A 57,671-nucleotide genomic window follows, 5' to 3' on the forward strand; every position below is an offset into this window, starting at 1 on the left:
GGCGAGCCCGGCGACACGCGGACGATCACCTACGCCGACCTGCAGCGGGACGTCGTCCGGATGGCGAACGCCCTCCGGGAGGTCGGGGTTCGCAAGGGCACGCCCGTCGCGATCTACATGGGGATGATCCCGGAGCTGGCCGTAGCCATGCTCGCCTGTACCCGCCTCGGCGCTCCCCACACCGTCGTGTTCGGCGGGTTCTCGGCCGACTCGCTGTCGGGCCGCATGGTCGACATGGGCTGCGAGGTGCTCGTCACCCAGGACGAGGCCTGGCGTCGCGGCTCGACGGTGCCCTTGAAGCGCACCGCGGACGAGGCGATGGAGGCGGCGCCGAAGGCACACTCGTGCCTGGTCGTCCGGCGCACCGGCGGGGACGTGCCGATGACGCCCGGGCGGGACCGCTGGCTCCACGAGCTGGAGGTCTCCGACGACCCGGCGTCGTGCCCGTGCGAGCCGATGGGCAGCGAGGACCTGCTGTTCCTGATGTACACATCGGGCACCACGGCCAAGCCGAAGGGCATCGTCCACACGACGGCCGGGTACCTCGTCGGGGTCGCCGCCACGCACCACTACATCTTCGACCTGAAGCCCGAGACCGACGTCTATTGGTGCGCCGCCGACATCGGCTGGATCACCGGGCACAGCTACATCGTCTACGGGCCGCTCTGCAATGCGACGACCTCGGTGCTCTACGAGGGGACCCCCGACTTCCCGGACAGGGATCGCTGGTGGTCGATCGTCGAGCGCTACGGCGTGACGATCCTCTACACGGCGCCGACCGCGATCCGCGCGCACATGAAGTGGGGCCCCGAGCACGCGGCCGGGCACGAGCTCGGCTCGCTGCGCCTCCTCGGCTCGGTCGGCGAGCCGATCAACCCCGAGGCCTGGATCTGGTACCACGAGCACATCGGCGGTGGACGGTGCCCGGTCGTGGACACCTGGTGGCAGACCGAGACCGGGATGATCCTCATCACACCGCTCCCCGGGGTCACGACCACGAAGCCCGGCTCCGCCACCAAGCCGTTCCCCGGCGTGGCCGCCGCGGTGCTGAACGAGCAGGGCCAGCGCGTCGAGCAGGGCGGCGGCTATCTCGTGCTCGAGCGGCCCTGGCCGGCGATGACCCGCGGCATCTTCGGCGACGACGGCCGCTACCGGGCGACCTACTGGGAGCGTTTCCCGGGTTCGTACTTCGCGGGTGACGGGGCACGGATCGACGCAGACGGCGACTTCTGGCTGCTCGGCCGAGTCGACGACGTGATGAACGTCTCGGGGCATCGCATCTCGACGATCGAGGTCGAGTCGGCGCTCGTCGACCACCCCAGGGTCGCCGAGGCCGCCGTCTGCGGCCGCTCGGACGCGACGACGGGCCAGGCGATCGTCGCCTACGTCACGCTGAAGGGCAGCGAAGGGGGCTCGGTCGAGATGCTCGAGGAGCTCCGCGACCACGTCTCCCACAAGATCGGGCCGATCGCCAAGCCGGCCAACATCGTCTTCACACCCGAGCTTCCGAAGACGCGATCGGGGAAGATCATGCGCCGGCTGCTGCGCGACGTGGCCGAGAACCGCCCGCTCGGGGACACGACGACGCTCGCCGACCCGGCGGTCGTCTCGGAGATCGCCGAACGCGCATCGTCGGCTGCCGCCGACGACGCCTAGACGAGGCTCGCGGAGCGACCGGAGCTCAGCCGACCGCAGCAGCGAACGCCGCGACCGTCCGGTCGATGTCCGCCTCGGTCGTCCGCCAGTTGGAGACCGACAGGCGGATCGCCGCACGTCCCTCCCAGACCGTGCCGCTCATCCAGGCCTCTCCGCTCGCCTGCACCGTGGCGACCGCGTCTCGCGTGGACTCGTCGTCCGCGAACCGGAAGAGCACCTGGTTGAGCACGACCTCGTTCAGCACCTCGCCGCCCGGCAGCGCGGCGACCTGCTCTGCAAACCGCCGTGCGTGGCGGCAACTCCGCTCGACGACGTCCCGGACACCGCTGCGGCCGAGCTGGCGGATCGCCGCCCAGACGGGCGCCGAGCGCGCGCGCCGCGAGAACTCCGGGCTATAGCCCATCGGGTCGCGAACCGCGGCGTGGTCGGCGACGTGGAGGTACGGGGCCGCGTACTCCAGCGCGGCCTGGTGGTCGGCGGGATGCGCACAGATCGCGATGCCGCAGTCGTAGGGGACGTTCAGCCACTTGTGCGCGTCGGTGGCCCACGAGTCGGCCCGCTCGTGTCCCCGGAGGAGATGCGAGAGCGAGGGGCTCGTCGCCGCCCACAGCCCGAAGGCGCCGTCCACGTGGACCCAGGCCTTCGCCGTCGCCGCGAGCTCGACGATCGCGGAGAGGTCGTCGAACGCGCCGGTGTTCACTTCGCCGGCCTGGGCGCAGACGATCGTCGGGATCGACGGGTCGAGCGCGGGCGCAAGCTCGGAGACGACGATGCGACCCTCGCGGTCGGTCGGGACGACGACCTCCTGCGCCCTGCCGATCCCGAGGAGCCGGAGCGCGCGCGTGACCGTGACGTGGCGCTTGTCGCCGACGACGACCCTGAGCGGCGGAGCTCCCGACAGTCCCTGCTCGGGCAGGTTCCAGCCCGAGCGCGCATAGACCGAATGGCGCGCGGCGGCGAGGCACGTCACGTGCGCCATCTGGCACCCGGTCACGAACCCGAACGACGAGTGCGAAGGAAGCCCGAGCAGCTCGAGCACCCAGCGTCCCGCGACCGCCTCGAGCGCGGCCGCCGCCGGCGTCGGCTCGGCGAGACACGCGTTCTGGTCCCAGGCCGAGACGAGCCAGTCGGCCGCCAGCGACGCCGGGAGCGCTCCACCGATCACGAAGCCGAAGTAGCGCCCGGAGCCCATCGCCGTGATGCCCTCGTCGGCGACACGGGCGAGCTCTCCGACGACCCCGCCTGGATCGGAGGGGCCCTCCGGGAGCGGCTCGTCGAGCACGGCGAGCATCTCCCGGTAGGTCCGCGCAGGCCCGACCGGACGCGTACCGAGGCTCTCGACGTAGTCGGCGGCGATCGCAGCCGCACGGGCGAGGACCTCTCTCTCGGACATCGCGCGAGTCTACGTCGGCGTGTCTGCGCTCATCGCCTCGTGGCGCAGCGCGATCGCGACGCACGCCGCCACCACGAGGATCACCAGCCAAAGCGGGCTGAGGGTCGGGTGGAGCGCGGAGGGGATCTTCCACTCGGCCCAGCCTCGCTTGACGACCTGCTCGTGCCACAGGTCCTCCGCCAGGTTGACCGCGCCGTAGGCGAAGGCGACGGACACGTACGCGCGCGTCACGTGCTCGAGCCCGCCCGGCCGGAGCCGCGGGCGAGAGAGGAGGAGCGCGCTCAGGACGAGGACCGTCCCGTCGAGCCCATGGTGGTGACCCAGGTGGACCGCGGCGAGCTCGCGTCCGTCGGGCTCCGTCACCACGCGCTCCATCAGGAAGACGCCGTCCGGGAGGAAGACGCCGAGCTCGGCGGCGAGCCAAGGGATCGAGACGAGGAGCCCGGCCGCGGCGATCACGACCCGGACGACGTCGAGCGACAGCCGCCGCGCGAAGGCGGTGCCCGCCCTCCGGGCGGCGACGCCCGTCAGCGCGAGCGCGAGCAAGACACCGAGCGCCGGGACAGCATTCGCCCAGCGTGCGTCGAGGTCGTCCTCGTCGACGACCCCCGGCCAGGCGGTGACGGCGCAGAGCGCGATCGCAGGGCCCCCGGCCCACCAGGCCGACGTCGGGAGCGCCGACATCGCCATGAGAACGAGGGCGATCGCGACGAGCGAGACGGGGAAGTTCAGCTCGACGACGACCCGCGAGAGCCCGCCGACGATTCCGTCGCGCGACACGTGATAGGTCTCCGCCGGCGCAAGCCGCCAGTAGGTGGCCAGGATCGCGAGCAGAACGGCGGCCCACAGCACCCAGGTGACCACCGCCTCGCCCTGGGCGCCTCGCCTCTCGCGTCGCCCCGTGACTCAGCGCCCCCAGTGAGCCGAGTGGTCGTCGACGAAGTTCGTCGTCAGGCCGAGACGAACGCGATGCGGTTGCCGTCCGGGGGCCCAGGTCGGTGACTCCCCGAGCCCGATCGGACCGATCCGCCGGGCACCGGAACCATCCACGTTCATCGTCCAGATCTCCGGCCGCCGACGCGGTGGAGCCTGCCGCACGAAGGCGATGCGCTTCCCGTTGCGCGAGGCGCGCGGCCAGAGGTCGCCCACGCGGTTTCGGGTCAGCCGTCGTACGTCACCGCCGTCTGGGCGCATCGAGTAGATCTCCAGCCCCCGATACGCGCGGGCCTCGTTCTCGGTCGCGTCGCGCCAGCTCAGGAAGTAGATGCGGCCCGTGGGTCCCCCTGCCGCTGCCCCGTCGTCTACGGCAGTGAGCGCCGTGCCGAGCGCGAGCGCGACGATGACGGGCGCGACACACCCGGCGGTCATGGGTGGCGACTCTAGAGCGTCACACGCCGACTGTCTGCAACCCGAGGTGCTCGAGCGCCGTCCTAGCCTCGTCGCCCGCGTCTGCACGCTCTCGGATCGTCGAGTGGAGCTCCACGGCGTCGTGGTACTACGCGGGCTCCGTCCCGCGGCCGCCGGCCGCGGGGCTCGGTCTCGAACGCGAGCGACAGCGCGATCGAGTTCCCCGACCCGGCGCTGAACTACGCCTTCATCTGCTGGCGGAGCGCCGGCGACTTGCCCCGGCGCTCGGCGAGAACGGTCAGGCGTTCGCAATCAGTCGTCCGGCGGACGCAACCCGAGCTGGATCGCCTCGCCGGGGGAGAGTCGTGTGCCCTCCTCCCATGCGGCCGCGAAGCCCTCGAGAGCGCGCAGCGGCTCGAGCCGATCCTCGAGGTAGGGGGTGAGCTCCGGACCGACGGAGTACCCGATCTCTCCCCCGCGCTTCTGTCCCGCCGACCACAGCGCGATCGCGCGCTCCGGCTCCCCTTCCTGCACCGACACGAGTGCCAGAACCAGCGGAGCCTCGACCTCCAGGAGCTCGTCGAACTGCTCGGACTCGTAGTCGACCGCCTCTTGCAGGCACGATCGCGCCCCGGCGATGTCGCCGGCCGCCGCGAGCGCAATCGCCAGATTGGCGAGCGCCGTGACGATGAGGTACGGGTCGTCGAGTCCCTGCCCGAAAGCGAGGTCTTCGCGCATGAGGGTGCATGCCTCGACAGGTCGTCGCGCTGCGAGCAGCCCGACGGCCTCGTTCCCACGCGCGACGGAGATGTTGCGAAGGTCCCCGATCTCCTCCCAGACGACGATTGACTCACGGAGCCGATCGAGTCCACTGTCAACGTCACCCGTCGTGATCAAGGCGAGACCCAAGACGTTGAGGGCGTCGCCCAGCGCCCGCGGAGCGGCGACGAGGCGCGCGAGCTCGAGCGCCTTCGTCGCATGTGAGAGCGCGGTGCCGTCGTCGCCCCTCTGGAGAATCGCGAAGGCACGATGCGAGAGAATTTGGCTTTCCACCGCCGCGTCGTCGACGCGAGCCGCGCCGCGTGCGGCCGCGGACGCATCGACGAACCGGCCGAGCCGCAGCAGCAGGCGAAGCCGAAGTATGAGCGCCCTCGCCCGGAGCGACTGATCGTCGGTCGGACACTTGTCGATCAGGTCGAGGAAGACCCCGTACGGGCCCCGAGAGTCGACGAAGTCGCCCGCCGCGAGGAGGAGGCGGAGCGCGTCATCGACTCGTCCGCGGGCTCGGCAGGCGGCGAGCGCATGGAGCAGGTTCGGGCGCTCCCGTGCGAGCGTCCCGAACCACTGAAGCTGATCTCGATCGACCCAGTACTCGTCGATCTCGCCGACTACGTCGCCGAGCCACGCGTAGAACCGCTCGAATACGGCGTCCGCCTCGCTCGCGTACTCGAGGAGACGGGCATGCGCGTACTCACGGATCGTCTCGAGCATCCAGTAGCGATCTCCGCCCGCGTCGTCGGGACGGTGACGCACAAGGCTCTTGTCGAGGAGCGACTCGATCACGTCGAGGTCGGTGCCGGCGACGCATCGCGCCGCGCCGAGCGTGCAGCCGCCGGGAAACATGGCGAGGGCACGAAGAGCGCGTTGCTCTTCCGCAACGAGGAGGTCGTAGGACCAGGCGATGGTCGCTTCCAGCGTGCGCTGGCGCTCGTCGACGTCATGGTCTCGATTCGACAGAACGTCGAGACGCCCGTCGAGACGCTCCAGAATCGCCGTCGGGGAGAGCACGCCGGTCCGGGCCGCGGCGAGCTCGATCGCAAGCGGCAGCTCGTCGAGTCGGCGGCAGAGACGGCCGACGGTCTCGTCGGCCTCGATCTCGATACCTCGAACGCGCGCCCGCTCGACGAAGAGCCGCCCGCCGTCGTCCGCAGAGAGTGGCGGCACCGGCCAGGCCGACTCGCTGCCGATTCGCAGCCTCTCGCGACTCGTGACGAGTGCCCGCATGGTCGGGCAGGCGGTGAGTAGATCGGCGACATCGTGCGCCGCCTTCGGAAGAAGGTGCTCTGCGTTGTCGAGGACGAGCAGTGCCTTCCGCCCACTCAACGTGGTCGCGAGGGTCGAGGCGAGGTCCTCGCCGGGTTGTTCGCGGATCCCGAGCGCCTCTGCGATCGCGGGCACGACCAGCGCGACGTCGCGGAGGGGCGCGAGCGAAACCCAGGTGATGCCGTCGGGATAGTGGTCTGCCGCGTCGGCGGCGGCCTGCAACGCAAGTCGGGTCTTGCCGGTGCCGCCGGGCCCTGTGAGGGTGAGGAGGCGGGTGTCGGGGTGGGTCAGTCGTTCGACGACCGTACGCAGCTCGGTTTCTCGGCCGAGGAACGGGGTTGCGGGGACGGGCAGGTTGGAGCGGTAGAGGGTCTTGAGTGGCGGGAAGTCGGTGGGGTAGCCGTCGAGCTGGAGTTGGTGCAGCGCGATCGGAGTGGACAGGTCCTTGAGCCGGTGTTGGCCGAGCTCCTTCAGCGCGACCGAGCCGGGCTCGAGGAGCGTCACGGTGGTCGGGGAGAGGACGACTTGGCCGCCGTGGGCGGCGCTCATGATGCGGGCGGCGCGGTGAACGTCGATCCCGACGTACTTGGGTGGGTCGAGTGCTGGCTCGCCGGTGTGGATCCCGACGCGGATCCGGATCGGGCCGCCGTCGAGCTCGCTCATCGCTTCGCTGATGGCGGAGACTGCGCCCTGCGCAGAGCCGAAGGCGTAGAAGAAGGCGTCGCCCTCGTAGTCGACCTCGTACCCGTCGTGACGCGCGCACCCCTCTCGGACGATCCGCCGGTGCTCCGCGAGCGCGTCCCGGTACGCGTCGAGGCCGAGCTCATCGAGCAGCCGCGTGGAGCCCTCGATGTCCGTGAACACCAACGTCACCGTCCCCGACGGTTGGGCCACCGCAGTCACGGCCGGATTCTCGTGATGTCGGCGCGCGCCCGCAACGCACGGAAACCGATGCAGGCGGATCAGATTGCGCGGCCGGCCCGCGAATCCTCCCCGAGCGCGCGCCATGCGACCTCCAGTGCGCGCTCGGGATCCATGGGCGCATCCGCCCCACGCGGATGCTGGGCTTCGGCCACCGCGAGCGCTGCGGCGACGAGCTTGCGGTCCCATGACGGGAGCACGAAGCCCGTGTCCTCGAGCATCGTCTCGAGGGTGCTCGCGAGCGCCGACGCGTCCGCGTAGCGACCGTCCGCGACGAGGGCCTGGACGGCGACCGTCAGCGCGTAGAGCCGGAACTCGGCGTCAACCGTGATCGTCGGATCCAGCATGTGGCGGACAAGCAGCTCTCGCGCGACATCGACGTCGCCGTTCCGCGAGTACGCCTCCGCGAGACCGACGTAGAAGAGCGGGGCTTCGGGCGAATCGAGCTGCTCCAGAACGTCGAGCGACTCGCGGACGTAGGCGATTGCCTGATCGAATCGCCCCGCGGCCGTCTCGATAGCCGCGAGGGAGTTGAACGCATGCGCGATACCGCGCCCATCACCCTCCGCCTGTCGTATTTCCAGCGCCTCGGCCGCGTGCGCGCGGGCATCCGCGAATGCCCCCTCGTCTGCCTCGACCATCGCGATGTCGGCGAGGAGCGCTCCGGTGCGACCGCTCGCCTCGATGTCCCGAAATCGAAGGCGGACGCTCGGCGTCGCGCGAGCTCGGGCGAGGCAGTCCACGAGCAGAACCCGCGCCTCCGCGCTATCGCCCGAAGCCCAGAGGATCTCCGCGGCCACCGCATCCCCTTCGATGATGAGCTCCGCGGGAGCGTGGGATCGTTCGAGCGTGAGGTAGCGCCTCGCGCCGACGAGTGCCTCCCGGTTGAGGCCTCGCCGCGCCCACGCGAGACGAAGGCCCAGGAGCAGGCCGACCGCATTCGGGAGGTCGCCGTGCTCGATCGCGCTCGCGTAAGCGCTTCGAGCGTTGTCGAACTCGGCGTCGAGCACCGCGACCGCGTCGTCCTCGAGCGCACGTGCGGCTGTCCAGCCGCGGCCGTAGACCGTCGCGAAATGCGCGCGGTACGCAGCCATGACGGAGTCGTTCTCACCGCAGTGCTCGAGCCGGGAGGCGGCGAACTCCCGAATCGTCTCGAGCATCCAGTAGCGGTCGCGATTGTGCTCGAATCGATGGCGGACGAGACTCTTGTCGAGAAGCTGTTCGATCGTCTCGAGGTCGGCTCCCGCCACATGGGCTGCGTCCTCGAGTGTGCAGCCGCCGGCAAACACGGAAAGGCCACGGAGCGCTAGCTGCTCGTCCGCGGCGAGCAGGTCGTACGACCACGAGATGGTCGCCTCGAGCGTGCGCTGGCGTGCCTCCGCGTCACGGGACCCGTGTCGAAGGAGCTCGAGCCGTCGGCCGAGTCGCTCGAGCAGAGCAGCCGGTGAGAGCGCTCCGACGCGAGCGGCGGCGAGCTCGATCGCGAGCGGGAGATGGTCGAGCGCCATGCAGATGTCTGAAACGTCCGGCGTCGGCTCGAAGCCTGGCTGGACCCTGCGAGCGCGTTGCGTGAACAGGTCGAGGCTGTCCGCGTCGGACAGGGTGGGCACCGGCCACATCGTCTCCGCGGCGATTCGCAGTCGCTCTCGGCTCGTGACGAGGAGGCGCAGAGTAGGGCAGGCGGCGGTGAGCTCGGCGAGCTGCAGCGCGACCTCCGGAAGGAGATGCTCGGCGTTGTCTACCAGCACGAGCACCTTCTTCCCGAGCAGCGCGTCGGCGACCACTTCGATCGGCGATCGCTCGGACTGCTCGCGCAGATCGAGAGCTTGGGCGATCGCCGGTACGACGAGCGTGGGATCGCGGAGCGGCGCCAGCCCGACCCATGTGACGCCGTCGGGGAAGTCGTCCGATGCTCGAGCGGCGGACTGAAGCGCGAGACGGGTCTTGCCCGTCCCCCCGGGGCCCGTGAGGGTGAGCACGCCCACGCCGGGGTCGGCGAGGCGTTCGAGGACCGCGGCCAACTCGCGCTCGCGACCGAGGAACGGCGTCGCGGGAACGGGAAGCGTGATGCGATAGAGCGACTTGAGCGGTGGGTGCTGACCCGCACCGAGCTGATAGATCCGTTCCGGGGCTCCGATGTCCTTGAAGCGGTGCTCGCCCAGGTCCGTCAGCTCGACCTCGCCGTCGAGCCACTCGGCGGCCTCCCGCGAGAGCACGACCTGGCCACCGTGGGCGGCGCTCATGATGCGGGCGGCGCGGTGGACGTCGATCCCGACGTACTTGGGTGGGTCGAGTGCTGGCTCGCCGGTGTGGATCCCGACGCGGATCCGGATCGGGCCGCCGTCGAGCCCGGTCATCGCCTCACTGACGGCGCTGACGGCAGCTTGGGCTGTGGCGAAGGCATAGAAGAACGCGTCTCCTTCGAAGTCGACCTCGTAGCCGTCGAAGCGCACGCACGCGTCGCGCACGGTGCGGCGGTGGTCGGCAAGAGCATCTCGGTAGGCGTCGACCCCGAGGTCTTCGAGCAGCCGGGTTGAGCCCTCGATGTCGGTGAACACCAACGTCACCGTCCCGGACGGTTGCTCGATCACGATGCGCGATTGTCCCGCGGCTGCCCCGCGGCTGCAACGTCCGCCCGTTCAGACGGCGACGGTCTGCAGCCCGAGCTCCTCGAGCGTCTCGCGGGCCTTCTCGTCGCCCGCGTCCGCGAGCGCGCGAACCCGCGCGTGGAGCTCGACGAGCGCCGTCAGGTACTGCGCGTGCGTCATCCCCCGACCACCCGCGGCGGCCCGGTAGCGCATCCCGACCTCGCGGGGAACGCGCCGGAACATGATGTCCTCGTGCTCCTTCCCCTCCGTGCCGCCGGTGCGGATGAACATCACGTCGCCGGCGCCCGGAGGCGGCGGGAACCCGGGCGGCAGCGGAATGGTGAAGGGCTCGGGATCCTCGTCCTCGGACATGCATCGAATATGCCAGAGATAGCGTACGCAGTCAAGGACCGGCCAACCGCGACCGGCGCCGTCCCCCGAGCGGCGCCGGTCGCGGTATCCGGGTGCTGGTTACCGCTTCGGGCAGAGCAGCACGATGTTGAGGCCGCCCCAGGCGAAGGAGTACGTCGGGCAGCCGACCTTCGTGGAGATGAACTCGCGCACGTTCTGGTTGTAGGTGATCACGAGAGGAGACTGGTTCCGGGTGATGTCGATATCGAGGGTTCCGTACGCCCGGTAGCGCGCGTCGCCGGAGAGGCGCGCGGCCGCGTCCATCTTCCGTTGGTACGCGGCCTGGTTGAAGTACGACACGTTGACGTTGTTCTTCGGCGCGATGGTTCGGCCGTCGAGCAGGATGTTGATGAAGTCGTAGGGATCGGGGTAGTCGGCGAACCAGCCGATCGACATCAGGTCGAAGGGCTCCCCTCGCGTCCCCGTCTTGTCGATCAGCACCGCGAAGGTGTAGGGCTTGACCTCGACGTCGAGGCCGATCGCCTTCAGGTTCGCCTGCACGAGCTGGCCGGTGTTGACTCCGAGCTGGTCGTTCGTCGTGTACATGACGACCTTGCCGGTCTTGCCGCCGAGGAGCGCCTTCGCCCTTGCGATGTTCGGGCGGCCGACGGGATAGATCTTCGCGTCGCGGTAGCCGGGGATACCGGGCGGCAGGATCTGCTCGTTCGGCGTCCCGGCATTGAGCCCGGCGAGCCGCGTCAGGGCCGGCCGGTCCACGGCAAACGCGACCGCCTGGCGCGCCCTGACGTCCTTGAAGATCCCGCGCGACGTGTTGAGCGCGAAGTAGCCGATCGAGTTCGACGGATAGACGAAGTACCGGCCCTTGTTGATGCCGAACTCCTTTGTCAGCTGTGTGTGCGCCGCGGTGGGCAACGAGTAGAGGTCGAGGTCCGCCTCGCCCTTTCGCACCTGGAGGTAGCTCGCCTGCTCGCCCATCTCCACGACGACGCGGATGACGTCCCAGGTCTGCTTCCGGTTGCCGCCGTAGTAGGGGTTCTTGCGCAGGACGATCTGCGACCCCTTCTGCTTGCTCGAGATGTAGTAGGGCCCCGCGCCCGGAGGCTCGTTCACACCCTGCGGGTCGATCGGCAGGTTCGGCGGGATCGCGCAGAAGAACGGCATCGCGATCCGCGAGAGGAAGTCCGGGGCCACCTTCGTGAGGCGCACGGTGAGCGTGTTGCCGTTCGCGATCACGCCGGAGGGACGTGCGGCTTTGCCGGCCAGCACCTTGTCTGCTCCGACGATGTCGCTCACGAATGTCGCCGCGGGAGACTGCATCTTCGGGCTCAGGGCCCGCTCGATCGCGCGGGCGTAGCTCGCCGCCGTGACCGGGGAGCCGTCGGAGAACCGGAAGCCGCTCCGCAGCTGGAACGTGTATGTCTTGCCGTTCCCCGAGATCTTCGGGAAGGAGCGTGCGACCTCGGGATAGAGCCTCGCGCCCGCCCGCCCGGCCTTGTCCGGATAGCCGAGGAGCATCGCGCACGTCGCCGCCTCCAGCCGCCAGCCGTAGAAGTCGTAGTTGAGTGCAGGGTCGAGGTAGGTGATGTCCGTGGAGTTGACGTTGAGCCGGAGCACGCGCTCCTCGGTCGCCGGTCTCGCCGCAGGGGCAGCGAGGAACGCCGCCGCGAGCAACCCGAGTCCGGCTAGGAGCGAGAGAGCCGAGACCATCCGCCGCATGGGGTCCCTCCTGGTGTCGAATTGTCGCCCTCGGTTCGCACACCGACGGCGTGCCGCCTGCCCTGAGGATGTCCCCGAAGCCCCCCGGCTCCCGGGTCGTCACATCCCTCGGGCCACGCGACTATGCAACATCGCGCACGAGAACGCAACGGCCCGCCACAGCTCGCCTCGTGACTCACTTGGCCTGCCCCAGGGCCAGGTCCCAGGTCACCGACGTATCGCTGGCGTTGTAGAACCCCGTCGGCGTTCCCCTGCCCTTCAGCGCCGTGCTCGCCGGTGTCCCCTCGGCGCGGATCGTGAGGTTCTGCAGGCCTGGGGTCCCGGTGTAGGTGATCCACGTCTTGCCGCAGTTCTTGCTGGTCTTGGTCACCAGGGGCAGCCTCATCCCTCCGCCGCCGCCGCCGAAGAAGCTGAGCGAGATCACCCACTGCGATCGCGTCGCGCTCCAGTGGACGCCGACGCGCGGGTAGTCCCTCGCGTTCGACCCGGGGCGCTCGCCGGTGCGGCCGCGAACGACGGTTCGCTCGCCGACATCGCTGGGAACCGGGCTGCCCGTCGCGTCGGTGCACGGGGGGTCGGCGTACCTCGACGACGAGTAGGTCGCGATCCAGGTGACGGGTTGCGTCCAGCCGAGCGCATCGGTCTTGGTGGCGCCCGGTAGGACCGTCAAGCGGATGTCGAGCGACCTGTGTCCCGGCGGCTTGCCCGGTGTGCCGTCCGATTCTTCGACGTGCACCGTGCCGCGCCACTCGGTGGTCGCCGAGGGCCTGGGCTTCGTGGCGACGCCCCGGTCCACCGTTGCGCCGACCGCTTTCTCGAGCGCGTTCCCGGACCCGATGCGCACCGAGAACTCCTTCGAGATCCGCTTGCCTCCGGCGACGACGGCGATCTCGCCGCGGAGCATCTTGCCTCGATAGCGGGCGTTGTTGAAGCTGTAGTAGCACCGAGCAGCGCCAAGGGCGACGTAGCCCGAATAGCGCCGAACGCCGTATCGCTCGTCGTCGGCGAACGACGCCACGCAGGTCGCGCCGCTCGGACGGACCGGCACGCCGCCCTGGGTCACCTGCGCGTCTGCGCGGACGGTCGACGGTCGAAGTGGCGTTCGCGTCAGTTCGGGGATACCGAGCAGGATCGACTCCGTCCTATTGGCGACCAGCACCGCGAACGTGGCGTCTTCGTCTCCCTCCGCCGGGGCGGATGCCGGCGACGAGAGACCGACCACAGCGGCGGCCAGCGCGCACATCAGCCCGAGGGCGCCGCCGCTGGCGCGGCTCGACACTGGACGCCCCCGCCGGTGCGGGTCGTCGACCGGAACCCGATGGCGATGCGAGTGGATCAACGCACCCGCTCGGACATCGGGGCCGGTTGAGTGAAGTGCGACACCACGTTGGCCTGATGGTCGCCGACGGGGCTCAACAATGGTTCAACGGCGATTCGCGCCGCTCGTCCCCGACACCCGGCCCTGCCCGCGGGATGCATGACCGCGATCGACGCGTCGTTGTCCGCGCCCACGCCTGGAGTGTCGGCTCGCCGACACGTCGCGCGACGGTCGTCGGATCGGCCCTGTCGATCATGCGTACGCGCCGCTGCCGGTGGACGCGTCGGAGGTCATGTCGAGCGTGAGCGCGAGCTCCAGGGCATCGGCGACGGTCAGGGCCTTTCCGGCGTGCTCGGCAGTGGCGAATGCCTCGGCGCCGAGCGCCGCGCGCGCGTCGGCGCGGATCGCATCGATGCGCGTTGCCGTGTATGCGTGCAGCGCCACTGCGTTTCGCGTCAGGTCCTCGAGGCCCGCGGAGAGGAGCCGGATCGCCGTCCCGTGCTGGCCCATGCGCGAGGCCGCATCTGCCGCATCGACGAGCACATAGGGAAGCCGGAAGGCGTGGGCGAGGTGGAGCTCGACGACTCGCCTGACGTGTGTGAGCGCTCGGTTCAGCTCGCCTAGTTCCAGGAGCGGGCACACGATGTTGCCGTGCGCCATCACGAGTGCGTAGGGGTTCCCCGAGTCCTCGGCTCGTCGTATGGCCGACCGAGTCAACTCCACGCAGCGGAGAATCGCTGCTTCGTCCAATACCGGCCCTGCTGTGCCGAGTCCCAGCAGGGCGAAAGCAAGATGACTCCGTGCCAGCCCCTCGAGCCCGTCCGAGCCTGCATCTCGCGCGTAGGCGCACGCGCGCTCGCCCGCCACATACGCTTCCGAGTAGTTGCCCACCGTTGCCTCGTGGAAGCAACGCAGGTTCTCGACCATCGACAGACCGTGCGCATCGCCGGTGCCCGCGAACAGCTCTTCCGCTTCTGCGAGCGCCGCTCGGGTCTCGTCCGCGAGTCCCATGTCCATCGAGATGGCCGCGTCGTAGTACAGGACGTGCCCGCGGTCGACCGCATCGGCCCCGGGGAGCGACAGCGTCGAGCGGGCGATCTTGCGCCCGTCCGGCGCCGAGACCTTCGCGTAGAGATACGGCGCCAACGACCGGACGAGCACTGCGGCCATCCGGCCGTCGTCGTTTTCGACAGCGTGGTGGAGGGCGAGCCGAAAGTTTGGAAGCTCGGCGTCGAAAATCGCGTGGCCGGACACCGACGCGCCGTCCCAGGTCTTGGGCTCGAGGGCACGCCCGAGATCCGCGTACCACGCGGCGTGACGATCCCCCACGAGGACCGACTCACCGCACTCTTCGAGTCGCTCGGTCGCATATGCGCGAACCGTGTCGAGGAGGCGGTAGCGGCCTGGTGCGTCGTGCCTCGTGACGAGGCTCTTCTTCTCCAGCCGGTCGATCCGGGCGTGCGTCGCTCCTGTCACCGCCTCTGCCCCCTCTGGCGTGAAGCCCCCTGCGAAGACCGAGAGGTGTCGCAGCACGCGTCGCTCGTCCTCGTCGAGAAGCGTGAACGACCAGTCGAGCGTCGTCCGGAGCGTGCGATGGCGTAGAGGGGGGTCCCGGCGACCGTCGACGTCCAGCGACCGCTCCAGCGTGGCGAACAGCTCGTCGCGGGTCCGCGTCTCGAGCTGTGACGCGACGAGCTCGATCGCGAGCGGCAGCCGATCGAGCCGTTCGCAGACCTCCTCGAGGACCTCGTCGTCCGGCGGTGTTGCTCTCGACACCGCCCGCCTGCGGGCGCGGAACAGCGCAGCCGCATCGTCTTGCGTCAACGGTGGAAGCCAGAACAGCTGTTCACCGCTCAATCCGAGCCGCTCGCGACTCGTCACCACCATCCGCAGGGCCGGAATGCGCGCGAGCAGCCGGTGGACGTCCGTAGCTGCGTCGATGACATGCTCGAAGCAGTCGAGAAGGAGCAGCGTGCGTTTCCCCCGAAGCGCGCCGCTCAATGCGTCAAGAGGGTCGCCGGCGGGGCCGCCCAGCACGGACACAGCGATTTCCTCTGGCACGCGCGTCGCGTCGTCAACTGCGTCGAGAGCGACCCAAGCGACGCCGTCGGGGAAGCGGTGGGCCAGCCTTCGAGCGAGCTCGATCGAGAAGCGCGTCTTCCCGATTCCACCCGGCCCGACGATCGTCACTAGCCGTACGTCGGGCTCGGAGAGCAACGCGGCCGCGTCGTTCAGATCGTTCTCGCGCCCGATGAACGACGACGGCGGCGCCGGGAGAGAGATCGACTCGGCGCGATCGATGGGAAGCTCGAGCGAGGAATCCTGGTCGAGAATCTGCCGCTGGAGCTCGCGCAGTGCCGGGCCGGGCTCGATGCCAAAGCTGGTGTCGAGTTGCCTGCGCGCCTCGAGGAAGACCTCGAGAGCCTCACCCTGACGGCCCGAGCGGTAGAGCGCGAGCATGAGCGCGGACCACGCTCGCTCGCGCTCGGGGTGCTCGCGAGTCAGCGATCGGAGGTCGGAGACGAGGTCGTGATGGAGACCGAGCTCGAGCCCCGCGTGGAACCGGTCCTCGACAACGGACAGACGTTCCTCGTCGAGCTCGAACCGGGCGTCGATGAGCGGGCTCGTCGTCAAACACGCGAGCGGCGTGGCGCGCCACATCCCGAGCGCGTCGTCGAGAGTGGTCCACGCGGTCGCCCAGTCGCGCCTGCCGAGTGCTTCGCGGCCCCGCGTCGCGGCCGCGCGAAAGAGCTCGAGGTCGAGCTCTTCCGGCTCGATCTCGAGCGCGTACCCCGCCCCCCGGGTCACGATCCGCTCACGGTCCGCGCCGGCGGTCGCAAGCGCCTGACGGAGCCGCGACACGTACACGGCGACAGCGTGGCCCGCGGTGGCCGGAGGGCGCTGCCACACGGCGTGCACGAGAGACTCGCTCGAGACGCCACGGCCGCGCTGCAACATCAGCGCGGCGAGAATCGCCCGGGCGTTCTCTCCGCCGAGCCGTACGGGCCCAGCGTCACCGACGACCTCGATCGGCCCCAGCATCCGGAACTCCACCGCAACCCCTTTGCCGCGTTCCCCCAGGCGGAGTATGCATCGATCGGCGCAAAGTCGCCACCACCGCTGTTGAGCGGTTGTTGAACGACTCCCGCCAGACTCGGTCGACATGCGTCCTAGCCCGATCCAGCCGACTCGAGCCGAGATGCGGTTGGCAGTGACGAGCGGCTGGCGACGCGCGCGTGTTCGCTCGGTCGCAACGGCCGTCACCGTTTCGTCCATCGCCGCGAGCGCGATGGTCGTCGGGTCCGCATGGAGCGCCACCCCGGCGTCGGCGCGGTACCAGGTGACGTTCGTGTTCGAGTCCGATCTCGGCTCGGTACCGCTGAACTGGACAAGAGCCTGCGTACGCGTCGCCGGGTCCTCGAGGAAGTTCTGCAAGATCGCGGCCGAGCTTCCACGGGTCGCGAACCCGACGAACTCCTGCAACGCCACCGGCGGAAGCATCACGTTCTGCAACGTCCTCATCCCACGGCGGAACCCGGTGGGAAAGGTCGTGCTCGTCAGCGTGAGGCTAACGAGTCGCTACTGCAAGAACGTCGTCCCGATGGGGTTGCCGGTCGAGAACACCGGCGTCGGCGACGACGTGATCCCCGTCAACCGCCGGATCCGCGGCGTCGGCGTCACCCGCGTAACGGTCAGGTGCACATGAGACCGACAGTCGTCGTCGCTGCCGCCTGTGCATCGATCTGCCTCGCGACGGCTTGGGGAACGGCAGCCCCGGCCGGCGCGGCCGAGCATCCGTACACCGTCGTCGTCACGGCGGACTGGACGATGACGGTGACGGACCCCACGGGCTCGCTCGATGCTCGGAGCACAGGTCGGCTCCGGTACTCGACCCGGGTGTCGGTCGGGTGGAATGCGCGGCGGGACACGGTCGACGTGACCCCTTGGCCGGGGTCGTCAGCGCCGGGCACGTACGCGGTTCGACTCGCAGGAACCGACGCTCGAGGATGCTCCTTCGACTACGGCAAGGAGCTCCGTGGCCCGATGGATTTCCGGGCGACCGCGCGCGTTGCGATCGGGTCCTTTCGTATGCCGACGAAGCCGGTTCGCGCGCCGTACTTTCTCGACGCGCGCATCTATCCGCTCGGAGTCCCGCCGACGCTGCCGCCGACATGTGGCAGCCTGGGAGCGCCGGTCGCAGACGGGGCGCTGTTCGGGCTCCGAGGCGTGTTCCAGCGTGTCGTGTGGTTCAACGAGGCACAGACGACTCTCGTCGGTACGTGGCCGGAGCTCTGGAACTACGCGTCGTTCCCGGTCGGCGCGGTGGGCTATATCCGGCTATGGTCGGCCCCGCCGCGAAAGCAGGGCGGGATCTTCCAGCATCCCGCGCCGGTCTCGACTCTCACGGCCGGCAAGCCGGTGACCCTCGGCGCAAGCCTTGCGGGCACGCGTCAGGTGGCCGGGGCGTCGTCTGTGACGGTGACGACCACCGGTCGGATCAGCTTCACGTTCAAAGCGCACGGCTGAGACGAGATGGACGGCCCTCGGGGGCGGGTGAGCGGTCGTTGAACGCGCGTTGAACGAGCTCCGCGACGATGCCTGCGGTCGTCACGGCGAACCAAAGGGAGTGGCGTGCAATCCGAACGGAGGGTGAACAGCATGCGGCGTCGGCTGAGCTGCTGGGGAACAGCATCTATGCATTGCGCGGAACGACGTTCGGGTCAGGAACCGACCATCCGGCCTTGTTCAATCCCACATCGGGGTCGGCCATTCTCGATAGTCGTCACCCTCGTCGTCCTGGTGGTCGTCGGTATCGCAGCTGCTCCCGCCCGTGCCGAGCCACCGCAGGGGTGGACCGGAACGATCACCCTTGCCGGAACCGGGCCTGCGGCGAGCGCGAGCGTCAAGTGGTACTTCGACGGTCGGGTGGACGAAATCGTGTCGCAGGCGCCGGCCGGAACGGAGTGGATCCAGACCGCGCGCCACCTTGGAGCGACGGCCACCAGCGGCCCGTACAGCAACGGAACCTGCACGCTTCACCAGGCGTCGGGATCCGCTCCCCCCGGGGAGCTCCGGGTCCGGTTCACCACGATCGCGTTGCCGACGGTCGGCGGGCCGAACTTCGGGATCATCGTCCGGGGCACTTCGCCCTACCCCGAGTTCACGTTGCACGGCACCTATACGTGCCCAGGCTCGTCCGGCAGCTGGAGCGAGGGGCAAACCGTTGCACCGCCGTTCCTCGACGTTGGCGTCTCTCCTCTGGCCGATCGAACGTATCCAAACGGAACCGAGACGATCACGGGAGTGGGCGGCCGGCCGCTGTTCAACTCGGTGATCACGGAAGGCACGTCAGCCTGGAGGCTCACGCGCGCACCCGATCGCGATTTCGACGGCGTGCCCGATACGAGCGACAACTGCGTCGACGTTTTCAACCCGTCGCAGGAGAACGGCGACGAGGACGAGTTCGGAGACGCGTGCGAGCAGACGCGCATCGTGATTGTGAAGCAGACGATTCCAGACGGCTCGACAGCGACGTTCCAGTTCATCGGCGACGTCAGTGGGACAATCGGAGATGACGGCGTCCTCTCGAGCGGCGCTGACCTACCGCAGGGCGTCTACTCGGTGACCGAGCAGGCGACCCCGGGATGGACCCTCGACTCGATCGCGTGCGAGGACGAGAACGGCGATTCCGTGGGCTCCGGCGCCACGGCGACCATCAGGCTCGCCAAGTGGCAAACGGTGACGTGCACCTTCACGAACAAGCGCACTTGCGATGGTCTCGAGTACGCCGAGATCGTCGGCTCGCCCCCGATGGTTCGAGCGCTCTCCGTCTTCCCGAACGCCGATGCCGCCTGCGAAGGCGTCTGGGTGCCGACGGTGAACCCCCTCGTCGGCTCGTTCGTTCCGCAAGGCCTAGCCATCGAGGGACGCACCGCGTTGGTGTCCGGCTACTTCAAGGACGGTCCCGACGAGGTTCGAATACTTCAGGTGAATCTGGACACAGGGGCGCTTCTGGCAACCCGTAAGCTGTCCGGGCTCGGGCACGGCGGTGGACTGGCGCTCGACGGCCAGGGCGGCCTGTGGCTCGCGGATACGAACGACCTCTGGCGACTGGAGCGCAGCTCCCTGTTCGCTGACAACGCGCCCGCTCCGCAGCGGATCAAGCTCAAGCAACCGCTCCAAGCGTCTTTCCTTGCCAACGGCAGCTCCGGGTTCATGTGGATCGGCACGTACGAGAAGAATGGGCCGTCGGCGATGTACGAGTTCTCTGTCGCGTACCTGAACCAGTGGCTCGGCAAGCCGCAACCACTTCAGGCAGGCTTCGCAGCCACGAAGCTCACCGTGGCGAACAAGGCGCAGGGTGCCGCTTTCCACGGGGGCGCGTTGTGGGTCTCGTCCTCCACATCGACGTCGGGCACGCTGACTCGTACGGCGTCGCCGGTCGTCACCACGTTCGGCTTCGGCCCCGGAGTCGAGGAGCTCGAGTTCGACGGGAACGGCGATCTCTGGGCGGTATTCGAGGCCGGCACCGCGCCCGACTACCTCGGCGCCTTCTATCCGGTCATTGCGCGGTTCGACCCCGCACTAATCGACGCGGCTCCGTAGTGAAGGACAAGCGAAGAAGTGCGAGCCTGTGAGGAGACGTCGCCGACCGTACTCACGATCGCTCTGCGCCCTCCGTGCAGTGCCGGCGCTCACGGCTGCGCTCTTGGCCGCCCCGGCGTCTCCCGCGTGGGGCGCGCCGTCGAGTCCGGCGTCTCCCAAGTTCTACAACGTCACCGTCACGGCTCGGGTGAAGACGACATGGATCGACGGCGGCTGCGCCCCGTACTGCAATCCCTACGACGGAACGGTCGAGTGGACCGAGCAGTATCAGGGTGTTCGCATCGCATCCTCGAAGGCAACTGGCTACGTGCGGCTCGGGGGACGCCGGACCGGGACGACCACGGCCCGCTGGGATCACGCGAACGGGCAGTTCTGCGCAGAGAAGCTCACGGAAACGCTCAGGGCCGAACTCGAGATCGATGCGCTCTACTACCTCCCAGGGCGCGACGTCGTCCGGGGAAAGCGGCTCGAGCCGTCACTGCGTCTTGCCGCCTACCAGCGTGGGCCCGCAGAAGGCAGCACGCACAGCTGTGGGACGCAGATACACCCGGTTCCGGTCGCCGGCCGTCTCGGCACGAGTCTCGTCCGGGGGTCGGTCAGCGATGCAGGAGTTCTGCTTGGCGAGTTCAGATTCGGTCGAGGCGTGAGGGGCGCGCCGAGCCCGCCGCTTGCCCAGCTGAGCCGCGGTGCCGGCTTCACGATCTCCCTTGCGGGCACCACGAAAGACCTCGCGTCAACGAGACAGGACCTCGCCAACGGGAAGCAGGCCACCTACACCGAGGGAGCCGTCCGCATCGTGTTCACCCCGGTCGCCCGCAAGTTGCAGCGCACGCCGAGCGCACGTCTCGCGCGAGGCCATACGGTCGGTGGCGCGAGCCCGACGTGTGCGACGACCTTCCCGGTGTGGTGGTCGACGAAGAAGCGCGCCTGCTTTCTCGTCACTGCGACGGCTCGCTGGCAGCTGAAGAGGACGTGGACGCAGGACGAGTACGGGGCGGCCTGCAACGGCGCGGAGACGACGACCATGTCGTGGAAGAGCACTCCGAGCTCTTTCTGGGTCGGTGACACGTTCCCGACGGGCTACACGGGCACCTCGCGCATCCGGACCAGCCGTTTTGTCCAGGGACCGCTGGCGGGAAGCGTCTCCGTCCGGGCTTCGGGCGGCTCGTTCGAGTTCCGCTGTGCTCCATTGCTCGACGAGGACTGCGGCGCGCGCAAGGTCACGTTCTCGGACCCTGTCCCCGTCTACGTCGTGCCGGCGCGGAAGCCGGTGACGCTGCTCCTGACCGTCCACACGAACTCACCGCCCGCCTCGCCATTTCGCTCGTGCGGTCTCGTCGACACAGTAGAGCTCTCGCCCTTCCCCGCGTTCGGTGGCTGGGTGCTCGCCGAGCAGGCATGGAAGCCCGGCATCCTCGGTCAGCTCGACGACCTCGCCGAGAAGCGACTGCTCTCGACACCCGTCGGCGGAAGCGTCTCCTTCGCGGCAATCGGCCATCCCGTCGACGACGAGGCACACCAGACGATCACCGGCTACCTGACCGGAGCGGTGACCTTCAGGCGTGTGCAGTAGCCGCGGTCGCACAACTCCCGAGGAGGGCCCAATGACTCGCCATCGCATCACGCCGCACTCGAGAAACGCCGGCTTCGCGCTCGCGCTGCTCACGAGCGCCGTCCTCACGGCGATCGGAGCCGGGAGCGCCGATGGGCGGCTGGTGCGAAGGGCCTCCAGCGGTACGCGTACCGGGTTGCCGTGACGTACACGCTGACGCGCGACGCGGTCGATCCGGCGTCGGGACAGCACACGACAGTCGAGCGGCGCCTCGAAGCTGCGTTCCGGGTCTGGGCGAAGCTGAACGAGGACCAGGTCTACACCGGAACGAGTGGGGACCACGCGGAGGTGGACGGCAAGGCCGTTGCGATCGTGCGGGACGACCGGACGACGCCGGCGTGCACGCAGACGACCGAGACGAAGGGACGGATCGGGCTGAAGTTCGTGACGAGCCGCGCACCGCTGACCGCCGTGTACATCTCGTGGAACCCGGGCACCGTCGGACGGCTGCCGGCGCTGCCCTGTGGGGCGGCGGAGATCGAGCCCCCGGAGACGGGGACGCGTGGCAAAGGCGACTGGGCTCGCGTCACGGGCGGCGGGCTTTCATACGAGTCGCGAACGACGTTCTCCGGCGACGTCTACACCAACCTCGCGGCGGGGAGAAACGCCACGTTCGAACTCGCGCTCCCGGTGTCGGGGCAGCCGGCCGGGGCTGCGCGCGCGGTCGTCCGCCTCGCGTTCGTCCGGGCAGCCGACCTCGAGCCGAAGCCGTCCGCGACGCCCGTCGTCATCAGCCAGCCCGTGATCAACGGGATCAGCAGGTACGGCGCCTCGGTGTGGCTCGCCCTGACGCAGGACGGTCAGCGCGTCCGGATCGCAGACGCGACGTGCACCGGGAGCATCGCCGGCGGACCTCCGGTGACCGGGAACGACTCGGGGTACCACTTCCCGCGGGCCGCTCCGCGGCTCGTCAAGCGGTGGCCCGAGCTGGCGCGCGCGAAGGGATGGGTGACGCTCGCGGTGTGCACCTACGAGCACGAGGAGTACACCAAGGCGTGCGGGAAGACATTTCGGGGGAGCCTGCGGCTGGTCGTCGGCGGCAAGACGACCGTCAGGCGATTCTCCTTCGACTGGAAGGAGAAGGGTCGGGCATGCTCCTAGGCGCCCGCTTGCGGAGCGTGACCGTCGCCGTATCCTGCCTTGCCGCGGCGTCGGCCGCGGCATCCGCGGACGCGGGCCCGCGGGCGGCACCCCTGCGACCGATCGTCTACGTCAACGGCTACGCGACGTACTCGATCCGTCCCGACGGAACCCGCTGGAAGCAATTGAACGAGTGCTACCTCGGCCCGCTCGCCACCAATGGCCGGCAGATCGTCGGCGCGTTCTCCGGCGCGAGGCTCTCTCCCGCCCTCGCGCTGGTTCCTGCCCAGGCGGAGCTGGTCAACGACTGCGACAACGGCCCGCGAGACCCGTCCGTACTCCGGTACCGGCTCCGGCCCCGCGGTACGCAGCCGAGCTACTGGAACACACTCGCCTGGGCGCGCGACGGACGCCGGATCCTCGGTGTCGGCCCGTTCGGGACGGGAGGAGACCAACGCGGTCGGATCGTTGTGTTCGACGCGAACGGGATGGGCTACCGGATCCTCGACACGTCGGGCCTCGACGGCGTCCGGAGCAGTGTCACCGGCGCAGCCTGGTCGGCAGGCGGCGACCGCATCGTCGTCGGGCGGGTGTTCAAGAGCAGCGACTGTCCCGAGTTCGTCGAGACGAAGACAGTCGGGGCCGGCTGTGACCGCTCGGAGCTCGCCGTGATGCACGCAGACGGATCGGGCGCGCGATCGCTCTACAGGCCGCCGCAGATCGAGGGCTCGCAGGTGGACGACCTTCCGGAGGGGTCAGGCCTACACAAGCTGCCGAGCCCGATCTTCACGCCGTTCGCGTGGCACGGCAACCGGATCTACGTCACCGACGGCGACCAGCGGAACGGGACGCGGATCGCGGTCGTCGGGAACGACGGAACAGGGTTCCGGTACCTCACGGGAAGGGGCTCCCTGTCGGGCAGCCCCGCCTTGTCCCCCGACGGCAGGCACGTCGCTCTGGTCTGGCTTCCCGGCTGCGTCACGGGGAGCGAGACGACTTGCGGCAAGTCGCCCAGCCTCTACGTGATGAGCAGTGCAGGGGGTCCGCTCCGGACTGTCCGTGTGCGGCAGCCACTCACATCGGCGACGTGCTCGCGCGGCTCGCTACCGGGGCGCAGGACGTGTATCCGGACCAACATCGGCTTCGACCGGGTGGCGTGGTGAGCGGTACGACGGGGCTAGTGCGTCGGTGGAGCGGCCGCACTTCTGGCGCGTTCGACGAGGGCAGCCCCAAGAGGGGTACGGGCCGCCGTGGCGGCACCTCGTTCCTCGACCAAGGAGGTCACCGTGACCGATAGCGGTTCACGTTGTCAGCGTCCGCCGGGTAGCCGTCGGCATTGGGTCTGCGCACTCGCGATCCTAGCGCTGGGTGCCTCTCTCGCCGCAGTCTCGGCGCCGACCGGTTTCGGGGCGCCCGCTGCGGAGGGTGCCGAAGGCACGGGGCATCGAGTCGGGATCACTGCGTTCATGATCGGCTCCACCCCCGCCAGCGCCCGGAAGGCGATTCGCTCGGGCGAGGTCGAGGCGCTTCGGTTCGCGTTCGGCGTCGACCTGATCTCCGAGCACGGCAACGGCCCCGACACGACGGAGACGCTGCGGCTGACGCTCCCCACAGGACTGACATGGGGCGATGCGCCCGCGGACGCGAAGACGCTGTTTCCCGCGGGGGTCCCGAGCCGCTGGACATTCAGCCCGGAATTGGAGTCGTGCACGGTAAGCGTGCGCTCAGCCGTGTGCACGGCGACGGGTGTTCCGAGCGGAACGATGCTGTTCGGCTGGTTGCTCGACGTCGTCGCCAGTTCTGCGGGAACGTACGAGATCCTGGCGGAGCTCACTCCCAGCGATGGTTTCACCCGGCCGTCCGGCCGCGTGAACGGACGAGCAGTCCTCACCGTGCTCGTGGGGGCGCCAAAGCTCGTGATCGGGACTCCACGGATCTCGAGGTCGAAGCTCCAACCGTCGATACTTCGTGTCGTCGTTCCGATGACGAGCAACGGCGCTCCGGTCTCGCCGACCGCCGGACGATTCAGATTCGATCGGTGCGTGGCCCGAATGCTGCAGGATCCGGGATACGAGAAGAAGCGAGCCCGCGGACATCCGGGCGGGGCCGCAGTCGGGTCCGTGAACTGCAGCATCTACTTCAACAACGCGCAGTACCGAGGCATGACGTTGGCCGGGGAGGTCCATCTCCGTGTGGCGGGCAAATCGGTCGTACGGAAGTTTTCCGTGAGGCTCGGCAGTGGCTCGGGCCTCGGTACTCCCGTTGGCGCGGTCATCGAGAAGAGCACGTCGAGCACGAAGCAGCCATCGTTCAAGTAACCGGAACGGGGCGTCAGGCGGCGAGCAGCGGCTCGAACCTGGCCGGGTCGTCGAACGGCCCGATCAGCGCGAGGCGCAGGTCCTGTCCGAGGATGTCCTCGGCGACCCGGGTGACGTCCTCGCCGGTGACGGCGTCGAGGCCCGCGAGGACCTCCTCCGGCTCCACCGCCTGGCCCTCGAGGAGCTCGCGCCGGAGCCCGAACATGATCGTCGCGTGCGGGCTCTCGAGCCCCAGCACAAAGCGGCCCTTGGCGAACGCGCGGGCCTTCTCGAGCTCCTCGGCGGGTACCGGCTCCGCCACCGCGCGCCGGAGCTCCGTGACGATCGTCTCGACCGCCTCGTCGATCCTGGTCAGGTCGACGCCCGCCTGGGCGGCGAGCGTGCCCGCGTCGGCGTAGGAGTTGTTCGCGCAGTAGACGTAGTAGGCGAGCCCACGCTGCTCGCGAACCTCGGTGAACAGGCGCGAGGACATCCCACCGCCGAGCACGGTCGAGAGCAGCTGCACCGCGTAACGGTCGGGGTGGCCGTGCGGGTAGCTGGGCGCCCCGATCACGACGTGCGCCTGGTCCGACTGCTTGGTGTGCACGCGGACGGGGCTGCCGTTCCGTGACAGCACGACGGGCTCCGGTACCCCCGTCTCGGCCGGGTCGAGCGAACCGAGCAGCTCCTCGAGCCGCTCGAGGTGGTCGTCCCCCAGCTTGCCGCCGAGGCCGACGACCATGCGCTCGGGCTTGTACCACCGCTCCAGGTAGCCGAGGAACGTGTCGCGGTTGGCCGCCCGGATCGTCTCCTCGGTGCCGATGATGTCCCAGCCGAGCGGCTGGTCGCCGTACACGTGCTGCTCCCAGACGTTGCCGACGTAGGAGCGCGGCGTGTCCGCGTACATGTTCATCTCCTCGACGATCACGCCCTTCTCGCGCTCGATCTCGTCGGCGTCGAAACGCGAGTTGCGGAGCATGTCGACGAGCACGTCGAGCGCGACGTCGCGCGTCTCCGCGGCGCACTTGACGTAGTAGCCGGTCAGCTCCTTGCCGGTGAACGCGTTGAACTCGCCGCCGATCGCATCGATCTCGGTCGCGATGTCGCGCGCGGTCGGCCGACGCTCGGTGCCCTTGAAGAACATGTGCTCGGCGAAGTGCGCGATCCCGCTCTCCTCGCGCCGCTCGTAGCGCGAGCCGGCCGCCAGCATCACGAAGCACGAGACGGACTGCGCATGCGGCAGCGACGCGGTCAGCACACGGGTGCCGTTCGAGAGCTCGGTGCGGGCGAAGGTCGGCACGGCGCTGATGCTAGCCGTGGGCCCCCACACCCGGGCTGCGCGCCCACCACGCGTGGAGCAGCGCTCGCTCGCGCTCCGGGGTGAGCCCGACGCCTCCGACGGGCTCGGCCCCTGCGAGCGCCCCGGCGACGGTGTCGTCCAGCGGCCGGAAGGTCAGCCCGGCGGCGGTGGCACGGGTCGTGTCCACCCCGAGGAAGTGCCGCCAGTCGGGATTGCGCGTGTCGACCCAGAGCGGCAGCTCCATCCACTCGCCGACCTCCTGGTCGGCGAGGAAGGCGTCGTCCACCTCCACCGCGCGCGCGGACGCGCCCGTCACCCTTCGCGCGGCGTCGACGACCGCGCCCATCGTCGCCGGGCCGGTCGCGTTGTACGGCCCGGGCAGGCGCTTCTCGGCCGCCGCCACGATCCAGGCGGCGAGATCGCGGACGTCCACGAGCTGGATCGGCCGCCAGGCAGGGCCGGGGACGAGCACGTCGCCGCCGCGCGCCACCCGGTGCGGCCAGTACGTGAACCTCCCCGTCGGGTCGTACGGCCCGACGATGAGGCCGGCGCGGACCGCCGTCCACCGGCCGGGGAGCGCGCGCTCGACCTCCTGCTCGCAGAGGGCCTTCAGCGCGCCGTAGTCGCGTCCGACGTCCTCCGAGCCCTCCTCCGAGAGCACCGCGAGGGGGGAGTCCTCGTCCACGACCTCGGCGAACGACGCGTACACCGAGATGCTCGAGACGAAGACGTAGTGCGCGACCGCGTCGGCGAGGAGGCCGGCGCTCGCGGCCACGCGTCGCGGCAGGTAGCCCGACGTGTCGACGGCCGCATCCCAGGCGCGGCCGCCGAGACCGTCGAGGCCTCCGTCGCGGTCGCCGACGATGCGATCGACCTCGGGGTAGAGGCCGGGCTCCGTGACGCCACGGTTGAAGAGCGTCAACTCGTGCCCCCGCTCGAGAGCCGCATCGATGATCGCACGCCCGAGGAACTTCGGGCCTCCGAGCAGGAGAAGCCTCACGCGAGCTCGGCGACCGCGGACAGGAGCCGGTCGACCTCCTCGACGGTGTTGTAGTGGACGATTCCCGCCCGGACGGCGCCGTCGAGCTCGTCGAGGCCGAGCCGCCGCATCGTCTCGAGCGCGTAGTAGTTGCCCCACCAGACAGCGACGTCCCGCTCCGCGAGGTGCTCCGCGACCGACTGCGCCGTCCGTCCCGGCACCGAGAAGCAGAACGTCGGCACGCGGCCCTCCATCGTCGGGAGCCCGTGGAGCACCGCTCCGTCGGGGAAGCCGTCGAGGAACCGCCTCCCCATGGCGCTCTCGTGGGCCTGGATGGCGTCCCAGCCGATCGACCCGATGTAGTCGACGGCCGTGACGAAGCCTGCGAGCAGCTCGTGCTGGGAGGTGCCGAGCTCGAACCGGCGGCCGACCGGCTCGTCTGCGGCGGGACGCACCTTGTACGGGCGCCAGCTCCGCAGCAGGCCCTCGCGTCCGAAGGCCATCCCCATGTGCGGGCCGAAGAACTTGTACGGCGAGCAGATCAGCACGTCGCAGCCCCAGGCGGCGACGTCGATCGGCCCGTGCGGTCCGTAGTGGACCGCGTCGACCCAGGCGAGCGCGCCTGCCGAGTGGGCCAGGTCGACGATACGTCGGATGTCCGGGGCCGTGCCGACCGAGTTCGCCGCCGCCGGGAACGCCACCACCCTCGTCCTCTCGGACAGTTGGCGCTCGAGGTCCTCGTAGTCGAGCGCGAGGTCGTCCGTCACGTCGGCGAAGCGGACGTCGATGCCGATGTCCTGCTGGATCTCGAGCCAGGGAGCGACGTTCGCGTCGTGATCGAGGCGCGTGACCAGGACCTCGTCCCCCGGCTGCAGCGTTCGCGCGAACGCCCGTGTCAGCAGGAAGTTCAGCGCCGTCATGCTCTGGCCGAACGCGACCTCGCCGGGATCGCAGCCGAGGAACGACGCGGCCCGTTCGTGCGCGGCGTGTACCAGGGCATCCGTGCGACGGGACGTCTCGTAGGGCGCTCCGATGTTGGCATTGTCCTCGCGCAGGTAGCGCGAGATCGCGTCGATCACCTCGTCGGGGCACTGCGTGCCGCCGGGCCCGTCGAAGAAGGCGAGCCGCCGGTCGAGGGCCGTGTAGCGCGCGCGCACCGCCTCGACGTCGAGGCGCGCCTCGGCGATGTCCGTCACGCGACACGCCACGCGTACGTGGGCTTCGGCGTGAGGGAGGTTCCCACGAAGCAGTCGCGCTCGGCTTTCCCGAGCAGCTCGGCAACCGTCGCCTCGTCCGGTTTCGGCTCGAAGCCGACGTCGGCCTCGACGGAGAGCTCGACGAACCCGAAGAGCCCGTCCTCGCGCCTCGTGACGGTGCCGTGCGCGGCCGCGGTCGAGGTCAGGACGATCCCCTCGCGGACGCAGTGATGGCGAAGGCTCGTCAGCGAGCACCGCGCGAGGCCGGTCAGGACGAGGTGCTCCGGGGTCCACGAGGCCTCGTCGGCGCCGGCGAGCACCCCGCCGCCGCGGTCGGATCGAGCATCCCACGTCTCGTCGAGCGTGACCCTGTACTCGAACGATTTCGCCTCGGACGACATGGGAGCAGCGTAGATCACGGCCGTCGTCCGGTCCGTCTCGTACGGTTGCGGCCCATGCAGCGGTTGCGGCCGTTGAACGAGCAGGAGTGCTACCTCCGGTGCTACGGCTGGGTGGGCGGCGACGACGCCGTCAAGGTCGTGCGACCCGGTGACGATGCGCCCGAGGCGACCGCGGTGCTGACGGAGCGGATCCGCCGCGCGTTCGAGGCGCGGCTCGACGAGCGAGAGCCCGAAGCCGCCTAGACGCGAGCGCACCGGCCGGGGGCAGAATGGCGCCGATACGCGAGGCGCACCCGCTCGAGACGACCACTCCCAGCGCCGTCCCGGACATCCTCGCGCCCGGGCTCGCCGTCGTCCTGAGGAGTATCCATGTGTTTCCGACGACGCGGAGCACCGAGCCGGCGCACAAAGAACGCGGCAAAGCAAAGCTCCCCACGGTCCGGAGAGCCGCGGTACTCCGGCTCCAGCGCGAGCTGGTCGTCCCCCCTTAGCATCAGCCGATACAAGGTCTGAGAGGAGGCGAACCGTGTCTGGGCCGTTCGTTGTCAAGACGGTGTCGAAGATCCATCCCGGCAAGGCGGAGTCGTATCGACCGATGGTCGCGGAGTTCTGCAGGCTTGCTGAAGAGAGGGAACCGCGACTCCTGGTCTTCCACATCTATGTCAGCGAGGATCAGAGTTCCGAGGTTGTCCTTCAGATACATCCAGACGCAGAGTCGATGCAACATCACCTGGAAGTGATGGGCGAGAAGGTGCGAGAGACGTTCGCGTACACGGACTTCGAGAGCCTGGAGATCTATGGGCAGCCCAACGACGAGCTCAGGGCGTGGCTCGAGCGAGTCAGCGAGGGCGTTCCGTTCACTCTTCACGAGACGCACTGGGGCGGGTTCACGCGGCTCGGTGAAACCACTGCCGAGTAGTTCCCGCCAGGGCAGGGCGAATCAGTGCGTTGAGGAGCATTCCCGAATTGATCCATTGAGCTGTGGCGATCGGTCGGAGGCCGCGGCGCTAGGGTGCGCCACCGTGGCAGCCGTCTCGAGGAGCGCTGTCCCGGACGTGCTCGCGCCCGGGCTCGCCGTCGTCTTCTGCGGCATCAACCCGGGAATCCACTCCGACGCGAAGGCCGCCCACTTCGCCAATCCCCGCAACGACTTCTGGCGCCTGCTCCACGCAGCCGGGTTCACGCCCCGGCTCCTCGATCCTTCCGAGCAGCTCGACGTGCTCGGATTCGGCATCGGGCTCACGAACGCCGCCTACCGCACCACACGGGGCTCGTCCGACCTGCGCAAAGGCGACTTCCACGGCAGCGCCACTCGGCTCGAGCGGCTCGCGCTCGAGCTGCAGCCGCGCGCGATCGGGTTCGTCGGCAAGGAGGCCTTTCGTGGCCCGTTCGGCGGTCGGCCGGCCCACGGCCTGCAGGAGCGCCGGCTCGATCGGACGCTGCTCTTCGTCTTGCCCTCGACCTCGCCCGCGAACGCGGCCGTCCACTGGGACGAGCGGCTGCGCTGGTTCCGGGCGCTGCGGGAGCTCGTCTCGTGATTCTCAGGCACGGCGTGCGTGGCCTCGTCGTCGATTCCTCGGAGCGGCTCGTGCTCGTGCGCTTCGACTTTCCCGGCCGAACCGTGTGGGCCACACCCGGAGGGGGTGTCGAGCGTGACGAGACCGACGAGGACGCACTTCGCCGTGAGCTGCGCGAGGAGCTGGGCCTCGAGCTCGCCGTTCCGCTCGGGGAGCCAGTCTGGGAGCGAACGCACGCCTTCCCGATGACCGGCTGGGACGGGCAGGCCGAGCGCTTCTACCTGCTCCGTGTCGAGCCGTTCGAGATCACGCCAGCACTCGGTTGGGAGGCCCTGCGCTCCGAGGGCGTCGGCGAGATCCGCTGGTGGACGCTCGACGAGATCGGGGCGGCTTCCGGTGCCGTCTTCGCGCCGCGGCTGCTCCACGAGCACCTCGCGCGCCTGTTGCGGACCGGCGCCGGGCCCGCTGCGATCGACGTCGGCATCTGACGTCGCACGGCCGAGCGAGGCACACTGCTGCGGTGCGGGTCGTCGCGCTCCTCCGCGGGATCAACGTGGGGCCGAACAAGCGCATCGCGATGCCCGCGCTGCGGGAGATCGTCGAGTCGCTCGGCCACGCCGACGTCGAGACCTACCTCCAGAGCGGGAACGTCGTCTTCACGCCTCGCGGGCGTGGCGACCACGCAGCCGAGCTCTCCGCTGCGATCGCCGAGGCGACGGGCCTCGACGTGGCGGTCGTCGTCCGGACGGGCAAGCAGCTCGTCGCGGTCGTCGAGCGAAATCCGTATCCGGTCGACGACCCTACCCGGGTCGTCGTCGCGTTCCTCGCCGAGAAGGTGGGCCTGGCGGCGCTCGGCGTCTCGGATCCGTCGGCATTCGCCCCGGACGAGGTGACGCTCGTCGGACGCGAGCTCTACGTGAGCGTCCCGAACGGGCAGGCGCGCTCGAAGCTGATGGAGACGCTGGCGAAGCGCCGCCAGCCGACCACGCTCACGGTGCGGAACTGGCGCACCGTGCAGGCACTGGCGGAGATGGCCTCGGAGCGCCACCACAAGGGGCGAGGCTGAAGCCACCCCCAAGGTGCAACGAGCCGCTCGAGGGCCCTTCAGCCCCGCCAGCGGTTCGTGATCGGCGCTCGCCAGTCGCGGCCGAACGCGCGTGGCCGGAGCTTCACCCCGGGGGCCGCCTGCCGGCGCTTGTACTCTGCCCGGTCGACGAGCGCGAGGGTCCTGGCGACGATGGCCGGGTCGAACAGCTCCTCGAGCTCCTCGCGCGAGCGGTCGAGCTCGACATAGGCCTCGAGCACGGGGTCGAGTACCTCGTAGGGCGGCAGCGACTGGTCGTCGCGCTGGTCGGCCCGCAGCTCCGCCGTCGGCGGCCGCTCGATGGTCGACACCGGGATCAGCTCGCGACCCGCCCGCTCGTTCAGGTGCCGCGAGAGCCGGAAGACGTCGGTCTTGAACACGTCCTTCAGCAGCGCGTAGCCGCCGACCATGTCGCCGTAGATCGTCGCGTAGCCGACCGCCATCTCCGACTTGTTGCCGGTCGCGAGCACGAGCCAGCCGTGCGTGTTCGACAGCGCCATCAGGATCGTGCCCCGGATCCGCGCCTGAAGGTTCTCGGCGGCGAGCCCGTCGAGGCCGTCGAGCGCTTCATGGAAGGCTCGGACCACCTCCTCGATCGGGATCTCGCGAAAGTCGACGCCGAGGTTCTCGCTCACCTCGCGCGCGTCGTCGCGCGTTCCTTCGGACGAGAAGCGCGACGGCATCGAGACGGTGTGGACGCGCTCCGCGCCGAGCGCATCGGCGGCGATCGCGGCCGTCAGCGCCGAATCGATGCCGCCCGAGATCCCGATGACCACATCGGCGAAGCCGTTCTTCCTCACGTAGTCGCGAAGGCCGAGGCTGAGGCCGAGGCGCATCTGCTCGAGGTCGGTGGCGAACGGAACTGCGGCGGGCGCGAGGTGCTCGCCGACCGGGTGCGGCGCGCTCAACCGGATGGTCGTGGCGACGGGTGGCTCTGAGCGCGCGCGCCCGAGCTCGCGCCGGCGCACGTCGCGCAGGCGGCGGCCGATCGCCTCGGTCGGGTCGACGTCGACGACCAGAAGCGCCTCCTCGAACCCCGGCGCACGGGCGATCACCTCGCCTTCGTCGTCGAGCACCACCGAGTGCCCGTCGAATACCAACTCGTCCTGGCCGCCCACGAGGTTGCAGAACGCCACGTAGAGCGCGTTGTCGCGGGCCCGGGTGACGAGCATCTCCTCGCGGTCTTCCGCCTTGCCGACGTGGAACGGGGAGGCCGAGAGGTTGACGAGCAGCGTCGCGCCCGCGAGCGCGAGGTCGGTCGCGGGTGGGCCGGGCTGCCAGACGTCCTCGCAGATTGTCGGCCCGACGAGCACCTCGCCGAACTCGAGGAGGACGAGCTCGCGCCCGGAGGCGAAGTAGCGGTGCTCGTCGAACACGCCGTAGTTCGGGAGAAAATGCTTTCGGTACACGCCCTGCACCGTGCCCTCGGCGCAGACGAATGCCGCGTTCGTGAGGTCTCGGTCGAACGCGGGTGCTCCGACGAGCGCGACCGTCCCGGTGCAGGCCCGCGCGACCTCGTCGACGGCCTCGCGCGCTGCCCGGACGAACCCGGGGCGGAGGAGGAGATCCTCCGGGGGGTAGCCGGTGACGGCGAGCTCGGGGAAGACGACGAGGTCGGCCGTGGCGCCGGTCGCCTCGGCGACCGCCTTCGTGATCCGCTCCACGTTTCCGTCGAGGTCGCCGACGACGACGTTCAGCTGTGCCAGGGCAATCCTCACCGACGCATCCTCGCCGCTCCGCGTGCGGTTCGAGCACCAGGTTTTTGCCTCGCGGTCACAAACGTCACTCTATCCGCCGTGGGCACCGAGAGCGTCGCATCGAGCACCGATGCCGGGAGCGTCACGATCGCGCGCCGCTTCCGCGGGCCGCTCACGTCCGCGAACGGCGGGTACGCAGCGGGCGTCGTCGGGTCACGGGTCGGCTCCGCGGCCGAGGTCACGCTGCGGCTCCCGCCACCGCTCGAGCGCCCCCTCGCGCTCCACCGGGAGGGCGAGCGGCTGCTGCTGGAGGACGAGGGGCGGCTCGTGGCCGAGGGTCGGCCCGCCGACCCGGGCCTGGAGGCTCCAACGCCTCCGAGCCCGGGCGAGGCTGCCGCCGCGGAGGAGGGAGTCGGCACCTACGGGCCGCCCGAGTTCGCCGAGTGCTTCGTCTGCGGCGTCCGTGACGACGGGAGCGGCCTCGGGATCCATCCCGGCCCGGTGGCCGGCCGGGAGGACGGGCTGGTCGCAGCGACGTGGGTCGCGCACCGTGTGACCCCGGAGGTGGTGTGGGCCGCGATCGACTGCCCGGGCGCCTACGCAGCCGGCGATCCCGGCCGCGGCGAGGTCGTCCTCGGCCGCATGACCGCGCGCCTCGAGCGGTTGCCCGAGGAGGGCGAGCACTGCGTGGTCGTGGGCTGGCCGCTCGGTGAGGATGGCCGCAAGCTCTTCGCCGGCACGGCGCTCTACGGCCGCGGAGGCGAGGTGCTCGCCGTCGCCCGGCAGGTCTGGATCCTTCCCCGCTAGCGCACGCTCGCCCCCGCTAGTCCGTGAGCGGGGCGGAGCCGGTGGAGTTCCAGCGCACGATCACGGGTGTCTCGCGCTCGTATCCGAGAACCGAGAGCGAGCCCGTGTCGAGGCGGTAGTGCCGCCCGTCCGTGACCGGGCGCCCGAGCCACCGGGCAGCGAGCGCGCGCAGGCTGTGGGCGTGCCCGAAGACGAGGACGTCGCCCTCCGTCGCCCGGGCTCTCGCGATCACGCGATCCACGCGTTGCCGGACCTGGCCCGCGGTCTCGCCCCCCGGCGCGGGGTGGGACCAGATCGACCAGCCCGGTTCGGTCTCGCGGATCCTGGCCGTGCTGATCCCCTCGTAGCGTCCGTAATCCCACTCCACGAGGTCGTCGTCGACCTCGGCCTCGGGGTACCCCGCGAGCTCGGCGCTGTGGCGAGCCCGCAGCCGCGGGCTCGTGAGGACGAGCGAGAAGCCGTGACCGGAGAGCCGACCGCCCAGCAACCTGGCGGCCTCCATCCCAGCCTCGGTCAACGGCACGTCGGTGACCGACGTGTGGAGACGGTCGCGGCTCCAGGCGGTCTCACCGTGCCGGACGAGCCACAGCGAGCCGGCACGCACGGCGCGAGCTAGCGGGAGGTGAGGGCGACGAGCAGCCCGCCGTCGTCGTCGTACGCCGGGAACAGGTCGACGACGACCGGCTTGGTGAGGCCGGCGCGCGTCCGCAGCTCGAGCTGCTCGCCGAGACGACGGACACCCCATTCCCTGACGAGCTCGAGGGGTGCGGTGTCCGAGAGCGCGAACGCGGACGCCACGTCCCGCCCGATCAGGTCGGCCTCGCGGTACCCCGTCAGCTCGAACACGCCCCGCCCCACCGCGAGCACGCGAGCGTCCCGGTCGCAGACGACGAAGCCTGTGGAGGGTGCGGGATAGTAGTCCTCGAGCAGCTGGAACAGGAACCCGAAGCCGCAGCTCCGGCATTGTGGAACCTGACGCGAGAACCCCTCGGTGCCGTCGAGGTCGACCGAGCGCGTGCGGCAGTTCGGGCAGATGAAGACGGGCACGCGGCGATGGTACGTGGCGGGGCGGTTGCGGCCCCGTTAACGCCTGCCTGGGTTAGTGGTTGCTAACCTAGCGCGCGCTAGCTTGGAGGAGCACGACATGAGAGCTCGGCTCGTCACGGAGGAGAACAAGAAGTGGTGGACGCTCGCGGCCGTGTCGTTCGGGCTCTTCATGATCATGCTCGACAACACCGTCGTGAACGTCGCGCTTCCCGCGATCCAGCGCGACCTCGGCGTCGGGCTCTCCGAGCTGGAGTGGATCGTCTCCGGCTACGCGCTCACGTTCGCCGCGTTGATGCTGGTCGGCGGCAAGCTTGCGGACGCGTACGGGCGCCGGTTGCTGTTCGTGATCGGGATCGCGGTGTTCACGCTCGCGTCACTCGCCTGCGGGCTCGCCACGAGCGGCGACATGCTGATCGCCGCGCGGATCGCGCAGGGCGCCGGCGCAGCGATGATGAACCCCGCGACGCTGTCGATCATCGCCGCCACGTTCCCGGCGCGACAGCGCGGTACCGCGATCGGTATCTGGGCCGGCGTCTCCGCGCTCGCGCTTGCGATCGGGCCGCTCGTCGGGGGGCTCCTCACGGACCACGCGAGCTGGCACTGGATCTTCTTCGTCAACGTGCCGGTGGGCATCCTGGGGATCGCCGCGAGCTTCCTCCTCATCGACGAGTCCCATGACCCGACGCACGAGCGACTCGACCTGCCCGGCCTGGCGACGTCGGCGATCGGGCTGTTCGCCCTGACCTACGGGCTGATCGAGGCGAACACCTACGGATGGGGCTCGCCACGGATCGTCGGCGCCTTCGCGATCGCGGCGGCGGGGCTGCTCGCGTTCCTCTTCCTGGAGCGGCACCAGCGCGCCCCCATGCTCGACCTGACGCTGTTCCGCAACCGGACGTATGTCGGCGCGAACCTCGTCGTCCTGCTCGTCGCGCTCGCCATGTTCGGGGTCTTCTTCTTCGTCTCGCTGTACATGCAGAACGTCCTCGGGTTCACCGCGGTCCAGGCCGGGGCGGCGTTCCTCCCCATGACCATCCTGGTCATCGTCGTCGCGCCGATCGCGGGCCGGGTCTCCGACCGCTTCGGCTCACGCGGCCTCATGACGGCGGGGATGGCGCTCCTCTCCGTGCAGCTCGTCTACTTCAGCCAGCTCGGCACCGACGAGACGTTCTGGACGTTGCTCCCGGGCCTGGTACTCGGCGGCGTCGGCCTGTCGCTGACGATGACGCCGAGCGCCGCTGCCGCGACCCGCGCGGTGCCGGTGGAGAAAGCGGGCGTCGGGGCCGCGGTTCTGAACGCGTTCCGTCAGGTGGGCGGCTCGGTGGGGATCGCGTTGATGGGGGCGATCATGGCCGCGCAGCTCAGCGAGCCACCCAGCATCGCGTCGTTCATGCGCGGCTTCGAGCACGCGCTCCTCGTGGCCGCGGGGATCGCGATCGCGGGCGCGATCGTCGCCGGCGCGCTGATCCGGCCGCACGACACGACGCGCGAGACGGGCGAGCAGGTGCAGCCTGCCGAGGCGGCGTGACTCGCCGGAAGCGACTTCCAGCCGAGGAGCGGCGGCGCGCGATCCTGAAGGCGGCGCTGCGGGTCTTCTCCAGCAGTAGCTACGCGGGGGCGACGACCGCGGAGATCGCGCGGGAGGCCGGCGTGAGCGAGCCGGTCCTCTACCGGCACTTCGCGTCGAAGCGGGATCTCTGGACGGCATGCCTCGACGCCGCCTGGGAGGAGCTTCGCGGTGCGCTCGACGCCGCGGTCGAGGAGATGCTCGAAGTGCCGCGCGAGGAGTTGCTCGCGCGCCTCCCTGAGGAGCGAGCCGCTTCCGTGCCGCCGTCCGCCGCCCGCTGGAAGAAAGCGCTGCTCCCGAACCTCTGGATGCAGGGTGTCACCGAGGCCAACGAGGACCGCGTGATCCGCAAGCACGTCGCGCGACACATGCGGGTCGTCCACGACCATGTCGCGGCGAGGCTGCGTGACGGCCAGGCTGCCGGCGTGGTGCCCGCCGACCGGGATCCGGACGCAGAGGCCTGGGTGATGATCGCGGGAGGGCTCCTGCGGGCGGTCGCCTCCCGGCTCGGCGAGCTGCTCGACGAGGACGACCTTGCCGCGATCCAGCGCGAGCGGGTGCGCTGGCTCGTCGGCGAGCCGTCTACGTGACCCAGCGGAGCGCCCAGAAGGCGAGCATCCCGGCCCCGATAGCGAGCCCGAGGTTGCGCGTCCTCCAGGCCACGATCGTCGCGATGCCGGCGCCGGCGGCGCGGATCTCGCCCTCCCCGAAGTCACCTTCGAGCGAGGGAGTGACGAGCGCGGCGAACACCGCGATCGGGACGAAGTGGAGGAACCGCACCCAGAAGTCGGGCAGCTCCGTCTGCAGGGCGAGCCCGGCGTAGCGCGAGCCGAAGGTCACGGCGAGCATCCCGGCGACGGTGAGCCAGAACGTCACGCGACCTCCCGCGCCGCATCCTCGAGGTGGAGGTCGTCGGGGCGTCCGCGGGTCAGGAGCGCGCCGAGCAGGCTCCCGGCGACACCGGTCACGAGGACCGGCAGCCCGCCGGGGAGGCCCTCCGAGAGGGCGTAGGCGAGCACGCCCGACGCGACGGCCACGACGAGCTCGACGCGCGTGCGCACCAGCGGCACCAGCAGCGCCAGGAAGGCGAGGGGGAAGATCAGATCGAGGCCGATCTCGGCGGGATCGGTGATCGCCGAGCCGACGAGCGCGCCTCCCAGCGTCGCCAAGTTCCAGGTGACGAAGAGGCTGAGCTCGGCGCCGAGCAGGAAGGAGAAGGTCCGCTCCTCGCGCGCCGCGACGACGCCGAACGCCTCGTCGGTGAGGAAGTACGCCGCGGTCGTGCGGCGCCAGCCTCGGAGCGGGATCTGCCGTCCGAGCGACAGCCCGTAGAGCACGTGGCGGACGTTCAGGAGGAACGTCGTCGAGACGATCTCGGCGGCCGCCGCGCCGGTCCCGAAGAGGCCGACTGCGGTGAACTGCGCGCTGCCGGCGAACACGAGCACCGAGAGCGCCTGGGTCTCGACGAGCGAGAGCCCGACGTCCCGGGCGAGCACCGCATACGCGAGCGCGAACGGGACGACGCCGAGCCAGAGCGGCACCATCGCGCGGAATCCCTGCGTGAAGCCATGCGCCGCGTCCGCTCGGAGCTCCACGCCGACGATGCTACGCAGGGGGCGTATCGTGGCCGGCGTGCGTACCGTCGTCCTCGGCGTGCTGGTCGCGCTGCTGCTGACCCCGTTCGCCGCCGCCGTGCGGGCGGACTCGCCCGCCGCGACGAAGCGTGTCGTCCGCTCGTGGAGCGCACGGCTCAATGCGTACGACAACGCGGGTGCGGCGCGGCTGTTCGCGCGGCCGGCCGTGTTCGAGCAGGGCGGGACGGCACTCAGGCTCCGCGACTACCTCGACATCGCCCTCTGGCACAGCCTCCTCCCGTGCGCGGGGCGGATCGCGTCGATCACGGTAAGGGGTGACCGGGCCACGGCCGTCTTCGTCCTCGCGAACGGCAGGGGCCGCCGCTGCGGCGCGGCGGGTCAGAAGGCAGCGGCGGTGTTCCGCATCCGGAACGGCAAGATCCTGAGCTGGACGCAGATCCCGGTGCCGGCCCCGAAGGGTCCGACCGCGTAGTTCAGCCTGACGACTCGCGCGAGCGGCCCGGTGCTTCTCGACTCTCGGTCACCGCGTGGAGGCCGGAGGCCGGCTTTGCCGGCCGGGAGGCCAAAGGGGGCTTGGCGTCGCCGTACGCCGGACGGAGGGCGCCCGGGGGAGACATGGGTTCCCCCACGATGTGAAACGCCCCCGGCTGCGGCTTCCGGGGGCGTTTCGAAGGAGGCGGCCCTCATGAGGGGCGCTGGAGGGAGCTCGTGACTCTGCGGCCCAGCCACGTTGTTCTCCGTACCCGCGCCGTCCCTGTCGGTGACGCCCCGTGCACCTTCCTGGCGTCTGGAAGGTGCTTGGTGTTTTGACTGTAGGTGCCCTGTCCAGAAAAGTCAAGTAGCTCGGTCAAGTGATCCACTGTATGCTCCACTTCACCGTGGCCTCGGAGATCGATACCACCGGTTCACCCCAACGGGGGACGGCGCCCGACCGCGTTGGCGGCTTCAGTGACAGCGGTATGCGCGATGCGGCCGCCACACCCCGGTCTCCAACCCGTGCGACCGGTCAGAGGGTCGGCGACCGCGTCCGCGCCCTGCGCGTTGCGGCGGGACTGACCCAGAGCGCGCTTGCCGGAGAGCGCTTCTCGAAGGAGTACGTCAGCCAGATCGAGCGCGGGAAGACCCGACCGACCGCCGAGACCGTCGCCTGGCTCGCCGAGCGGCTCGGGGTGGACGCCCAGTACCTCGCCCACGGCGTCTCCGCCGACGTTCGCAGCCGCGTGGAGGCGAAGCTCGCCCGGGCCGAGGCTCTGCAGGAGTCCCACCGTGACCAGGAGGCCGTCGACGTCTTCCGCGAGGCGCGCGAGGAGATCGCTGCGCTCGCATCGGCCGAGCTCGAGCTGCGCGCGCTCGTGGGGCAGGGCTGGGCGCTCCAGGAGCTCGGCGAGTCGCGCGAGGCGATCGAGGTGCTGCAGGAGGCGCGGGAGCTCGCCGAGCATCCCCAGTTCTCCGACCTCGACCGGGCCGACGTGCTCTTCCGCCTGGGCTGTTGCCGCTATCGGATCTCGAGCATCCCGACCGCGATCGGTCTCTTCGACGAGGCCCTCGCGCTCGCGGAGCGATCCGGGCTGCCGTGTGACCTTCTGCGCGCGCGGATCCTTGCGTGGCGCTCTCGCTGCCGACGCCGCCAGGCCGACTACGAGGCCGCGCGGGAAGACGCCGAGCGAGCCGTCGAGCTCGCCCAGGCGATGGACGACCCACGGGTCGTCGCGGGAACGTACTTCCAGGCCTCGCTCGTGGCCGAGAAGATGGGGCACTGGGTGCTCGCCCGCCAGTACGCACAGCAGGCGAAGGCGATCTACCAGGAGCTGAACGACGAGCGGAACACTGGTCGCCTGATGTTGAACCTCGGCGGCCTGCAGCTCCTGCTCGGGCATCCCGAGCAGGCGATCGAGCATCTGACGGCGTCGTTCGCGCTCGCCGTCGAGGCCGGCTCGCAGCCGGACGCCGCGCAGGCCCTGGGCAGCCTCGCGGCGGTGCACGAGCACCTCGGCGACCACGACGCGGCCGACGAGCATGCACGCAAGGCGCTTGCGCTCCTGGAAGGGCGCGACGACTTCCTCGACGAGATCGGCCAGTCGAACCTCGTGCTGGGCCGCTCGTTGCTGGAGCGGGGCCGTCTCGAAGAGGCGGAGGAGTGCTTCCGGACCGCGGACGCTGCGTTCGAGCAGATGGCGTCCATCGCGCACCGGACGGGGGCGTGGGTCGCGCTGGGTGATCTCGCGGAGCGTCGAGGGGACGCGACCGAGGCAGCGCGGTTGTACCGGAACGCTGCCGAGGCGCTTCGGGTCGTCCGCTTCTGAGAAAGGAGGATCGAGTGAGCAGAGCGCGCCTGACTTTCGCTCTCGTGAACCTTGCGCTGATCGCAGCCTGGCTGGGTCAGTTCAGGGGTCCGAACCGCACGTTCTCCGACGGCGACTAGCGCTCCCGCGCCGCGGCTACGCTGGCGTCGTGGAGCGTCGGCTTGCGGCTGGGATCGTGATCGCCATCGGCGCGGCGCTTCTGGCGGCCGCGTGCGGCGGCTCGGGCGAGAGCCCGGGCCAGACGACCGCCAAACCCTCGGCGGGAACGCTCGAGGCGCTTTGGCGTGGTCCGGGTGAGGACGTGGCTGTCGTCGCCGGCACGAGCGACCATGCCGTCGGCTCGAACCGCATCTCGTTCCTGGTCGTCGACAAGCAGTCCCGGCTGGTCGAGAGGCCGACCGCCCGCATCTGGCTCGCGCGCGGGCTGAAGCAGCGTCCGTTCGCGGAGACCACCGCGCGCCTCGAGCCGATCGGCGTGCCGGGCGGGGACACGGCCGACGTCGGGGGCATCTACGTCGCCACGCTCGAGCTGCCGAGTGCCGGCAAGTACTGGTACCTCGCCGAGCCCGTGGGCGGGCGCAAGGTGCAGGCGCTCGGCAACATCGTCGCCCGCAGGCAGAGCGCTGCTCCCGCCGAGGGCGATCGCGCGATCCCCTCGAGGACGCCGACGCTCACGAGTGCCTCGGGCGACTTCGCGGAACTGACGACCTCGAGGAGACCCGATCGCGCTCTCTACACGACCTCGGTGGCGCAGGCGCTGGCCGCAGAGGAGCCGTTCGTGGTCGCGTTCGCGACGCCGCAGTTCTGCCAGACGCGCACGTGCGGGCCCGTGGTGGACGTGGTCTCGGCCGTCCGCAAGGAGCAGGCGAGCGCGGGGGTGCGCTTCATCCACGTCGAGATCTACAAGGACAACGATCCGGCGAAGGGCGTCAACCGGTGGGTCAGCCAGTGGCGGCTCCCCACGGAGCCGTTCACGTTCGCCGTCGATCGCACCGGGGTCATCCGCACGAAGCTCGAAGGCGCGTTCTCGGTGGGCGAGCTCGAGCGCGCGGTCGCGAAGGTGCGCTGACCCGGTCGAGGCGCCGGGGAGCCGGACATGTCCCGTCCGGACGTCTTGACACGAGACGGTGTCAGACACCGTTTTGTGTCAAGTGAACGGCGCGCCGGTTTCGTGCCGATCGATCCACAGGGTGCTCGGGGATACGCTGGTGCCCCATGTCGTCGCGCGTGCTCACCTCGCTCCCCGTCGGAGAACGGGTCGGGATCGCGTTCTCCGGCGGCCTTGACACGACCGTCGCGGTCGCGTGGATCCGCGAGAAGGGCGCCGTCCCGTACGCCCTGACGGCCGACCTCGGCCAGTACGACGAGGAGGACGTCGCAGGGATCCCCGACCGGGCACGGGAGGTGGGGGCGGAGGAGGCGATCCTCGTCGACTGCAGGCCGCACCTCGTGCACGAGGGGCTCGTCGCACTCCGCTGCGGCGCCTTCCACGTCTCCTCGGCGGGAAAGACGTACTTCAACACGACCCCGCTCGGCCGCGCCGTCACGGGGACGATGCTCGTGCAGGCGATGCACGAGCACGGCGTCGACGTCTGGGGCGACGGCTCGACGTACAAGGGCAACGACATCGAGCGGTTCTACCGCTACGGGCTCCTCGCCAACCCGGCGCTCCGCATCTACAAGCCGTGGCTCGACCCGCTCTTCGTCGCCGAGCTGGGCGGGCGCACGGAGATGAGCGAGTGGCTCGTAGAGCGCGGGCTGCCCTATCGCGCGAGCGTGGAGAGGGCCTACTCGACCGACGCGAACATCTGGGGCGCGACGCACGAGGCGAAGGAGCTCGAGCTGCTCGACCGGTCGCTGCACCTCGTCGAGCCGATCATGGGCGTCCGTCACTGGGACCCCGCGACCGAGGTCGCCTCGGAGGTCGTGGTCGTGCGGTTCGAGGAGGGCTGGCCGGTGGCGCTGAACGGCATCGACCACGACCGGGTGCAGCTCGTCCTGGAGGCGAACGCGATCGGCGGACGACACGGGCTGGGGATGTCCGACCAGATCGAGAACCGGATCATCGAGGCGAAGAGCCGAGGGGTCTACGAGGCGCCGGGGATGGCGCTTCTCCACCTCGCCTACGAGCGCCTGGTGAACGCGATCCACAACGAGGCCACGATCGACGAGTACCGGACGAGCGGCCGGCGCCTCGGTCGCCTCCTCTACGAGGGGCGCTGGTTCGACCCGCAGGCGCTGATGCTGCGCCAGAGCCTCTCGAGCTGGGTGGGAAGCGCCGTCAGCGGCGAGGTGACCGTGGAGCTACGACGCGGCGACGACTACACGATCCTCGAGACGGTCTCCGAGAACGCCACGTACCACCCGGAGCGGCTCTCGATGGAGCGTGTGGAGGACGCGGCCTTCGGGCCGCTCGACCGGATCGGCCAGCTGACGATGCGGCAGCTCGACATCGAGGACTCACGGGGCAAGCTCGGCCTCTACGGCCGCCTCGGCCTGACCGGAGGCGACGACGACGCGCTCGGCGCCCTGGCACCCGGCGACGGCTCATAAGCGAGCCGAGGCCTCGCCTCAGACGTCGTCGCCGGCGCGCTCGATCACGACGAGCGGAACCCGCGCCGCGGGGCTCAGGCGGAGCAGCGACCGGACGATCTCGGCGCAGTCCTCGGGCTGGATCATCTGCTCCGCCTCGAGGCCGGTCCACGACGCCATCGGCGTGTCCACGAACCCCGGGCAGATCGCGGTCACCCGCACGCCTGCGGCCGCCTCCTCCCGCGCGAGCGAGCGGGTGAGCGAGATCACAGCCGCTTTCGCCGCGCCGTACGTCGCGAGGCCGGGGGTCGGGATCGTCCCGGCGATCGAGGCGAGGTTGACGACGTAGCCCTTCGCCTCACGGAGCGCGGGGAGGGCCTCCCGCGTGACGATGAACGCGCCCCGCAGGTTGACCGCCTGCTGAAGGTCGAAGTGCTTCGTCGTGGTGTCGCCGATCATGCCCGCGATGCCCACCCCGGCCGAGTTGACGAGCACGTCCAGGCCGCCGTGCGTCTCGAGATGGGTCTTCACGAGCCGTGCGCAGTCCTCTTCGTGCTGCACGTCCGCAGCGACCGCCGTCGCGCCGAGCTCGGCCGCCGCTTCCTCGAGGCGCTCGAGCTTGCGTGCGGCGAGTGTGAGGGCGTGCCCTTCGTCGCGGAGCATGCGCGCGATCGCGAGGCCGATGCCCGACGAGCCCCCGGTGACGAGCGCGCTCGGCACGAGGCGATCCTCTCACAGACGAAGGCCGCCAGACGTCCGGCGGCCTCCGCGGAGCAGGGAGAGGTGAAAGGGGGAGATCCTCTCCGGCTGCCCCCCAGTACTCGCCCGGCCTCCCGTTTCCTTCTCCCTCGCGCCGGGATCGCGTGGCGTGAGCCGTCTCTACACTCGCAGGGTGACGCAGCCGACGCTGACGAGCCTCGCCAAGGCGGGCGGGTGCGCGGCGAAGTACTCGGCCGCGCGGCTCGAGGAGCTGCTCGGTGGGCTCGTCCCGGCCGACGCGACCGACCTGCTCGTCGGCCTCGACCCGGCGGACGACGCGGCGGTCTACCGACTCGACGACGACACTGCGCTGGTCTTCACGGTCGATTTCTTCCCGCCGGTCGTGGACGACCCGCGGACGTACGGACGGATCGCCGCGACGAACGCGCTCAACGACGTGTTCGCGATGGGCGGACGGCCGCTGCTCGCGCTGTCGGTCACCGCGTTCCCGGAAGAGCTCCCCACTGCGATGTTGGGGGAGGTGCTCGACGGCGCCGCCGAGGCGACCCGCGACGCCGGTGCGATCCTCGCCGGAGGCCACACGATCCGCGACGACGAGCCGAAGTACGGGCTCGCGGTCGTCGGCACCGTCCACCCGCAGGGGGTGTGGCGCAAGAGCGGCGCGCAGCCCGGCGACGTCGTGCTGCTCACCAAGCCGCTCGGCACGGGCCTCGTCCTCCAGGCGGTGCGCGACGGCCGTGCGCCGGCGGGGGCGCTCGCGGCCGCGGTCGAGGCGATGACGGAGCTGAATCGGGAAGCAGCCGACGCACTGCGCCCGTTCGAGCCGAACGCGGTCACCGACGTCACCGGCTTCGGCCTGCTCGGCCATGCCCACGAGACGGCGCTCCGCTCCGGGGTCCACATCGTCCTCGACGCCGCGGCGCTCCCGGCGCTCCCGGGCGCGGTCGAGCTGGCCGCGGCAGGGGTGCGCACCGGCGGGGATCGGAGGAACCGCGAGTTCGCCGGGCCTCACGTGCGGAGCACGGCCTCGGCGGAGCTCGAAGCGCTGGCGTACGACCCCCAGACGGCGGGGGGGTTGCTCGTGACGCTTCCCTCGGACAGGCGCGTGGTGCTGGAGGCGACGTTCGCCGCGGCAGGCCTCGCAGTGCACGTGGTCGGCCGGGTCGAGCAGGGGAGCGGCGTCTCGCTCGCATGAGCGTTCGGGCGCGTCTCAGCGGACCGGTCTCAGCGCGCCGCTTTCTCCAGCTGTCCGTCGCCGGTGTCGCGATGCTCGGCCTCGTGGTGGCATCGGGCGCGTTCGTCCGCCTGACGGGGTCGGGGCTCGGCTGCGACAACTGGCCGAGGTGCGGCTCCACGCCGTTCCCCGCCAAGGACTTCCACGCGATCGTGGAGTTCGGGAACCGCGTCGTCGCCGTGGGCGGGATCCTCGCGTCGCTCGCGGTGTGGCACGCCTCCCGACGTGTCGACGGGCTGCCACGGTGGGTGCGCCTCACCGCGCTCGCCGCCTTCCTCGGCACCTTGACGCAGATCCCCCTCGGCGGGCTCACCGTGATCCTCGACCTCCACCCGCTCGCCGTGATGTCCCACTTCCTGCTCGCCCTCGTCGTCGTCGCGCTGTCGATCCTGGTCGCCTTCGAGGCGTGGAGCCACTCGGGCGGCCTGGGGGCGCCGGTCCTGCCAGGCTGGCTGCGCCTGCTCGCGGTCGCAGGGGTCGTTGCGTGCGCCGTGATGGTCGTCACGGGGGCGGTGGCCACCGCGTCCGGCCCGCACCCGGGCGCCGACGAGGACGTCCACCGGCTCGGTCTCGGGATCAGCGACACGGTCTACGTTCACGTGCGAGCGACCGCGGTGTACGGGATCGGCCTCCTGCTCATCGGCTGGCAGCTGCTCCGCGCGCGCCGCGCCGCCCCGGGTGTGGTGCGTCTCGCCGTCGTGTTGCTCGGCGTCCTGCTCGTACAGATGCTCGTCGGGGAGATCCAGTACCGAAATGCGCTTCCGTGGGGCCTCGTGCTGGTGCACGTGACCCTCGGCGCCGCGATCTGGGGCCTCACGGTAGGGCTCGCGTACACGCTGTGGCGGCCGCCCCTCGCCCTCGTCGCGGCAGCTCCCGAGCGGGTCGACTCCGTGGGCGAGCCCCTGCGCTCCCGCTGACCGCAGTTACGCTGTCCCCATGACCTCCGCCGACCTGCGTGTCACCGAGCTGCCCGCGCTGCGCAGGCCCGTGATGGTGACGGCGTTCCGTGGCTGGAACGACGGCGGCCAGGCCGCGACCGTCGCTGCGGGGTACCTGGTGCAGCAGTGGGAGGGCAAGCGCTTCGCCGACATCGACCCGGAGGCGTTCGTCGACTTCCAGGCCGTCCGGCCCACGGTGACCCTCGACGAGGGCCTGACTCGACGGATCGAGTGGCCGGAGAACACGTTCTTCCACGCGGAGATCCCCGGGACCGGCCGCGACGCCGTGATCCTCCTCGGCGTCGAGCCCAACTACCGCTGGCGGGCGTTCACCGAGCTCGTGATCGGCCTCGCGCGCGACCTCGGCGTGGAGCTCGTCGTCACGCTCGGCGCCCTGCTCGCGGACGTGCCGCACACGCGCCCCGCGCCCGTCACCGGGGCTGCGACCGACCCTCGCCTGGTCGAGGAGCTCGGCCTCCAGCTGTCCAGGTACGAAGGGCCGACCGGGATCGTCGGCGTCCTCCACGACGCGTGCCGCGCCGCGGAGCTGCGCTCGGTGAGCCTCTGGTCGGCGGTGCCGCACTACGTGTCCCTGGCGCCGAGCCCTCGGGCGGCGAAGGCGCTCTGCTCCCGCCTCTCGGATCTGCTGGGCGCCGAGATCGACACCACCGAGCTCGACGAGGCAGAGGAGGAGTACGCGTCGCAGGTGAGCGAGGCCGTGGCCTCCGATCCCGACACGCAGGCCTACGTCGAGGAGCTCGAGCAGCGCGCCGACACGATCGAGTCCTTCGCGGAAGGGGGCCAGCTGCCGAGCGGTGAATCGCTCGCGGCGGAGCTGACGAGGTTCCTGCGCGACCGCGAGCGCGGGCGGAAGGACGACCCGCCCGAGGGCCAGGGGTAGTTCAGGCGGCGTCCGAAGCGGGCTCGGAGCCGAGCTCCGGCTTCGCTCTCGTGTTTGCGGCAAGTGAGTCGCGGGGCTCGGGGCCGGGCTCCGGCCGGGCCGCGGGCTTCCCGGACGGTGCGTCCGCAGTGGCGTCGCCGCCCTCGGCCTCGGGTGTGACTTCGGTCGAGGTCGCCGGAGCCGCGGAGGTGCTCCCGGCCTCGGCGGAACGCCGTTTGCGGCGTCGCCGGCGAGACTTGCGGGCGGGCGCCTTCGGTGCCGGGAGGCTCTCGGCGAGAGCCGTCGCGATCTCCTGGATCGGCCCAAGCTCCTCGCGGGCCCGGTCGAGCGTCCCGTTCGCCCGCGGCGTATAGCCCTCTGCCGACGCGAGGAGCGCGGCACCCACGGGAAGCGGGAGCGCCGCAGCGATCTTGACGAGCTGGGAGACGTTGTCCTCGTGGCGGTGGCCGCGCGAGTTCGCGACCGCGCCGAGAAGCCGCTTGGCCTCGGGGAACTCCTGGCTCGCCTTCCGGTCGAGCGTCTTGCGTACGGACCGTGCCAGCCGCCACGTCCAGCGGCCGAGGATCTGGTCGGGCGCGCTTGCCTTGCCTTCTCCGAGCGCACGCAGCAGGATGCGCACGCCTGCCGCGCGGTCCTTCTCCCAGGGCGGCGCCTGCGTCACGAGCGTGACGAGGTCGTCGAAGTCCGCACGCTCGACCGGCGTCGCGACACGGTCGGCGAGCGCCGTCATCCGGAGGCGGCGGTTCGGGTTCTCGGCGGCGCAGACGGAGAGGAAGGTCTCGAGCGCGCCCTTGCCGGCACGCCCCTCGGCGAACTTCCGCGCGAACTCGCCCCGCTGGTCGAACCTGATCTGGCGGCCGGCGATCGTCGCCCAGAACCGCTGCTCGTCGTCGTCGAGGAAGCGCGGGTCGACCCGTTGCCATTCGCGCTGGATCACGGCGAGGCGGCGGGCGACGTCCTGGGTCACCGGGACGAGCCACGGAGCCGGCGAGAGCCGGCGGCGCGCACGGCGCGCCGACCGGCGCCGCGGGGCGGGAGTGACGCGCGCGCCCTCCCGGTAGAAGTCGGAGTCGAGCAGTGAGTGGAGCGAGACGACGCGCTCGGAGTGTGTGGCGCCCTTCGGCACGAAGTCGACGACGATGCCCGCCTCCTTGCGCGGGTGCGTGCGCATGATGCGCCCGATCCGCTGCTGGTACACGCGCTTCGACGCGGTCGGCGCGAGGTGCATGCAGACCGTCGCGCGCGGCGAGTTCCAGCCCTCGGCAAGGAGCTGGGCGTTGACCAGGACGTTGATCTCGCCGCGCTCGTAGGCGGCCAGGGTCTCGGCGAGCTCGCGCGGCGGCGTCCTGCCCGACACGGCCGTCGCCTTGAGGCCCGCGGCCCGGAGCTCCTGAGCGAGGTTGTAGGCGTGGTCGACGCCGGCCGCGTACACGATCCCCGGCGTCGACCCGAACCGGTCGCGGTACAGGCTCGCGGCAGCCTGGTTGAGCGCGACGTGGTCGAGGGCTGCGGCCAGCGCGCGCTCCTCGAAGTCGCCGCCCACGATCGGCACCGAGTTGATCGCCGCCACGGGGGGGACACGCAGGCTGCGAAGCGGAGCGATCAGCCCACGGCGCGCTGCGTCGGTGAGCGGCAGGTCGTCGACCGAGGCGGGGAAGACGTCGGAGACCTGCTTCGCGATCAGCTGCTCGGTCGCCGTCATCCCGATGTAGAGCGGCTCGGGGAAGCGGCGGATCGCGTTCGAGGTCTTCTCGCCGAGGGCGGTGTGCGCCTCGTCGCAGATCACCAGCTGGTACGCGCTGCGGGAGAGCTCGTCGCCGTGCCGCGCGAACCACGCATAGGTCTGGATCGTGATCGGGTCGGGCCGAAGCGGCTCCCGATCCTGCTCGATCGCGTCGGTCAGGCGGTCGCCGTACCCCTCGGTGGTGAGGTCGCGGCGGAACTGGTCGACGAGCAGCCGGCGGTGGGTGAGGATCAGGACGCCGAGATGTCGCGCGGCCTCGACGAACCCGGCGGCGGCGATCGTCTTGCCGGACGCGGTGGGGTGCCGGAAGCGGTAGCGACGGGACGCGCCGGGGTCGTCGCCGGCGAAGCCGTGCTCGTCGGCCTCCTCCTCGGCGAGCTCGACCTCCTCCTCGTCTTCCTCTTCCTGCTCGTCCAGGAGCTCCGCGACGCTGCCGTTCGAGCCGCCGTTGCCGTTCTCCTCGGCGCTGCGCTGGGTGGCGGCGATCAGCTCCGTCAGCATCCCGGCGAGCGCGTCGATCTGGTGGCGCCTGAGAGCGGTGCCGGCGGCGGTGGCGGGGCTCTCGGCGGCGAGGACCCGCTCGAGCCCGAGCATCAGCCCGTAGCGCACCTTCCAGCCGGGCGTCGGGCTCCGCAGACCGGCCTCGATCTCCTCGAGCGCGTCGTCCAGCGCGAAACGGCGCGCGGCACCCGGCGCGAGGGCGACACCCGCCTCCTCACCCGGATGGAGAAACGGCTCGCCGAACCACCGCTCCGCGCGATGCGCGGCCTTCTCCAGGTCCGGAAGCGGTTCGGAAGACCGGCTCGAAGTGATAGTGGATTCCTGCATGTATGCAGCCGACTCGAACCGCGGTGCCCTGTCGTGCGCAACCCTTCGAAGAAAGACAGCTCACTCGGGCGTGGTTCGCGCGCCAGCGTCGCTGCACCCCGCAGACTAGCGGAATCGGAGGGCGGCGAACAGTCCTAGCGCTCGCCGAGCGGCCGGCCGAGGACGCGTTGCGAGACGCCCGCCTGGTCGAGGTGCTTCGTGATGCCGCCCCGGAAGAACGGGTAACCGGCCCCGAGGATCAGGCAGGCGTCGATCTCCGCGGCGCTCGAGACGACGCCCTCGTCGAGGATGTGCCCCGCCTCGTCGGCGAGGGCCTCGAGGATGTGCCCGTGGATCTCCTCGACGGTCGCCCGGCCGTCCCTCGCCTCGATCGCGGGGAGGTCGCCGTCGGCGAGCGCCTGCAGGGTGGGCGAGAGCGGGAAGCGGTCGGGGTAGGCCTCGTTCAGCGTCGCGAGGACATGGTTTGCCACCCGAGGGCCGACCATTGCCAGCAGCGCCGAGGGGGGCATCGGGATCCCGAGCCGGAGCGCGGCCTCGTCGGTCTCCTCGAACGTGTTGCCGCTCTCGAGGCCCTGCATCAGCACCGTCGACTGCCGGGTCAGCATGCGGTTGACGACGAAGGCCGGGGCGTCCTTCACGAGCACGGGACGCTTACCGAGCTTCCGGGCGACGTCCCAGGCGGTCGCGAGCGTCGAGTCGTCCGTCTGCGGGCCGCGCACGACCTCGACGAGCGGCAGGACGGCGACCGGGTTGAAGAAGTGCAGCCCGACGACCCGCTTCGGGTGTGCCAGCCCCTCGGCCATCGCGGCGACGGACAGCGCGGAGGTGTTCGTCACGAGCAGGCACTCGGGGGACACGACCGCCTCGAGCGCCGCGAGCACCTCGCGCTTCACGTCGAGCTCCTCGAAGACGGCCTCGAGCACCAGGTCGCAGCCCGCGTACGCCCCGGCTCCCTCCCCCGCATCCACGATCGATCCGAGGAATCGCGCCTTGCCTTCGGGCAGGCGACCCTTGGCGACGAGCGCCGCGAGCTCACCGCGGATCGACTCGACTGCCCTCTCGGTTTGCTCGCGGTCCACGTCCGTCAGGACCACCGGCACCTCGAGCCGGCGGAGGAAGAGCGTCGCGAGCTGTGTCGCCATCAGCCCGGCGCCGACCACCCCGACCCGCTGGATCCGTCTCGGCTCGACGTCCGGCAGCGTGGGAGGCCTCCTGATCCGGCGCTCGACGACGTCGAACGCGTAGATCGACGCCTGGGCCTCCGGCCCCGGCAGGAGCTCGGCGAGGGCGTCCTCCTCGGCCGCGTAGCCCTCGTCGAGGCTCCAGGCGGCTGCGCCTTCGATCAGCTCGAGCGCGCGGTAGGGGGCCGGCGCCTGCCCGTGCACGGCGTCGTCGACCCGCGAGCGCGCCCTGCCGACAACGTCGGCGGCGTCCGAGAGGTCGGCGTCGAGGGCGCGCTTCCCCTCACCTGCCTCGACGCGGCGCAGGAGGAGCTCGAGCGAGTCGTCGAGGAACTCGACGGGCTCGAGCACATGGTCGACGAGCCCCAGCTCGAGCGCCTCGGCGGCCCGGACCATCCGGTTCTGCCGGAGAGGGTTGTCGACGATCAGCCTCACCGCCGCCTCTGCGCCGAGGAGGCGCGGTGTGAGCTGCGTGCCTCCCCAGGCGGGGAACAGCCCCAGGAAGACCTCGGGGAACGCGAGGTGGCGGACGCTCGACGCCAGCGTGCGGACGTCACAGTGGAGCGCGATCTCCAGGCCGCCGCCGAGTGCCGCGCCGTTCACGGCCGCGAGCGTCGGGAAGGGGAGCTCGCGAAGCCGCCCGAAGAGCTCGTGACCGACCTTCCCGCCCTGGCGCGCGAGCTCGGGCGTGATCCCGGGGAAGCGCGTGATGTCCGCACCGGCCGCGAACACGAGCGGCTTGCCGGTGAGCACGAGGCCGCGCCACTCGGGCTCGGCGAGCCGGTCGAGCACGTCGGAGAGCGATGCGAGCGCCTCCGGCCCGAAGGTGCTCGGCTTCCGCCAGTCGGCGCCGTTGTCGATCGTGACCAGCGCGACCGGTCCGACGCGGGTGTCGAGCCGCTGCAGGTGGAACTGCGTGACGGGGTCGTCAGCCATGGCGCGGGTTCTCCCAGAGGAGCGCCGCGCCCATCCCGAGCCCGATGCAGAGGGCGGTCAGCCCGTAGCGGACGTCGGGCCGCCGCTCGAAGCCGTGGGCGAGTTGAGCCAGCAGGCGCACACCCGTCGCGGCAAGCGGATGGCCGCAGGCGATCGCGCCGCCGTACGGGTTGAGCCGTGGGTCGTCCGGCGCGACGCCCACCCCGTCGCACCAGGTGAGAACCTGTACCGCGAACGGCTCGTTCAGCTCGAACAGCCCGATCTCGTCGATCGCGATCCCCGTCTGCGCGAGCACCTTCTCGGTGGCCGGCACAGGCCCGAGCCCCATCAGGTGCGGCTCGACGCCCGCGTACGCGAACCCCACGAGGCGCATGCGCGGCTCGAGGCCGAGCTCTCGCGCCGCGGCCTCCGAGGCGATGAGAGAGGCCGTCGCGCCGTCGGTCAGGCCGGCGGAGTTCCCCGCGGTCACCCGGCCGCCGGCGCGGAAGGGCGTCCGCAGCGTGGCGAGGCCCTCGACCGTCGTGTCGGGCCTCAGGAACTCGTCCCGCTCCGCGAGCTTCCAGCCGTCCTCCGTGAAGACGCTCATCGGGACGACCGTGCCGGCGTAGACGCCGTCGGGATCGTCCCAGGCAGCGGCCGCCCGTCGCTGCGATTCCGCGGCGTAGCTGTCCGCGTCTTCCTTCGTCAGTGTTGGAAACGCGTCATGGAGGTTCTCTGCCGTCTGTCCCATCACGGCCGCGCTCTCGTCGATCAGGCGCTCGGCGACGAAGCGCGGGTTGAAGTCGACGTCGTCGCCCATCGGGTGGTGCCCCATGTGCTCGACCCCGCCCGCGATCGCGAGGTCGCACGCGCCCATCGCGATCTCCCCGGCGGCCGCCGTGACGGCCGTGAGGGCGCCCGCGCACATCCGGTCGACCGCGAAGCCCGGCACCGTGTGCGGCAGCCCGGCCAGCAGGGCGACGTCGCGGCCGAGGGTCAGTCCCTGGTCGCCGACCTGCGCCGTGGCCGCCATGACGACGTCGCCGATCCGCTCCGGCGGGGCCTCGGGGTTGCGCCGCAGCAGCTCGCGCACCGTCTTGACCGACATGTCGTCGGCCCGCGTCTTCCAGAACAGGCCGCCGGGCCCGGCCTTGCCGAACGCGGTACGGACGCCGTCGACGAACACGACCTCTCGAAGCTCGCGACCCATTCGGGGGGAGGATACACGGCCGTTGACTGACGGTTCAATCAGCAGCGGGAGGGGATACTGCGTGGGTGGACTGGGAGGCGAAGCAGGCATGGGCCGACGCGGAGCACGCGCGGCGGCGCTCGACGCCGGCGGGACCGGACGAGCGCGACGACCTCAGGCTGGCAGGCATCGCGGGAGCGTCGTGGGCGGCGGGCCTGGCCGCCGCGATGCTCGGCGACGGGGACGGCGCCGCGTCGCTCCTGCGGCGGGCGGCGGACGAGTACGGCACGAGCTGGCGCGCGGCACCGCCGGGGAGCTGGGGCCGGCCGATCGCCATGATCCGTTGCCGGCTGATGGCCGGGGACGTCGACGGAGCCCGTGCGGACGCCGCCGCCGCGCTCGAGGAGGGAGTGTTCGACGCGGCAGGGCCGATCGGCGGCTACTGCGCCGCGCTCGCTCTGCTCGTGCTCCGGCGCGACGACGAGGCGGTCTCGGTCGCCGAGCGGATTGCCGCCGAGGGGCTCCAGCCCGCTGCGGTCGCGCACGGGCTGGCCGCGATCGGGCGAGGCGACGGCGCTGCGTTCTCCGAGGCGCGTGCGGCGGTCCTGCGCTCCTTCGAGGAACGCGAGGCCTTCCTGGAGGACATGCCCGTCGCGGACACCGTGCTCGTCCTGGATGCGCTCGCCCGACCTCGGGGGCTCCCCACGCCGTCGCTCCCCTCGGCGCTACTGCCTGCGTAGGGTCTGCCGCGGTCGGATTCCGCTGGCGCGCTCGCCGCTCCTCTCGGCCGCGAAGCAGGCCGCTTCAGGGATCTGCCCCGCCGGAGGCGGGGATCTGCCGCGGTCGGATTCCGCTCTTGCGGGATCCGACTTCGCGGAGAAAGATGCTCAGTCCTCCCCCGCGGCCAGCTCCTTCGAGCGTGTCATCGCGGCCTGGATCGCGTTGAGGAACGCCGCCCGCACGCCTGCGGACTCGAGCTCGCGGATGGCCGCGATCGTCGTGCCGCCGGGGGAGGTGACCATCTCGCGGAGCTCGACGGGATGCATGCGCTCGTCGCGGAGCTGCTTCGCGGTGCCGAGCATCGTCTGCACGACGAGCTGGGTCGAGATCTCGCGCGAGAGCCCGAGCAGGAGACCGGCCTCGATCATGGCCTCGGCCAGCAGCGCGAAGTACGCCGGTCCCGAGCCCGAGACGGCGGTGACGGCGTCCATGTAGCGCTCGGGGACACGGACGACGGAGCCGAGGTGGGCGAGCGCCTCCTCGGCCAGCGTGACGTGCGCGTCGTCGGCATGGGCGCCCGCGCAGAGCCCGGCGATCCCCTCGTGGACGGTCGACGGCGTGTTGGGCATCGCCCTGACGACCGGCACCCCTGCGGCGAGATGCCGCTCGATCGTCGCCGTCGGCGTGGCGGCGGCGACGGAGAGCACCGTCTGTTCCGGCGTGATCGCCGGGCCGATCTCCCCGAGAAGGGCGTCGATGTCCTGGGGCTTGACGGCCACGACGACGAGCGCAGCGTGCGCGGCCGCCTCGACGTTGTCGACCGATGCGGCGATCCCGTGCCGCTCGGCCAGCTCCGCGACCCGCTCGGGGCGCCGGCTGGAGGCGGAGATCTCGCCGGGACCCCGCCAGCCGGACGAGAGGAGCCCGACGATCAGCGCTTCGCCGATCCGCCCGGCCCCCAGGACCGCGATCCGCCGCTCGTCGACTGCCATACGCAACTCTATGCAGCCCTGCGTGCGCGGCGCCGCGCGATCCGCGCTCCCTCGACGGACGCGCCGCGAACGAGCCCACGCGCCCAGCCGAGCAGGAGGATCTCCCCGGCGAGGCCCTGCCACTCCTCGTACGGGGCGAGCAGCTCGGCCGTCTCCCGGGCCTCGACCCAGCGGCCGGTCAGCGCTGCCTGGAGCTTCACGAGCGAGAGGTCCCCGATCAGCGCGTGGTCGTAGCGGCCGAGGCCCTCGAGCGCCACGACGCCGACCGACCAGGGCCCGATTCCGCGCTCGCGCGTCAGGCGGGCGCGGACGACCTCGGTGGGGAACGCGTGCAGGCGCTCGAGCTCGACGGTCGCGGCGAGCCGGGAGAGCACGGTCGCGCGCTGCTGGGCGAGACCGAGGCGCCGGAGCGCGACGGGTGAGAGAAGCCGGAGCGCAGCCTGCGTGACCACGTGGTCGCCGCACGCGCGCGTGATCGCCCGCTCGATCGCACGCGCCTGCCGCGCCTCGATCAGCTGGCCGGCGAGCGCGCGAACAACCGCGTGGGCGACAGTCGCTCTGCGAAGCGGTCGATAGCCGACGAGCGCCCGGGCCGAGGGGCCGATCAGCGGGTCGCGTGCGAACCGGGAATGGAACTCGCCGGTGTCGTCGTCGAGGGCGAGCATGAAACGCGCCGTTCCGAGGGAGGGCTCGTCCGGTGCATGGATGAGAACCCGTCCGTCCGGGCGCTGCCACGCGGTCGCCGAGCGGCGGTCGGGCAGCGCGCCCGTCCAGGTCCCGCTGCGCGCCATGAGGCGGAGGCGGTAGGGCCCGACGGGCGTGACGACGTCCTCGACCACGGCGCTGACACTACTCCGGCTGTACGCTGGGCCCGGATCGGGTGGCAGGCACCGCACGCACCTCGGGCATCGTGCTCCTCGCGCTCGTCGCGAGCGCAGCGTGCGTGACGCTTCGGTCTGCGCCTGCCCTCGCAGCAGCCGAGCCGGGCCGGGCGCTGACGCTCGTGATCGACCACGGGGCCAAGATCGCGATCCGCCGGGCGCCGGCCGGCCGGACGCTCGCCGTGGCGGGCTGGAAGACGCCGTTCGGCTCCGTCAGGCGCCTGCGCGTCGTCGAGCGGCGCGGCAACTGGTTCGCGGTCGAGAGCGACGTGCTCGAGAACGGCGTGGTCGGCTGGGTGCCGGTGACCGCGGCAGTGCGGATGCGGAAGGTGCGCTACGGCGTCGAGGCGGATCTCTCCCAGCGGCTCCTGACGCTGCGCGAGAACGGCCGCATCGTCTTCCGTCGGCGGGTGTCGATCGGGGCGAGCGACTCGCCCACGCCGAGCGGCAGGTTCCACGTCACCGACCACGTCCCGGGCACGCGCTGGGGCCTCGGCTGCTGCATCGTGGTCATCTCGGGGAACCAGCCGCGACTTCCGGCCGGGTGGAACGGCGGCGACCGGCTCGCGGTGCACGGGCCTCCGGGCTCGAGGCAGACGATCGGCACGCCGGCGAGCGCCGGCTGCCTCCACGCCACGGAGCGGACGCTCAGGGCGCTCGCCCGCCTGCCGCTCGGCACGCCCGTCGTCATCCATCCGTAGGGTCACGGCCGTGCGGCTCGTGGATGCGATCTCGCTTCGCTCGCGCAGGCGCAAGCTCTCGCTCTTCCTGGAGCTGATGCAGCCGGACGCGTCCACGACCGTGCTCGATGTCGGGGTCGACGAGGTCTCGCTCGGCGAGGCGGGGGGCGAGAGCGGCTGCAGGACGCACAACTTCCTCGAGGAGCGCTATCCCTGGCCGGGGCGCCTCACGGCGCTCGGCCTCCACCACGGCGCGCGCTTCCGTGAGCGCTATCCGCACGTGGCATACGTCCAGGGAGACGCCTGCGCGCTGCCCTTCCCCGACGGGGCCTTCGACGTCGTCCACTCGAACGCGGTGATCGAGCACGTCGGCGGCCGAGAGCGGCAGCAGGCGTTCGTCCGCGAGGCGCTGCGCGTCGGTCGCAGGGTCTTCCTCACCACGCCCAACCGCTGGTTTCCGATCGAGGTGCACACCCGGCTCCCGCTCGTCCACTGGCTGCCCGAGCCGCTCGCCGGACGGCTCTACGACCTCGCGGGGAAGCCCTGGGCGAGGGACAACCACCTGCTGGGTGCATCCGACCTGCGGTCGCTCTTCCCGGTGCCGGTGGAGATCCACAACCTCGGCCTGACGCTCGTCGCGACGACGTGACCCGGCGCGTCCCCGCTCTCGCGCTGCTCGCGCTCGTCGTCGGGCTCGCGCTCCACAACCTCGCGATGGCGCTCCTCTGGGAGGCCGGCGTGCGCGACACGGCGCTCGACGTCGTCGCCGCGTGGAAAGAGGCATTGCTGCTCGTGGCGCTGGTCGCGGCGCTCGCAGCGGTGGGCACGCGGCCCGACCTCTGCTGGGCGGACAGGCTCGCGCTGGCGTACGGCGTGATCGTGGTCGTCTACTGGCTGCTGCCGCAATCGTGGCTCGGTGGGGAGGCGACGGTGCGCGGCGAGCTCTATGCGCTCCGGCACCACCTGCTTCCGCTCGGCGCGTACCTGCTCGGCCGGCTGATCGTCCTCGATCGACCGTGGTGGAGGCGCATCGGGCTGGCGATCGTCGCGGTCGGTGTCGGGCTCGCAGCCTGGGGCCTCGTCGACGTGTACCTCGTGCCGCTCCGGTGGTGGCGCGACTCGGGCGCGCCAGGCTGGTTCGAGGAGCAGCTCGGCCTCGCCTACAGGTGCCTCTCGGGGCTCCCCGAGAACTGGATCCTGAACACGGACGAGGACAGCCCCGCCCGGCGGCTCGTCTCGACGTTCCTGAGCCCGCTCGCCACGTCGTATGCGCTCGTCGTCATCCTGCTGCTCCTCGTCTGCGCACGGCGGCGGTGGTGGACGGTCGCCGCGGGGGCGGTCGTGTACGCGGGCTTCCTCTGGGCTCACACGCGGGCGGCGTTCCTCGTCCTGCCGGTTGCCCTGCTCGTCGTCGCCGCACTACGGAGGTCGTGGGCTCCCGTCGGCCTGGCGGTCGGCTCCGCCGTCGTCTCGGCGGCGTTCGTCGGGCTCTTCCCCTCGATCGGGCCCGAGACGACGTACACGGAGACCGAGCTCGCCTGCCTGCGCGAGAACGCGGCGGCCGAGGGCGAGGCCTCCGACGACCCGTTCAGCCGGGGCGAGAGCTCGATCTCGAGCCACCTGAGCGCGCTCCGGGACGGGATCGAGACGGTCGCGCGCCACCCGTGGGGCTACGGGCTCGGGAACGCGGGCGTGTCGGCCTCGCGCACCGGGGCCGAGGTGAAGGCCGGGGAGTCGACCTACACGGAGCTCGGGGTCGACGCCGGTGTGCTCG

52 protein-coding genes (1 of these 52 running past the window's edge) are annotated in these 57,671 nt (G+C 70.9%); 28 read left to right on the forward strand and 24 right to left on the reverse strand.

The window, feature by feature from the left end:
- Positions 1–1,656 (forward strand): acetate--CoA ligase (gene acs, locus VFO26_RS07395; protein WP_325114282.1); only part of this gene is annotated, 1,656 nt, incomplete at its 5' end.
- Positions 1,657–1,681: 25 nt separating this feature from the next.
- Here the strand turns inward: acs and VFO26_RS07400 are convergent.
- From VFO26_RS07400 to VFO26_RS07440, 9 genes are all read right to left on the reverse strand, one after another.
- Entirely contained in the window at positions 1,682–3,049 is a 1,368-nt protein-coding gene (locus VFO26_RS07400) for a pyridoxal phosphate-dependent decarboxylase family protein (RefSeq protein ID WP_325114283.1), read from the reverse strand.
- Between the two features lie 9 nt (positions 3,050–3,058).
- Positions 3,059–3,913, reverse strand: a complete 855-nt coding sequence (locus VFO26_RS07405; RefSeq protein WP_325114284.1) for a hypothetical protein — start codon at positions 3,911–3,913, stop codon at positions 3,059–3,061.
- Between the two features lie 42 nt (positions 3,914–3,955).
- Positions 3,956–4,417: a hypothetical protein gene (locus VFO26_RS07410; RefSeq protein WP_325114285.1), complete on the reverse strand. Its 462-nt coding sequence runs from the start codon at positions 4,415–4,417 to the stop codon at positions 3,956–3,958.
- A gap of 291 nt (positions 4,418–4,708) precedes the next feature.
- Positions 4,709–7,342, reverse strand: coding sequence for an ATP-binding protein (locus VFO26_RS07415; protein ID WP_325114286.1), 2,634 nt, complete (start codon positions 7,340–7,342; stop codon positions 4,709–4,711).
- 59 nt (positions 7,343–7,401) lie between these two features.
- Positions 7,402–9,951, reverse strand: a complete 2,550-nt coding sequence (locus VFO26_RS07420) for an ATP-binding protein (RefSeq protein WP_325114287.1) — start codon at positions 9,949–9,951, stop codon at positions 7,402–7,404.
- A gap of 48 nt (positions 9,952–9,999) precedes the next feature.
- Entirely contained in the window at positions 10,000–10,320 is a 321-nt protein-coding gene (locus VFO26_RS07425) for a hypothetical protein (protein ID WP_325114288.1), read from the reverse strand.
- A gap of 99 nt (positions 10,321–10,419) precedes the next feature.
- Entirely contained in the window at positions 10,420–12,036 is a 1,617-nt protein-coding gene (locus VFO26_RS07430) for an ABC transporter substrate-binding protein (RefSeq protein ID WP_325114289.1), read from the reverse strand.
- Between the two features lie 175 nt (positions 12,037–12,211).
- Entirely contained in the window at positions 12,212–13,315 is a 1,104-nt protein-coding gene (locus VFO26_RS07435; protein WP_325114290.1) for a hypothetical protein, read from the reverse strand.
- A gap of 291 nt (positions 13,316–13,606) precedes the next feature.
- On the reverse strand, positions 13,607–16,408 hold the full coding sequence (locus VFO26_RS07440; protein ID WP_325114291.1) for a BTAD domain-containing putative transcriptional regulator: 2,802 nt from the start codon (positions 16,406–16,408) through the stop codon (positions 13,607–13,609).
- A 109-nt stretch (positions 16,409–16,517) separates the two neighbouring features.
- Here VFO26_RS07440 and VFO26_RS07445 point away from each other — a divergent pair, with 109 nt between their 5' ends.
- The 8 genes from VFO26_RS07445 (at position 16,518) to VFO26_RS07480 (ending at position 24,970) form a co-directional block, all read left to right on the forward strand.
- A complete protein-coding gene (locus VFO26_RS07445) occupies positions 16,518–17,060 on the forward strand; it encodes a hypothetical protein (protein WP_325114292.1) in 543 nt (180 codons plus the stop codon).
- Positions 17,057–17,881, forward strand: a complete 825-nt coding sequence (locus VFO26_RS07450; RefSeq protein ID WP_325114293.1) for a hypothetical protein — start codon at positions 17,057–17,059, stop codon at positions 17,879–17,881. The genes VFO26_RS07445 and VFO26_RS07450 overlap by 4 nt, the downstream gene beginning before the upstream one ends.
- A gap of 273 nt (positions 17,882–18,154) precedes the next feature.
- The gene (locus VFO26_RS07455; protein ID WP_325114294.1) at positions 18,155–19,960 is read left to right on the forward strand and encodes a prealbumin-like fold domain-containing protein; all 1,806 of its coding nucleotides are present in this window, start codon (positions 18,155–18,157) and stop codon (positions 19,958–19,960) included.
- 187 nt (positions 19,961–20,147) lie between these two features.
- On the forward strand, positions 20,148–21,533 hold the full coding sequence (locus tag VFO26_RS07460; protein ID WP_325114295.1) for a hypothetical protein: 1,386 nt from the start codon (positions 20,148–20,150) through the stop codon (positions 21,531–21,533).
- A gap of 31 nt (positions 21,534–21,564) precedes the next feature.
- A complete protein-coding gene (locus VFO26_RS07465) occupies positions 21,565–21,717 on the forward strand; it encodes a hypothetical protein (protein WP_325114296.1) in 153 nt (50 codons plus the stop codon).
- Positions 21,714–22,673, forward strand: coding sequence for a hypothetical protein (locus tag VFO26_RS07470; RefSeq protein WP_325114297.1), 960 nt, complete (start codon positions 21,714–21,716; stop codon positions 22,671–22,673). Before VFO26_RS07465 ends, VFO26_RS07470 begins: the two co-directional genes overlap by 4 nt.
- Positions 22,674–22,690: 17 nt before the next feature.
- On the forward strand, positions 22,691–23,815 hold the full coding sequence (locus VFO26_RS07475) for a hypothetical protein (RefSeq protein WP_325114298.1): 1,125 nt from the start codon (positions 22,691–22,693) through the stop codon (positions 23,813–23,815).
- Positions 23,816–24,118: 303 nt separating this feature from the next.
- Entirely contained in the window at positions 24,119–24,970 is an 852-nt protein-coding gene (locus tag VFO26_RS07480; protein WP_325114299.1) for a hypothetical protein, read from the forward strand.
- Between the two features lie 13 nt (positions 24,971–24,983).
- On the opposite strand, the gene VFO26_RS07485 is transcribed toward VFO26_RS07480, so the two are convergent.
- Genes VFO26_RS07485 through VFO26_RS07500 form a run of 4 tightly spaced genes read right to left on the reverse strand, consistent with a single transcriptional unit; the run spans position 24,984 to position 28,825 of the window.
- A complete protein-coding gene (locus tag VFO26_RS07485) occupies positions 24,984–26,249 on the reverse strand; it encodes a pitrilysin family protein (protein WP_325114300.1) in 1,266 nt (421 codons plus the stop codon).
- Between the two features lie 10 nt (positions 26,250–26,259).
- The gene (locus VFO26_RS07490) at positions 26,260–27,249 is read right to left on the reverse strand and encodes an NAD-dependent epimerase/dehydratase family protein (protein WP_325114301.1); all 990 of its coding nucleotides are present in this window, start codon (positions 27,247–27,249) and stop codon (positions 26,260–26,262) included.
- Positions 27,246–28,424: a cysteine desulfurase-like protein gene (locus tag VFO26_RS07495; protein WP_325114302.1), complete on the reverse strand. Its 1,179-nt coding sequence runs from the start codon at positions 28,422–28,424 to the stop codon at positions 27,246–27,248. Before VFO26_RS07495 ends, VFO26_RS07490 begins: the two co-directional genes overlap by 4 nt.
- Entirely contained in the window at positions 28,421–28,825 is a 405-nt protein-coding gene (locus VFO26_RS07500) for an OsmC family protein (RefSeq protein WP_325114303.1), read from the reverse strand. The genes VFO26_RS07495 and VFO26_RS07500 overlap by 4 nt, the downstream gene beginning before the upstream one ends.
- A 54-nt stretch (positions 28,826–28,879) precedes the next feature.
- Between VFO26_RS07500 and VFO26_RS07505 the strand changes: the two genes are divergently transcribed.
- From VFO26_RS07505 to VFO26_RS07525, 5 genes are all read left to right on the forward strand, one after another.
- Positions 28,880–29,068, forward strand: a complete 189-nt coding sequence (locus VFO26_RS07505) for a hypothetical protein (RefSeq protein ID WP_325114305.1) — start codon at positions 28,880–28,882, stop codon at positions 29,066–29,068.
- 283 nt (positions 29,069–29,351) lie between these two features.
- Entirely contained in the window at positions 29,352–29,744 is a 393-nt protein-coding gene (locus VFO26_RS07510; protein WP_325114306.1) for a hypothetical protein, read from the forward strand.
- 103 nt (positions 29,745–29,847) lie between these two features.
- The gene (locus VFO26_RS07515; protein ID WP_325114307.1) at positions 29,848–30,363 is read left to right on the forward strand and encodes a mismatch-specific DNA-glycosylase; all 516 of its coding nucleotides are present in this window, start codon (positions 29,848–29,850) and stop codon (positions 30,361–30,363) included.
- Positions 30,364–30,377: 14 nt separating this feature from the next.
- Entirely contained in the window at positions 30,378–30,830 is a 453-nt protein-coding gene (locus VFO26_RS07520) for an NUDIX domain-containing protein (RefSeq protein ID WP_325114308.1), read from the forward strand.
- Between the two features lie 32 nt (positions 30,831–30,862).
- The gene (locus VFO26_RS07525) at positions 30,863–31,408 is read left to right on the forward strand and encodes a DUF1697 domain-containing protein (RefSeq protein ID WP_325114309.1); all 546 of its coding nucleotides are present in this window, start codon (positions 30,863–30,865) and stop codon (positions 31,406–31,408) included.
- Positions 31,409–31,446: 38 nt separating this feature from the next.
- On the opposite strand, the gene VFO26_RS07530 is transcribed toward VFO26_RS07525, so the two are convergent.
- Positions 31,447–33,144, reverse strand: a complete 1,698-nt coding sequence (locus VFO26_RS07530) for an NAD+ synthase (protein WP_325114310.1) — start codon at positions 33,142–33,144, stop codon at positions 31,447–31,449.
- Between the two features lie 78 nt (positions 33,145–33,222).
- Between VFO26_RS07530 and VFO26_RS07535 the strand changes: the two genes are divergently transcribed.
- On the forward strand, positions 33,223–33,930 hold the full coding sequence (locus tag VFO26_RS07535; protein WP_325114311.1) for a hypothetical protein: 708 nt from the start codon (positions 33,223–33,225) through the stop codon (positions 33,928–33,930).
- A 16-nt stretch (positions 33,931–33,946) separates the two neighbouring features.
- Here the strand turns inward: VFO26_RS07535 and VFO26_RS07540 are convergent, their stop codons facing one another.
- Positions 33,947–34,534, reverse strand: a complete 588-nt coding sequence (locus tag VFO26_RS07540; protein WP_325114312.1) for a histidine phosphatase family protein — start codon at positions 34,532–34,534, stop codon at positions 33,947–33,949.
- An 8-nt stretch (positions 34,535–34,542) separates the two neighbouring features.
- Positions 34,543–34,977: a PAS domain-containing protein gene (locus VFO26_RS07545; protein ID WP_325114313.1), complete on the reverse strand. Its 435-nt coding sequence runs from the start codon at positions 34,975–34,977 to the stop codon at positions 34,543–34,545.
- Positions 34,978–35,074: 97 nt separating this feature from the next.
- On the opposite strand from VFO26_RS07545, the gene VFO26_RS07550 reads away from it, so the two are divergent.
- The gene (locus VFO26_RS07550; RefSeq protein ID WP_325114315.1) at positions 35,075–36,505 is read left to right on the forward strand and encodes an MFS transporter; all 1,431 of its coding nucleotides are present in this window, start codon (positions 35,075–35,077) and stop codon (positions 36,503–36,505) included.
- Positions 36,502–37,134 carry a TetR/AcrR family transcriptional regulator gene (locus tag VFO26_RS07555; RefSeq protein WP_325114316.1) on the forward strand — a complete coding sequence of 211 codons (633 nt, stop codon included), beginning with the start codon at positions 36,502–36,504 and terminating at the stop codon, positions 37,132–37,134. The genes VFO26_RS07550 and VFO26_RS07555 overlap by 4 nt, the downstream gene beginning before the upstream one ends.
- Here the strand turns inward: VFO26_RS07555 and VFO26_RS07560 are convergent.
- Both VFO26_RS07560 and VFO26_RS07565 read right to left on the reverse strand, forming a co-directional pair.
- Positions 37,127–37,420: an AzlD domain-containing protein gene (locus VFO26_RS07560; protein ID WP_325114317.1), complete on the reverse strand. Its 294-nt coding sequence runs from the start codon at positions 37,418–37,420 to the stop codon at positions 37,127–37,129. The genes VFO26_RS07555 and VFO26_RS07560 overlap by 8 nt on opposite strands.
- A complete protein-coding gene (locus VFO26_RS07565; RefSeq protein WP_325114319.1) occupies positions 37,417–38,139 on the reverse strand; it encodes an AzlC family ABC transporter permease in 723 nt (240 codons plus the stop codon). Before VFO26_RS07565 ends, VFO26_RS07560 begins: the two co-directional genes overlap by 4 nt.
- 37 nt (positions 38,140–38,176) lie before the next feature.
- On the opposite strand from VFO26_RS07565, the gene VFO26_RS07570 reads away from it, so the two are divergent.
- The 4 genes from VFO26_RS07570 to argG all read left to right on the forward strand — a co-directional run bounded on the left by VFO26_RS07570 (position 38,177) and on the right by argG (position 42,995).
- Positions 38,177–38,611, forward strand: a complete 435-nt coding sequence (locus tag VFO26_RS07570; protein WP_325114320.1) for a nuclear transport factor 2 family protein — start codon at positions 38,177–38,179, stop codon at positions 38,609–38,611.
- A 487-nt stretch (positions 38,612–39,098) separates the two neighbouring features.
- A complete protein-coding gene (locus tag VFO26_RS07575; protein WP_325114322.1) occupies positions 39,099–40,442 on the forward strand; it encodes a transcriptional regulator in 1,344 nt (447 codons plus the stop codon).
- A gap of 148 nt (positions 40,443–40,590) precedes the next feature.
- Positions 40,591–41,511 (forward strand): hypothetical protein, encoded by a 921-nt coding sequence (locus tag VFO26_RS07580; protein ID WP_325114323.1) that lies wholly within the window; start codon positions 40,591–40,593, stop codon positions 41,509–41,511.
- 146 nt (positions 41,512–41,657) lie between these two features.
- Positions 41,658–42,995: an argininosuccinate synthase gene (gene argG / locus VFO26_RS07585; RefSeq protein WP_325114324.1), complete on the forward strand. Its 1,338-nt coding sequence runs from the start codon at positions 41,658–41,660 to the stop codon at positions 42,993–42,995.
- A gap of 18 nt (positions 42,996–43,013) precedes the next feature.
- On the opposite strand, the gene VFO26_RS07590 is transcribed toward argG, so the two are convergent.
- Positions 43,014–43,694, reverse strand: a complete 681-nt coding sequence (locus tag VFO26_RS07590; protein ID WP_325114325.1) for an SDR family oxidoreductase — start codon at positions 43,692–43,694, stop codon at positions 43,014–43,016.
- Between the two features lie 172 nt (positions 43,695–43,866).
- On the opposite strand from VFO26_RS07590, the gene selD reads away from it, so the two are divergent.
- Genes selD through VFO26_RS07605 form a run of 3 tightly spaced genes read left to right on the forward strand, consistent with a single transcriptional unit; the run spans position 43,867 to position 46,767 of the window.
- Positions 43,867–44,889 carry a selenide, water dikinase SelD gene (gene selD, locus VFO26_RS07595; RefSeq protein WP_325114326.1) on the forward strand — a complete coding sequence of 341 codons (1,023 nt, stop codon included), beginning with the start codon at positions 43,867–43,869 and terminating at the stop codon, positions 44,887–44,889.
- Positions 44,886–45,845, forward strand: a complete 960-nt coding sequence (locus tag VFO26_RS07600) for a COX15/CtaA family protein (RefSeq protein WP_325114327.1) — start codon at positions 44,886–44,888, stop codon at positions 45,843–45,845. Before selD ends, VFO26_RS07600 begins: the two co-directional genes overlap by 4 nt.
- A gap of 19 nt (positions 45,846–45,864) precedes the next feature.
- A complete protein-coding gene (locus VFO26_RS07605) occupies positions 45,865–46,767 on the forward strand; it encodes a PAC2 family protein (protein WP_325114328.1) in 903 nt (300 codons plus the stop codon).
- Position 46,768: 1 nt separating this feature from the next.
- Here VFO26_RS07605 and VFO26_RS07610 read toward each other — a convergent pair whose 3' ends face one another.
- The 3 genes from VFO26_RS07610 to VFO26_RS07620 all read right to left on the reverse strand — a co-directional run bounded on the left by VFO26_RS07610 (position 46,769) and on the right by VFO26_RS07620 (position 52,645).
- Positions 46,769–49,339: a DEAD/DEAH box helicase gene (locus tag VFO26_RS07610; RefSeq protein WP_325114329.1), complete on the reverse strand. Its 2,571-nt coding sequence runs from the start codon at positions 49,337–49,339 to the stop codon at positions 46,769–46,771.
- 134 nt (positions 49,340–49,473) lie between these two features.
- The gene (locus VFO26_RS07615; protein ID WP_325114330.1) at positions 49,474–51,456 is read right to left on the reverse strand and encodes a 3-hydroxyacyl-CoA dehydrogenase NAD-binding domain-containing protein; all 1,983 of its coding nucleotides are present in this window, start codon (positions 51,454–51,456) and stop codon (positions 49,474–49,476) included.
- On the reverse strand, positions 51,449–52,645 hold the full coding sequence (locus tag VFO26_RS07620; RefSeq protein ID WP_325114331.1) for a thiolase family protein: 1,197 nt from the start codon (positions 52,643–52,645) through the stop codon (positions 51,449–51,451). The genes VFO26_RS07615 and VFO26_RS07620 overlap by 8 nt, the downstream gene beginning before the upstream one ends.
- Before the next feature lie 65 nt (positions 52,646–52,710).
- Between VFO26_RS07620 and VFO26_RS07625 the strand changes: the two genes are divergently transcribed.
- The gene (locus VFO26_RS07625) at positions 52,711–53,364 is read left to right on the forward strand and encodes a hypothetical protein (RefSeq protein ID WP_325114332.1); all 654 of its coding nucleotides are present in this window, start codon (positions 52,711–52,713) and stop codon (positions 53,362–53,364) included.
- 147 nt (positions 53,365–53,511) lie between these two features.
- Here VFO26_RS07625 and proC read toward each other — a convergent pair whose 3' ends face one another.
- Both proC and VFO26_RS07635 read right to left on the reverse strand, forming a co-directional pair.
- The gene (gene proC, locus VFO26_RS07630) at positions 53,512–54,336 is read right to left on the reverse strand and encodes a pyrroline-5-carboxylate reductase (protein WP_325114333.1); all 825 of its coding nucleotides are present in this window, start codon (positions 54,334–54,336) and stop codon (positions 53,512–53,514) included.
- 8 nt (positions 54,337–54,344) lie between these two features.
- Positions 54,345–55,175, reverse strand: coding sequence for a hypothetical protein (locus tag VFO26_RS07635; protein ID WP_325114334.1), 831 nt, complete (start codon positions 55,173–55,175; stop codon positions 54,345–54,347).
- A gap of 41 nt (positions 55,176–55,216) precedes the next feature.
- Here VFO26_RS07635 and VFO26_RS07640 point away from each other — a divergent pair, with 41 nt between their 5' ends.
- The 3 genes in view from VFO26_RS07640 to VFO26_RS07650 are tightly spaced (at most 10 nt apart) and all read left to right on the forward strand, a layout consistent with a single transcriptional unit that may run on beyond the window.
- Entirely contained in the window at positions 55,217–55,918 is a 702-nt protein-coding gene (locus tag VFO26_RS07640) for a L,D-transpeptidase (RefSeq protein ID WP_325114335.1), read from the forward strand.
- Between the two features lie 10 nt (positions 55,919–55,928).
- Positions 55,929–56,546: a class I SAM-dependent methyltransferase gene (locus VFO26_RS07645; RefSeq protein WP_325114336.1), complete on the forward strand. Its 618-nt coding sequence runs from the start codon at positions 55,929–55,931 to the stop codon at positions 56,544–56,546.
- Positions 56,543–57,671, forward strand: the 5' portion of a protein-coding gene (locus VFO26_RS07650) for an O-antigen ligase family protein (protein WP_325114337.1). 212 nt of this gene lie beyond the right edge of the window; only the first 1,129 of its 1,341 coding nucleotides appear in the window; it begins with the start codon at positions 56,543–56,545; its stop codon lies off the right edge, out of view. The genes VFO26_RS07645 and VFO26_RS07650 overlap by 4 nt, the downstream gene beginning before the upstream one ends.

It is taken from the genome of Gaiella sp. (genome assembly GCF_035710885.1).
Classification (GTDB): Bacteria; Actinomycetota; Thermoleophilia; order Gaiellales; family Gaiellaceae; genus Gaiella.

Excerpts from the sequence above, each read along its gene's own strand:
- VFO26_RS07400 (WP_325114283.1), bottom strand. The coding sequence starts at position 3,049 with ATGTCCGAGAGAGAGGTCCTCGCCCGTGCGGCTGCGATCGCCGCCGAC.
- VFO26_RS07410 (WP_325114285.1), bottom strand. The coding sequence starts at position 4,417 with ATGACCGCCGGGTGTGTCGCGCCCGTCATCGTCGCGCTCGCGCTCGGC.
- VFO26_RS07425 (WP_325114288.1), bottom strand. The coding sequence starts at position 10,320 with ATGTCCGAGGACGAGGATCCCGAGCCCTTCACCATTCCGCTGCCGCCC.
- VFO26_RS07430 (WP_325114289.1), bottom strand. The coding sequence starts at position 12,036 with ATGCGGCGGATGGTCTCGGCTCTCTCGCTCCTAGCCGGACTCGGGTTG.
- VFO26_RS07445 (WP_325114292.1), top strand. The coding sequence starts at position 16,518 with ATGCGTCCTAGCCCGATCCAGCCGACTCGAGCCGAGATGCGGTTGGCA.
- VFO26_RS07450 (WP_325114293.1), top strand. The coding sequence starts at position 17,057 with ATGAGACCGACAGTCGTCGTCGCTGCCGCCTGTGCATCGATCTGCCTC.
- VFO26_RS07465 (WP_325114296.1), top strand. The coding sequence starts at position 21,565 with ATGACTCGCCATCGCATCACGCCGCACTCGAGAAACGCCGGCTTCGCG.
- VFO26_RS07480 (WP_325114299.1), top strand. The coding sequence starts at position 24,119 with ATGATCGGCTCCACCCCCGCCAGCGCCCGGAAGGCGATTCGCTCGGGC.
- VFO26_RS07500 (WP_325114303.1), bottom strand. The coding sequence starts at position 28,825 with ATGTCGTCCGAGGCGAAATCGTTCGAGTACAGGGTCACGCTCGACGAG.
- VFO26_RS07505 (WP_325114305.1), top strand. The coding sequence starts at position 28,880 with ATGCAGCGGTTGCGGCCGTTGAACGAGCAGGAGTGCTACCTCCGGTGC.
- VFO26_RS07550 (WP_325114315.1), top strand. The coding sequence starts at position 35,075 with ATGAGAGCTCGGCTCGTCACGGAGGAGAACAAGAAGTGGTGGACGCTC.
- VFO26_RS07575 (WP_325114322.1), top strand. The coding sequence starts at position 39,099 with ATGCGCGATGCGGCCGCCACACCCCGGTCTCCAACCCGTGCGACCGGT.
- argG (WP_325114324.1), top strand. The coding sequence starts at position 41,658 with ATGTCGTCGCGCGTGCTCACCTCGCTCCCCGTCGGAGAACGGGTCGGG.
- VFO26_RS07600 (WP_325114327.1), top strand. The coding sequence starts at position 44,886 with ATGAGCGTTCGGGCGCGTCTCAGCGGACCGGTCTCAGCGCGCCGCTTT.
- VFO26_RS07605 (WP_325114328.1), top strand. The coding sequence starts at position 45,865 with ATGACCTCCGCCGACCTGCGTGTCACCGAGCTGCCCGCGCTGCGCAGG.
- VFO26_RS07610 (WP_325114329.1), bottom strand. The coding sequence starts at position 49,339 with ATGCAGGAATCCACTATCACTTCGAGCCGGTCTTCCGAACCGCTTCCG.
- VFO26_RS07615 (WP_325114330.1), bottom strand. The coding sequence starts at position 51,456 with ATGGCTGACGACCCCGTCACGCAGTTCCACCTGCAGCGGCTCGACACC.
- VFO26_RS07620 (WP_325114331.1), bottom strand. The coding sequence starts at position 52,645 with ATGGGTCGCGAGCTTCGAGAGGTCGTGTTCGTCGACGGCGTCCGTACC.
- proC (WP_325114333.1), bottom strand. The coding sequence starts at position 54,336 with ATGGCAGTCGACGAGCGGCGGATCGCGGTCCTGGGGGCCGGGCGGATC.